A 57,671-nucleotide genomic window follows, 5' to 3' on the forward strand; every position below is an offset into this window, starting at 1 on the left:
ACCATCAACCACCTCACCGAGGAGGCCTCCGGGGCAACCCTTCAAACTTACCCGCCACACCCGACCGAGTCAAACCCGCAACCAGCCCACAAGACCAGCCACGAGGACCCACCGAACCGGCAGTTCCCACAACCAAGACCGTACTGGATCAACCAGCGAGCCTCAGACCATGCTCGCCAACCCCGGGACCGGCCAACTTCGCTCACGATCACTCGCACCGCGGTGGCGTCCGTTCCTCCCTGTCGGGCTGACGAAGAGAACATTAACGCGGCCCTCCGGCGAAACACAAATCCGGCCACAGGGCATCGGCCGCCATGACGAGAAGGGGCGGATCTCGTTGTCCTGCAACCAGATCCGCCCCTTCGCCCTCATGCGAAGGCCCGCTTTGCGCCGTTTCCAGGCCCGACTCAGTCCCGACTCAGACCCGTCGCGCCGCAGCCAGGTTGCGCCGGCCCCGCTTGATGACGGCGACCGTGCCGTGCAGGAAGTCGTCCTCGGCGAGCACGCGCTCGGGGTCGGTCAGCTTCACGTTGTTGAGAGAGGCGCCGCCCTCCCCGATCGCACGCCTGGCGCTGTTGCGCGAGTCGACGAGACCCACCGCCACGAGCGCGTCCACGACCGACGTCCCGACGGACACCTCCGCGCCGGGCAGCTCGGCGGTCGCGTCGCCCAGGGTCTGGGCGTCGAGCCCGTCGAGGTCGCCCTTGCCGAACAGCGCCTCCGAGGCCGCCTGCACCGCTGCCGTCGCGGCGGACCCGTGCACGAGCGTCGTGATGTCGGCCGCCAGGGTCTTCTGAGCGGCCCTGCGGAACGGCTCCTCGGCCACCTGCCGCTCGAGCTCGGCGATCTCGTCGACCGAGCGGTCGGTGAAGACCTTGAGCAGCGCCACCACCGAGGCATCCTCGATGTTGAGGAAGTACTGGTAGAAGGCGTAGGCGCTCGTCATGTCGGCACTCAGCCACACGGCGTTGCCCTCGGACTTGCCGAACTTGTTGCCGGCGGCATCGGTGAGCAAGGGCGTCGTGAGCAGGTGCACGGCCTCCCCCTCGGCCCGGTGGATCAGGTCGACCCCCGCCGTGAGGTTGCCCCACTGGTCGCTGCCCCCGGTCTGCAGCGTGCAGCCGAACTCCCGGTAGAGGTGGAGGTAGTCGAGACCCTGGAGCAGCTGGTAGCTGAACTCGGTGTACGAGATCCCCTCGTTGCTCTCGAGCCGGGTCGCGATGGCGTCCTTCTTGATCATCTGGTTGACGCGGAAGTGCTTGCCGACGTCGCGCAGGAAGTCGAGCGCCGTCAGCGACGCAGTCCAGTCGAGGTTGTCCACAAGGACCGCCGGGTTGTCGCCGTCGAAGTCGAGGAACGGCTGCACCAGCGCCTCGATGCGGGCGACGTTCGCGGCCGTCTGCTCCTTGGTCTTCAGCACCCGCTCGGACGTCGGTTTCGGGTCGCCGATGAGACCGGTCGACCCGCCGACGAGGCAGATGACCCGGTGCCCGGCCCGCTGGAAGTGCCGCAGGACCACGAGCTGCACGAGGTTGCCGAAGTGCAGCGACGGCGCCGTCGGGTCGAACCCGCAATACAGCGTGAGGGGTCCCTCAGCGAGTGCTTCGCGCAGCGCCGCCTCGTCGGTGGACTGTGCCACCAGGCCGCGCCACTGCAGCTCGTCGAAGATGTCCGTCACGGGTATCGGTGTCCTCTCGTCCCGGCGGGCTCCCTGCCCACCGGGACACAGCCTGCCGTATGCCGTCACGCGCGGGCCACCGAGTACCGCGCGGTCCCGCATGCCGGGCGTCGGCGTCGGACGCGCACCACACCGGGTCGGTAGGCCGACACCGTCGGGTCGCCGTCGACGAAGAACCGCCAGGGGAAGGCCGTCCCGTCGCCGCCCGGCCCGCTGACCCCTACGCGGGCCCGGTGCGCACCGGCCGGACCGCGACCTGTCCGTGACCGATGGCGAGCGGAGTGTCGTCGTCGCACAGGTCGATGCCCGACAGCGCGCCGTTCACGCCGAGCGTCCTCGCGGGTCGAGGCGTCTCACGTGGTGCGGCGCCGCACGACGCCAGGACGGTAGGCCGACACGCTCGGATCGCCGTCGACCCAGAACCGCCAGGGATATGCGGTCCCGTCACCCCCGGCGCCGCTGACGCCGACGCGCGGCCCCACGCGCACGCGGGCCGGTTCGACCGGCTCACCCTCGGACACGACGAGGTCGATGGGCTCCCCCACCGGCGGCCGACAGAAGTCGAGCCCCGAGTGCTCCTTGGTCATGGCGAGCGCCTGACCCAGGCGGCCCGGGCCGCGAGCCCAGTCCCGCTCGCGCACCGGACCACGCCTGGCGCGGACGAGGTCGTGACCGTCGACGACCTCACCGGCCCGCACGAGCACCGCGGACGCCGAACCCACCTGGCCGGCGACGAGGTTGACGCACCAGTGGTGACCGTAGGTGAAGTAGACGTAGGTGAAGCCGGCAGGCCCGAACATCGGCCGGGTCCGCGGGGTCTCGCCCCGGAACGCGTGCGACCCCGGGTCGATCTCGCCGGCATACGCCTCGAGCTCGGTGAGGCGCAGCACGACACCGCCGAAGGAGAGGTGTCGGCCCAGCAGCTCGGGTGCGACCTCGACGGACGGTCGGGCGAAGAACTCGCGGGGCAGACGGGTGTCGGCAGGGCTCACCGACGACACGCTAACCGCAGGGTCAGACGGTCGCCGCCGTCCAGCCCCGCGCCTCGGCGAGACGCTCGCGCGCGGCTGAGAGCTGCTCCGCGACGCGCACGGGTGCCGTGCCACCCTGCGCGTCCCTCGACGCGAGCGACCCCTCGACGGACAGGACCGACCGGACATCAGGTGTCAGGTGCTCGCTGATGCGCGCGAAGTCCTCGTCGGTGAGGTCCCAGAGCTCGATGCCGCGCGGCTCGCACTCACGGACGCACGCGCCGGCGACCTCGTGGGCGACCCGGAACGGAACCCCTTGGCGCACAAGCCATTCCGCGATATCGGTGGCCAGCGCGAACCCCTGCGGCGCCAGGGACCTGAGGCGCTCGGTGTTGAAGGTGAGCGTGGCGACCATGCCCGAGAAGGCCGGCAGGAGGACCTCGAGCGTGTCGACGGCGTCGAAGACCGGCTCCTTGTCCTCCTGGAGGTCCCGGTTGTAGGCCAGTGGCAGCGCCTTGAGGGTCGTCAGCAGACCGGCGAGGTCGCCGACGAGGCGGCCGGCCTTGCCACGCGCGAGCTCCGCGACGTCGGGGTTCTTCTTCTGCGGCATGATGCTCGAGCCGGTCGAGTAGGAGTCGTGCAGCGTCACGAAGCTGAACTCCTTCGTGGCCCAGAGCACGACCTCCTCGGCGATACGCGAGATGTCGATCGCCGTCATGGCCGACACGAACGAGAACTCTGCGACGAAGTCGCGCGACGCGGTGCCGTCGATCGAGTTCTCGACGGCCCGGGCGAAGCCGAGGTCGTGGGCGACGGCCTCGGGGTCGAGCCCGAGGGACGAGCCCGCGAGCGCGCCGGAGCCGTAGGGCGACGCGTCGGCCCGGACGTCCCAGTCCCGCAACCGGTCGACGTCACGCAGCAGCGCCCACGCGTGCGCGAGCAGGTGGTGGGAGAGCAGTACGGGTTGGGCGTGCTGCAGGTGGGTGCGCCCCGGCATCGCCACCCCGAGGTGTCGGTCGGCCTGCGACACCAGTGCGTCGACGACGTCGAGGACGAGCCCGCCGACGAGGCGGGCGTGCTGGCGCAGGTACATCCGGAAGAGCGTCGCCACCTGGTCGTTGCGTGACCGGCCGGCGCGCAGGCGGCCACCGAGATCGGTGCCGACGCGCTCGATGAGGCCACGCTCGAGGGCGGTGTGGACGTCCTCGTCGTCCTCGGTGGGAGCGAACGCGCCGGACACCACGTCGGCCTCGAGACGGTCGAGGCCCTCGAGCATCCCGGACAGGTGCTCGGCCGACAGCAGCCCGGCGGCGTGCAGCACGCGCGCGTGGGCTCGCGAGCCGGCGATGTCGTGCGGGGCGAGGCGCCAGTCGAAGTGGGTGCTCTTCGAGAGCGCAGCGAGCGCCTGGTCGGGGCCGCCGGCGAAACGCCCACCCCAGAGGCTCACTCGGGCGGCCGGGGTGCCCTCGCTGCCGGCTGTGGAGCTCGTGCTGGTCGGGTCGGTCATCGCGGGTTCTCCTCGTGCGTGGTCAACGTGTTCAACGTGCTCAACGTGGTCGGCATGGGTCGACGTGCTCTACGTGCTCGGCGTGGTCGGCGTCGTGCGTGGCTGCGCCCCCAAGTCGGCGCCGCAAGGGCTCAGTCTCGCGTGCCCGCGAGGGACTGGAGCCGCTCGGCCACGGCAGTCGCCTGCTCGACGCTTCCCGTGACGAGCAGGATCGTGTCGTCGCCCGCGATGGTGCCGACCACCTCGGGGTCGCGCGCCTGGTCGATGGCCGAGGCCAGGTAGTTGGCGGCGCCCGGGGGTGTGCGGAGCACGACGAGGTTGACGGCAGCAGCGGCGGACACGAGCAGCTCCTCGCAGGTGCGTCGCAGCCGGGCCGAGGCCGCATCACCGATGGAACCGACGGCGGCCACCTCACCGCCCTCGCCAGGGACGGCATACACGAGGGCGCGACCGCGCCGGACCTTGACGGCGCCCAGCTCGACGAGGTCGCGCGACAGGGTCGCCTGCGTCACCTCGGTGCCCTCGGCGACGAGCAGGTCGGACAGCTCCCCCTGGCTGTGCACCGCGTGGGACCCGAGCAGCTCGACGATGCGGCGCTGGCGCTGCGTGCGGCTCACGTCGGCTCCCCCAGCGCACGGGCAGCCTCGAGGATCGCCGGCAGGGCGTCGAGGAAACCCCGGAGCTCGTCGTCGGAGATGACGAGCGGCGGAGCGAGGCGGAGCGCCGTCGGCGTCACCGCGTTGACGATGAAGCCCGCGTCACGGGCGGCCGCCATGGCGGCGGGGGCAGGTATGCCGTCGAGCTCGATCGCGCGCAGCAGTCCTCTTCCACGGGTGCCCGCCACCCCCTCGATCTCGACGTGGTCGAGCAGGGCGCCGACGTCGCGCACGTGCTGGAGCAGGTGGTCGCGCTCGATGGTGTCCAGGACGGCGAGGCCGGCCGCGCACGCGAGCGGGTTGCCGCCGAAGGTCGTGCCGTGCTGCCCCGCGGTCAGCAGCCCGGTGACGTCCGACCCGAAGGTCAGCAGGGCGCCGATCGGCACCCCGCCCCCCAGACCCTTGGCCAAGGTCATCGCGTCGGGGACGACGCCCGACGCCTGGTGGGCGAACCAGTCACCCGTGCGGCCGATGCCGGTCTGGATCTCGTCGACGACGAGCAGGGCGCCGTGCGCGGTCGTCAGCTCACGGGCCAGGCGCAGGTAGTCGGCCGAGAGCTCCCGCACTCCCGCCTCCCCCTGGACCGGCTCGACGAAGAGCGCGGCAGTGGTGTCGTCGATCGCCGCCCGGAGGGCCTCGGCGTCGTTCGGCGGCACGAAGACCACACCGGGGATGAGCGGCTCGAACGGCTCGCGGTAGGCGGCCTTGTGGGTCAGCGCCAGGGCACCCGTCGAACGTCCGTGGAACGAGCCCTCGAGGGCGACGATGCGGCTTCGACCGGTGCGGCGCGAGAGCTTGATCGCGGCCTCGGTCGCCTCGGTGCCGGAGTTGGCGAAGAAGACGCCGGACCCTTCGGGGGCGCTTGCGACGCACAGGAGCCGCTCGGCCAGCGCGATGGCTGGTTCGGACGTGAAGAAGTTGGAGACGTGGATCGCCGACTCGGCCTGCTTCGTCACGGCCTGGACGAGCGCCGGGTGTCCGTGGCCGAGAGCGTTGACGGCGATGCCGGACAACAGGTCGAGGTAGCGCCTGCCGTCGACGTCGGTGACCCAGCAGCCGTGGCCGGAGGCGAGGACCAGCTGCGGCGTGCCGAAGACCTGGACCATCGCGCCGGCGTAGCGGCCGATCAGGTCGTCTGCCGCTGTCATGGGTTCTCCTGGGAGCTCTCGGATGGAGACGGGCTGGGCTCGGAGCCGGTGATGTCCGGCAGCACCATGGTGCCGATCCCTTCGTCGGTGAAGATCTCGAGCAGGATCGAGTGCGGCTTGCGGCCGTCGACCACGTGCGTCTGGGGAACGCCGCCCTCGACGGCGCGGATGCAGGCCTCGAGCTTGGGCACCATGCCCTGGTCGACGCGCGACAGCAGCTCGCGGGCAGCGCTCAGCGTGATCGTCGACAGGAGCGACCCGCGGTCGGGCCAGTCGGCGTAGATGCCCTCCACGTCGGTGAGCACGACGAGCTTCTCGGCCCCGAGGGCGACGGCGATCGCTGCAGCCGCGGTGTCGGCGTTGACGTTGAGCACCTGACCCTCGACGTCGAGGTCGGGGGCGACCGTCGAGACGACCGGCACGCGACCGGCGTCGAGGATGTCGAGGATCGCCGACGGGTTGACGCTCTCGACGTCACCGACGAGCCCGAGGTCGACCTCCTCGCCGTCGACGACGGTGCCGCGACGGCGGGCACCGAGCAGCGCTGCGTCCTCGCCCGACAGTCCCACGGCGATGGGCCCGTGCTGGTTGAGCAGGCCGACGAGCTCGCGCCCGACCTGCCCGGTCAGCACCATCCGCACGACGTCCATGACCTCGGGCGTCGTGACGCGCAGGCCGCCCTTGAACTCACTCTCGAGCCCGACCCGCTCGAGCATCGCCTTGATCTGCGGACCACCTCCGTGGACGACGACGGGACGCAGGCCCGCATACCGCAGGAACGCGACGTCCTCGGCGAACGCTGCCTTGAGCTCGTCGTCGACCATCGCGTTGCCGCCGTACTTCACGACGACCAGGGCGCCCCGGAAACGCTCGAGCCACGGCAGCGCCTCGACGAGAGTCGCGGCCTTGCCCGCCGCGACGCGGATGGCTGCGGCGTCGATGAGTCCGCGCACGTGCGTCGGCGTCTCGGGCCGTGCGTCAGCGGGCCTCGACGTGGTCGGGCCGACCGGGCCCGGCGTTGCCTCGGTGCTCATGTGCTGTAGGCCGAGTTCTCGTGCACGTAGTCGTGGGTCAGGTCGTTGGTCCAGATGGTCGCCGCCTCGGTCCCGGCGTGCAGGTCGACGACGACGTGCACCTCCCGGCCGGTGAGGTCGACGAGCGCGCGGTCCTCGCCGACCCCGCCCGAGCGGCACACCCGGACGCCGTTCATCGTCACGTCGAGCGTCGTCGGCTCGAAGGCGGCCCGGGTCGTGCCGACAGCCGCGAGAACGCGTCCCCAGTTCGGGTCGTTGCCGAAGATCGCGCACTTGAAGAGGTTGTTGCGGGCGACGGCCCTGGCCACCTCCAGCGCGTCGTCGACGCTCGCGGCGCCGACCACCTCGATCGCGATGTCGTGGGCGGCGCCCTCGGCGTCGGCGATGAGCTGGCGAGCCAGGTCGGAGCAGACGGCGGTCAGTGCCGTCGCGAGCCCCTCCCCGCGGACGGCCACGCCGGAAGCCCCGGAGGCGAGCACGACGACGGTGTCGTTGGTCGACATGCAGGCATCGGAGTCGATGCGGTCGAACGAGACGGACGTGGCCGCCCGGAGCGCGGCGTCCAGGTCACCCGGCTGCACCACGGCGTCGGTCGTCAGGACGACGAGCATCGTCGCGAGGGCCGGCGCGAGCATGCCTGCACCCTTGGCCATGCCGGCGACCGACCAGCCGGGCCCTGCGTGGAGCGCCACCTTGTGCACCGTGTCGGTCGTCTTGATCGCCACCGCAGCGGCCTCGTGGCCCTCCGGTGAGAGGGCCGCGGCTGCCGCGTCGACACCCGACGTGATCTTGTCCATCGGCAGGAGCTCGCCGATGAGGCCGGTCGAGCAGACGACGACATCGCCGGCCGAGACGCCGAGGACGTCGGCGACGTGCTCCGCCGTCCGGTGCGTGTCGAGGAAGCCCTGCGCCCCCGTGCAGGCGTTGGCGCCCCCGGAGTTGAGCACCACCGCGTCGACCCGTCCGTCGGCGAGGACCTGGCGCGACCACGTCACCGGGGCCGCCTCGACGCGGTTGGTCGTGAAGACCGCCGCGGCGTGGTGGTCGGGTCCGTCGTTGACGACGAGCGCGAGGTCGGGGGTGCCGCTCGCCTTGAGCCCGGCGGTGACGCCGGACGCCCGGAAGCCGGTGGGCAGCTGGACGGGGTGGTGGCCGGTCACGGGGCTACTCCTGCCATCGGAAGGCCGAGGGTCTCCTCGAGGCCCAGGGCGAGGTTGGCACACTGCACGGCCGCGCCGGCGGTGCCCTTGGTGAGGTTGTCGATGGCCGACACCACGACGACGCGTCCGAGCCGCTCGTCCACGGCCAGCTGCAGCTGCACGTGGTTGCTCCCGACGACCGAGGCCGTCGCGGGCCAGGAGCCCTCGGGCAGGACGTGGACGAAGGGCTCGTCGGCGTAGGCCGTCTCCCAGACCGCGCGCACGCCCGCGGGGTCGGTGTCGGCGCGCAGGCGCGCCGTGCAGGTCGCGAGGATGCCGCGCGGCATGGGGGCGAGGGTCGGCGTGAACGAGACCGTGACGGCCTCGCCCGCCGCGCGTGAGAGGTTCTGCTCGATCTCGGGCGTGTGACGGTGCCCGCCGCCGACCCCGTAGGGCGACATCGAGCCCATCACCTCGCTGCCCAGCAGGTGGGGCTTCAGCGACTTGCCCGCGCCGGACGTCCCTGAGGCCGCGACGACGACGACGTCCTGGGCCTCGAGCAGGCCGGCGGCGAAGCCCGGCGCCAGCGCGAGGGAGATCCCCGTGGGATAGCAGCCGGGGACCGCGATGCGAGTCGCGCCGGAGAGGCGCTCGCGCTGCACCGAGCCGGCCGGCCCCGGGAGCTCGGGGAGGCCGTAGGGCCACGACCCGGCATACGTCGTGTCGTAGAAGGAGGTCCAGGCCGCCTGGGACTCGAGGCGGAAGTCGGCGCCGCAGTCGATGACCACGACCGAGTCCGGCAGCTGGGCCGCCAGCGCGCCCGAGTACCCGTGCGGCAACGCGAGGAAGACGACGTCGTGACCCGACAGCGTGTCGACGGTGGTCGCCTCGAGCACGCGGTCCGCGAGCGGGACCAGGTGCGGGTGGACGCCCCCGAGACGTTCACCCGCACTGCTGGCCGCCGTGACGGCCCCGACCTCGAACTGCGGGTGGGCGAGCAGCAGCCGGAGGATCTCTCCTCCGGCGTAGCCGCTCGCCCCCGCTACTGCTGCCCTGATCACAATGCATGACTATACACGTTCATGCATATTCGTGCATTCAGGGTCTCAGCGCTGCACCGCTCCTGTCGCCGAGGCCGCCGCCGCCACGGCTGCGTCGCGGTAGCCGTTGACCTCGTCGGTCGTCAGGGTGCGGTCCGGGGCTCGGAAGGTGAGCCGGTAGGCGAGGGACCGGTGCCCTGCCTCGATGCGCTCGCCCTCGTAGACGTCGAAGAGGACCACCGACTCGAGCGAACCCCCCGCGCCCGACCGCAACGCGGCCTCGACGTCGGCAGCAGCCACGTCGGACGCGACCAACAGGGCGATGTCGGTCATCGCCGGCGGGAACGTCGAGAAGGCACGGGCCTGAACGGGGTCGGCGCTCGCAGCGACGAGCACGTCGACGTCGAACTCGGCAGCGACGGTCCGCCCCGGCAGCTCGAGGGCCGCGACCACCTTCGGGTGCAGCTCGCCGGCGTGGCCGACGAGCGTGCCGTCCTCGAGCGTGATCCGTGCACACCGTCCCGGGTGCCACGGGGCGTGGTCGGGGTCATTGGCGACGACGACCGGGACTGCGAGAGCGGCAGCTGCCGTCTGCACGGCGGCGACCATGTCGCTCCAGTCAGCCGCACGACCCGGACCCCACCACCCGGCCTGCTCCGCCTGGCCGGTCGCGAGGATGCCCGCACGACGCGGCTGGTCGGGCACGGCGGCATACAGCTGCTCGAGCGTGTCGGCGTCGGGACGCGTAGCCACACCCGGGATCGGTGCCGTGCCGACCGGGCCACCCGGACGGAAGACGAGGCCCAGCTCGTAGATCGCGACGTCCTTGCGGCCACGGGCGACGTTGCGACGCAGCGTGTCGACGAGGCTCGCGAGGATCGACGTGCGCAGCAGCGGCCGCTCCTCCGACAGGGGGTTGGCCAGCCGGACGGCGTGGCGGCGGTCGTCGTCGGCCGGCAGCATCAGCTGGTCGGCGAGCTCCTCGGACACGAACGGGTAGCTAAGGACCTCGGTCAGTCCCGCCCCCGCCAGCGCGGCGGCGACGACCCGGCGGGCCCTCTGCTCGTGGGTCAGTCCGCGACCCCCGCTCGGCGTCGGGGTGATCGACGGGATGTTGTTGTAGCCATCGATCCGGGCGACCTCCTCCGCATAGTCGGGCGCGTCCACGAGGTCGGGTCGCCACGACGGCGGCGTCACGAGCACGTGCGTCTCGTCGGTGCCCTCGCCGCTCTCGTCGACCGTGCAGCCGAGGTCACGCAGGATGCCGACGACTCGCTGACGCGGGTAGTCGACGCCCACGATGCGCGCGGGCTCAGTCACGTCGAGCAGGTATGCCGTGCGCTCCGTCGTGCGGTCGACGTCGGTCACGCCGTCGTCGACGGTGCCGCCGCCGTGCTCGACGAGCAGGTCGACGGCGAGCTGGGCAGCGGCCGCCGTGACCTTCGGGTCCACCCCGCGCTCGAAGCGCTTGGAGGCCTCCGTGATGAGACGGTGCCGACGCGAGGAGCGCGCGACCGTGGTCGGGTCGAAGTGGGCCGCTTCGATGAGGACGTCGGTCGTCGTGTCGGACACCTCCGAGGACGCGCCACCCATCACGCCGGCGATGGCGAGCGGCTGCTCACCGCCGTCGGTGATGAGCAGGTCGTCGGTGTGCAGGGTGCGCACGACGTCGTCGAGCGTCTTCAGCTTCTCGCCGCCTCGGGCCCGTCGTACGACGATCGAGCCGGACAGCCGGTCGACGTCGAAGGCGTGCAGGGGCTGGCCGAGCGCGAGCATGACGTAGTTCGTCACGTCGACGGCGAGCGAGATGGGACGCATGCCCATCTGCGTGAGGCGCTTGCTCATCCACGCCGGCGACGGCCGCGTCGGGTCGATGCCCCGCACGATGCGCGCGACGTAGCGGTCGCACCCGTCGTTGCCCTCGATCGGCGAGTCGTCCTTGAGCTCGACGGCGTAGCCGGCGGTGTTGGGCTCCGGCGTCACGATGTCGGCCGGGTCGCGGAAGCCGCCCTCGGGGCTGCCCTGGGCGTGCCAGTACTCGCGGGCCAGGCCCCGAACCGAGAAGCAGTAGCCACGGTCGGGAGTCACGTTGGTCTCGACGGTCTCCTCGCCGAGACCGAGCAGGGCGATCGCGTCGTCGCCGGGGCGGACCGTCGCCACCACCTCGTCGCCGAGCAGGCGGCGCAGCACGATGATGCCCTCGTGGTCGTGGCCGAGGCCGATCTCGTCCTCGGCGCAGATCATGCCGTTGGAGACGTGGCCGTACGTCTTGCGCGCCGCGATCGCGAAGCCTCCGGGCAGCACGGCGCCCGGCAGGACACACACGACGAGGTCACCGACCTCGAAGTTGTGGGCGCCGCAGACGATCTCCTGGTGCTTGCCCTCGGTGAGCATCTGGCCGTTCTGGCCGACGTCGACGGTGCACCAGCGGATCGTCTTGCCGTTCTTCTGCGGCTCGAGGGTGAAATCGAGGACGCGGCCCACGACGAGCGGCCCCGTGATGTCGCCACCGTGCAGGTCCTCCTCCTCGAGACCAACGCGGACGAGGCTGGCGGCCACGTCGGCACCCCGGGCCCCGGGCGCGAGGTCGGTGTACTCGGCGAGCCAGCTGAGCGGCATACGCATGTCAGACCCCCATCCCGAACTGCTGCGAGAAGCGGACGTCGCCCTCGACGATCTCGTGCATCCCCTGGACCCCGTGGCGCAGCTGCAGCGCCCGCTCGATGCCGAGCCCGAACGCGAAACCGGAGTAGACGTCGGGGTCGATGCCGCACGTTCGCAGCACCTTGCGGTTGACCATGCCGGAGCCACCGAGCTCGATCCAGCCCGAACCGCCGCACGTGCGGCACGGCTCGGCGCTGCCCCAGGTCTCCTCGCCGTGGCAGGCGAAGCAGAGGAAGTCCGTCTCCATGCTCGGCTCGGTGAAGGGGAAGTAGTTGGCGCGGACGCGGGTACGCGTCTCGGCGCCGAACATGATGCGGACGAACGCGTCGAGGGCGCCGCGCAGGTGCGCCATCGTCAGGCCCTTGTCGATGGCGAGGCACTCGATCTGGTGGAAGACGGGCGTGTGCGTGGCGTCGAGGTCGTCGGTGCGGAACACCTTGCCCGGGGCCACGACGTAGATCGGCGGCTCCTTCTCGAGCATCGTCCGGATCTGCACCGGCGACGTCTGCGTGCGCAGGACGAGGCCCGAGTCGACCGGGTCGAGGAAGAAGGTGTCCTGCATCTGCCGGGCGGGGTGGTCGGGCCCGAGGTTGAGGGCGTCGAAGTTCAGCCACTCGCTCTCGAGCTCCGGACCCTCGGCGACCTCCCAGCCCATGCCGACGAAGGCGTCGACGAGGCGCTGGGCCACGAGCTCGATGGGGTGACGGGCGCCGAGCTCGTGCCGCAGCGCGGGCACGGTGACGTCGACGCGCTCGTCGACGAGGATGCGCTCGTCGCGTTCGGCCTCGAGCTCGCCCTGGCGAGCCGTCAGCGCCTGGCCGACCCGCCCGCGCGCCTGGCCGACACGCTTGCCGGCCTCGGCCTTGGCGCTCGGCGGCAGGGCACCGATCTCACGGTTGGCGAGGGCGAGTGGGCTCTTCTCCCCCTGGTGCGCGATACGCGCGGCCTTGAGCTCGTCGAGCGACGTCGCCGCGGCGATGGCCGAGAGCGCGTCCTGCACCGCTGCGTCGACGTTCGCCGGGTCGAGCGCGGAGACCTCGACCGGGTCGTAGTTCGTGTTGGGTCCGGACATCGGCGTGCGTTCGCTGCTCTCGCTCGGGTTCTGGCTGTCAGGTGTCGGTCGTGCGGTTGCCCAGTCTAGGGGCGAGCCCGAACCGGTCTGCCGAGCGTCCGCGAAGGTGCGGGTCAGCTCTCCACGACGGACGGCAACCCGGCCGGCAGTGCCACGACGAAGCGCGCCCCGCCGCCGTCGCTGTCGGTGACGACCACCGAGCCCCCGTGCGCCTCGACGAGTCCCCGGACGACGTAGAGGCCCAGTCCCGTGCTCGCGTTGGAGGGCCCGTGCCAGAAGCGTCCGAAGATCTTCTCGCGGTCGGACGGGGGTATGCCGTCCCCCTCGTCGTCGACCTCGACCACCACCGACTCGGGTGCGTCACCCAGGGCCCCGGCTCGATCGAGGGTCACCGTGACCTTCCCGGCGCCGTGCAGCAGGCCGTTCTCGATGAGGTTGAAGAAGATCTGCTCTAGGCGGTCGGTGTCGGCCCACATCGCCGGCAGGCCCCGCTCCCGGGCGCTCTTGCCCAGGCGCAGCTCGACCGTGCCCGTGGACCGGCCCAGCTCGTAGCGGACGACGTGCGTCGTGAGCAGAGCGTGCAGGTCGACGGGTCCCAGGCGGAGGTTCAGGCTGTCGGAGTCGAGCCTGGAGATGTCGAGCAGCTCGGTGATGAGCCGCGTCAGGCGGGTGGCATCGGACTCGATCGTCTCGATCATCAGGCGCTTCTGCTCGTCGGTGAAGCGGTCCCAGCGCCGCAGCAGGCTGCTCGTGAACCCGGTGACCGACGTCAGCGGTGCGCGCAGCTCGTGCGCCACCGTCGAGAGCACCGACGCCTGGTCGCGCTCGGCGCGCTGTCGGTCCTCGGCATCCCGCAGGCCGAGAATCACGCGCTCGACGGTGAGGCCCCCATCGGAGCGGATGTAGCGGGCGGTGACGAGGACGTCCTGGCCCTTGGGCGCCACGAGGAGCTTCTCGCGGTGGCCGGGCCGGCTCGCCCGGCCGTCCCACGGGTCGGTGTGCTCCCACCAGTCGCGGCCGTACTTGTCGGTCAACGGCAGGCCTTCCGGAAGGCCGCGACCCACGAGGTCGGACGCGTCGCAGTCGAGGATGCGCAGAGCCTCGGCGTTGGCGAAGTGGATGCGCCGGTCTGCCCCGACGACGACGAGCCCGTCGGGGAGCAGCTCGGCCATCTGGGCCACCAGGTCGGTCGGTGTCGTCGATCCGGGCAGCGCACCGGTTCCGCCGACGGAGGTCATGGCCCCGAGGATAGTCACGTGCACCCCGAGGTGGCGTGGTCAGGGCGTCATCGGGTCGTCAGCAGGCCGTGTTCCACCATCGCGTCAGCGGCTGGTGCGACGGGCCTCCGCCGAGGCGTAGAGACAGATCGTCGCCGCCATGGCGAGGTTGAGGGACTCGGCATGACCGTGGATGGGGACCCGCACGACGTCGTCGCACGCCGCGCGCACCTCCAGTGGCAAGCCCCAGGCCTCGTTGCCCATCACCCACGCATGCGCACCGGTGAGGTCGGCATCGTGCAGCAGTGTGGTGCCCGCGCCGTCGGCCGCCAGCAGCCGGATCCCACGCTCCCGCAGGGCCTGCAGGATGTCCGGCACCGCGCCGCCGACCGAGAGCGGCACGTGCCACAGCGAGCCGACCGTCGAGCGGACGACCTTGCTGTTGTAGACGTCGACGCTGGCATCACTGACGATCACGGCGTCGGCGCCGGCCGCATCCGCACCCCGGATGACCGTGCCGGCGTTGCCGGGGTCACGGACGTTCGTCAGGACGCACACGAGCGCGTCGGGCGGCAGGTCGGCGAGGAGATCGTGCAGCGGGAGGTCCAGCACCCGGCACACGGCGGCGATGCCCTGCGGCGACTCGGTGTCACACATGGCGGCCAGCACCTCGGGCGTCACCTCGTTGACCCAGACGTCGGCGTCGCGGGCGGCCTCGACGATGGCGGCATGGCGCTCGGCCGCCTCGGGAGTGACGTAGACGTCGCGCACGAGGTCGGGGCGGAACGCGACGGCCTCGCGGACGGCCTGGGGACCCTCGGCCAGGAAGTCACCGGTGCGAGAACGCACCGAGCGCCGGGACAGCGCCCGCACTGCCTTGACCCGATCTGATCGGGGGTTGGTCAGCACGGGGCGTCCCGGCGCTCGAAGGGTGTGATGTGCGTTCGAACGACGCTCAGGCGGCGTCGCCGGCGACCTTCGCCTCTGCCTGGGCAGGGACGTTGGCGCGGGAGAGCTCCACGAGCGTGGCGAACGCCGGCGCGTCGTTGACGGCGAGGTCCGCAAGGATCTTGCGGTCGACCTCGACACCAGCGGCCTTGAGGCCCTGCATGAACCGGTTGTAGGTCATGCCGTTGGCGCGGGCCGCAGCGTTGATGCGCTGGATCCAGAGGCGACGGAAGTCACCCTTCTTCGCGCGACGGTCACGGTAGGCGTAGCCCAGCGAGTGGGTGACCTGCTCCTTGGCCTTGCGGTACAGACGCGAACGCTGACCGCGGTAACCGCTGGCGCGCTCGAGAACGACGCGACGCTTCTTCTGGGCGTTGACCGCCCGCTTCACGCGTGCCACGTGAATACTCCTTCTCTGCTTGACGCAGTGCTTGCTGCTGCTGGCTTACCGGGGACCCGGTGGCTCAGCGAAGTGCTGATGGGTGGGGGTCCCGGCTCACTTGCCGAGGAGCTTCTTGGCCTTCTTGGCGTCCGGCTTGGCGAGCTCGACGTCGTTCGCGATGGAACGCATCTTCTTGCTCGACTTGTGCTCGAGCAGGTGGCGACCGCCGGCCTGCTCGCGCATGACCTTGCCGGTGCCCGTGAGGCGGAAACGCTTCTTCGCACCGCTGTGCGTCTTCATCTTCGGCATGGGGGCCGATCTCCTTCGTGTTGCGTGCGTCAGTGGACGCACGTGGTGTGTCGGGCCGAGGGTTCACACCCTCGGCTGGTCACCACCGCCGGATCACTCGGCGGCGGCGGTGGCCTGGTCGGTCTGCGGGGCCTGCGCCTCCGGCTGCTCGCCGGACGGGGCCGGAGCCGCCGTCTCGGCCACGTCAGCCATGTCAGCCGTGTCGGCTGTGTCAGCCGTGTCAGCCGTGTCGGCAGGACGCTGGTCGTGCTGCTCGCGGGAGCGACGCTGCTCGGCCTTGGCCTCGGCCTTCTTCTTCGTCGGTCCGATCACCATGATCATGTTGCGGCCGTCCTGCTTCGGGGCCGACTCGACGAAGCCGAGCTCGGCGATGTCCTGGGCGAGGCGCTCGAGCAGTCGACGACCGAGCTCGGGTCGGCTCTGCTCGCGACCGCGGAACATGATCGTCACCTTGACCTTGTCGCCCGCCTTGAGGAACCGCTCGACGTGGCCCTTCTTGGTGCCGTAGTCGTGCGGGTCGATCTTCGGACGGAGCTTGATCTCCTTGATGACGGTGTTGACCTGGTTCTTGCGCGCTTCCCGTGCCTTCATGGCGGCTTCGTACTTGAACTTGCCGAAGTCCATGAGCTTGGCGACCGGCGGCTTGGCCATGGGGGCCACCTCGACGAGGTCGAGGTTCGCCTCCTCGGCCAGACGCAGCGCGTCCTCGACGCGGACGATGCCGACCTGCTCGCCGTTGGGGCCAACCAGACGCACTTCCGGGACCCGGATGCGCTCGTTGATGCGAGGCTCGCTGATGTGGTGCTCCTAAGTTTCGAGAAATGATGTGACCAGACGGGGTGCTGCCTGTCCTGCTGCGACCACAACGAAGAAAGGGCTCCCCGTGTGTGCACGAGGAGCCCAGGGTCGCGTATGCCGGACGGTCGCCGTCGCGTCACACGGCTCGACACGCCTGCCGCGAGCGGCAGCTGGTCGAGCAGACCTTGACCCGGCAACCGTGAGGTCGACGCGGGTGGAAGCGAGCTTCTCTTTGCACGTCGTCACCGGCGTCCGCCGGAGCGGGAGCATGGTGACGGCTGGTCAGTGGTCCATGCTAGCAGCCGCGACGCCGTGCTCCGAATCGGTGCGAGCCGTGCTCCCTGCCGGGCGACGACCGACGTGCGAGCCGACCAGGCCGGCGGCGGCGATGACGACGCCGAGCGCCGACACGACGACGAAGCCCCACTGCCAGCCGCCGTGGTCGATCGCGAACCCGGCGACCGGGGCCCCGATCGCGGAGCCCGCGGTCATCGCCGACCCGTGCCACCCCATCATCTCGCCGCGGAACCGTTCGGGGACGTGCCGGCTCAGCTGCTCGACGGTGGCGGTGATGGTCGGGGCGCAGAGGAACCCGGACACGGTGATGAGCACGGCGAAGCTCGGCACGCCGACCGCGAGGGCGACGGGGGCCGTCGTCGCCGCCAGGCCGAAGAGCAGCCAGAAGACCGAGAAGGAGCGGTGCCACGCGCCGTAGAGCAGACCGCCCACGAGCGAGCCCGCACCCCAGAGGGCGAGGACCCAGCCGATCGAACCCGTGGCCTCGAAGGAGCGCAGCGCCGCCACGATCGAGACGTCGGTGCCACTGAGGACGAGCGTCGAGCACGCCGCCGCGAGGTAGACCGCTGCGACGGGGACCGTGATGAAACCGCGGATCGCCCGTCCTCGCGGGCCGTCGTCGGGGACCGCGGCGCCGGCGGCGATGGCCTCGGCGCGTGAGGCCTCGCCCACCTCGTCGAGCGCGACCCGCTCCCCCGTCGAGTCCCCGCCCGACCCGCTCTGGGCTGAGTCCGAGTCCGAGGTGAGCCGAGGGTTGACGAGCCACAGGACGAATCCGGCTGCGACAGATGTCAACTCACAGACGAGCAGCGCCCAGCCGGTGTCCCAGGAGGTCGCCAGCCACACCCCGATGGCCGGACCAGCCATGAAGGACAGCTCGGTCGCCGAGGAGTCCAGCGAGAGCGCCGTGCGGCGCTGGTCGCTCGGCACCGACCGGATGATGACCTGGCGCAGGATCGAGAACGTCGGCACCACGAAGAGGCCCGCGAGCGCCGCGAAACCGATGAGTGGGGCGTAGCCCACCCACGGGGCGATCGACCAGCAGACCACCTGTACGACGAGCGAGGGCCCGACCGTGCGGCGCAGGCCGATGCGGTCGAGCAGCCGCCCTCGCCACGGTCCCGAGACGGCGACGGCGACGGTCGAGGCGGCCGTGACGAGTCCGGCCTCGCCGTAGCTGCGGCCGAGCGAGGACACCACGTGCAGCGTGAGGATCACCGCGCCGGCCCACATCGGGACGCGGATGAGGAAGCCCAGCAGCAGGGCGTTGCGCGTGTCCCGGTTGGCCAGCACCGGCCGGTAGGCCCCCAGATCCATGGAACGAAGCCTGCCACTGACCAGCGACGCCACGCACGCGGGTTCTCGCGAGCCCGTCCGACGACCTGGCCGACGCGGCGCACCCGGCGTGGCACGCGGCATACGCCAGAGGACTTGTGACGACCGTGGGACAGGAGAAGGGTGGGGTCATGGCAAAGATGCCCGGCAGATCAGATCTTCCTGCGGCCCCCAACCCCGCCTCGCCGCAGGACATCCGCAACGTCGTGCTGGTCGGACCCGGCGGGGCCGGAAAGACCGCACTCTTCGAGGCGCTCGTCGCGGCGCGCGTGGCCGGTCAGCGCACCGGCACCGGCGAGCACGTCCGCACGACCAGCCTCACCGCCGCCTCCTTCCCGTCCGGCCCCATCACCCTCAACCTGCTCGACACCCCCGGCTACCCCGACTTCGTCGGGGACCTGCGCGCCGGGCTGCGGGCCGCCGACGCCGCGATCTTCGTCGTCTCCGGCGCCGACGACATCGACCGTCCCGTGTCGCTGCTCTGGCGCGAGTGCGCCGCCGTCGGCATGCCCCGCGCCGTCGTCGTGACGCACCTGGACCAGCCGCGCGCCGACTTCGCCACCACTGTCGAGACGTGTCGTCGCACGTTCGGCGACGCCCGGGCCACGCACTGGCCCACCATCGAGAGCGGGTCGGTCACCGGCGTCGTCGGGCTGCTGACCGGGGAGACCTCCGAGGAGCACGAGGACGCCCGGGCGGCGCTCATCGAGTCCGTCATCGAGGAGTCCGAGGACGCGACCCTGCTCGACCGGTACCTCGAGGGCGAGCCCATCGACACCGAGTCGCTGCTCGCCGACCTGCGCACCGCGATCGCCCAGGGCACGTTCTTCCCCATCGTCCCCGTGTCGCCCCTCACGGGGGCCGGCGTCGAGGAGCTGCTCGGGATCGTCGAACGGGCCTTCCCCGACCCGACCCTGCACCCGCTGCCCACCATCACCTCGCCGGCGGGCGGCGCGGTCGGCGGAGTCGCGTGCGACCCGTCGCAGCCCCTCGTGGCCGAGGTCGTGCGCACCACGACCGACCCCTACGTGGGTCGCCTGTCACTCGTGCGCGTCTTCTCCGGGACCCTGCGCGTCGACGAGCCCGTTCACGTCTCGGGGCATCTCGGCGACTTCGTCGGGCACGAGGTCGCCGGCCACCCGGCCCACGACGACGACGAGCGGGTCGGCCCGCTCGCGTCCCCGTTCCTCGAGACGCACCGGCCACGAGGCACCGCCGTCGCCGGCGACATCGCCCTCGTGTCCAAGCTGACCCGGGCCGAGACGTCCGACACCCTGTCCTCGCCGGACCGGCCCGCGGTGGTCGCGCCGTGGCTGCTGCCCGAGCCGCAGCTGCCCGTGGCGATCCGGGCGGCGACCAAGTCCGACGACGACAAGCTCGGTGGTGCGCTGCAGCGTCTCGTCGCCGAGGACGTGACGATGCGGATGGAGCACTCGACCGAGACCGACCAGGTCGTCCTCTGGACGATGGGACAGGCCCACGTCGACGACCTCATCGGGCAGCTGGCCGACCGCTACGGCGTCACCGTGACGGCCGAGCCCTACCGCACCTCGCTTCGCGAGACGTTCGTGCGCCGGTGCTCGGTGCAGGGACGCCACGTCAAGCAGTCGGGCGGGCACGGGCAGTATGCCGTGTGCTCGATCGAGATCGAGCCGCTCCCCCGCGGCTCCGGCTTCGAGTTCGTCGACAAGGTCGTCGGCGGGGCCGTGCCGCGCCAGTTCATCCCGTCGGTCGAGAAGGGCGCCCGGCTCCAGCTCGAGAAGGGGCTGCTCACCGGGCACCCGGTCGTCGACGTCCGGGTCACGCTCACCGACGGCAAGGCGCACTCGGTCGACTCCTCTGACGTCGCCTTCCAGACGGCGGCGGCCCTGGCCCTCAAGGAGGCGGCGAACGCCTCGACGATGGCGCTGCTCGAGCCGATCGACCGGGTCGACATCACCATCGCCGACGAGTACCTCGGCGCCGTGATGTCGGACCTGCGAGGTCGGCGCGGCCAGGTGCTCGGGACGGAGCCCGCGGACGGCATGGGGCCGGAGGGCGGGTGGACGGTCGTGCACGCCGAGGTGCCGTCGGCCGAGCTGTCGCGCTACCCCATCGACCTGCGGTCGGTGTCGCACGGCACCGGGTCGTTCGTGCGCGAGCCGCTGCGCCACGACCTGCTGCCCGCCGACAAGGCCAAGGAGCTCCTGGGGACCTGAGACGATCGAAGGAGCGATCCGTCCGACGGGACGGATCGCTCCTTCGATCGAGACTGGCGGATGGGCCGCCCCTCGCGCTGGTCAGAGACGGACGAGCATCTTGCCGACGTTCTCGCCGCGCAGGACGCCGAGGAAGGCGTCGACCGCGTGGTCGATCCCGTCGCTGAACGTCTCGCGCGAGGTCAGGGTGCCGTCCGCGATCCAGCCGGCCGCACGCTGCGCGTACTCGCCGGCGAGGTCCCAGTGGTCGCCCACCAAGAAGCCGGTGATCGTCCCGCGCGTCTGGATGAGCCGCGCGAGGTTGCGCGGGCCGGGCGCCGCCTCGGTGTTGTTGTAGACCGAGATCGCGCCGCAGATCGCGATGCGCCCACCGAGGCGCAGCGAGCCGACGGCGGCCTCGAGGTGGTCACCGCCGACGTTGTCGAAGTAGACGTCGATGCCGTCGGGAGCGGCCTCGCGCAGCAGGTCCGAGACGCGCCCGTCCTTGTAGTTGAAGGCGGCGTCGAAGCCGAGGTCGTTCAGGAGGTGGTCGACCTTCTCCTGCGAGCCGGCGCTGCCGATGACCCGGCTCGCGCCGAGTGCCTTGGCGACCTGTCCGACGACGCTGCCCACGGCACCGGCGGCGCCGGACACGAAGACGACGTCGCCCTCCTTGAGCCCCGCGACGCGGGTCAGGCCGGCGTATGCCGTGAGGCCGGTCATGCCGAGCACGCCGAGGTAGGCGGACGCCGGGGCGACCGACGTGTCCACGACGCGAACGGCGGAGCCGTCGACGACGGCCTCCTCGCGCCAGCCGAGACCGTGCAGCACGTGGTCACCGACGGCGATGCCGTCGGCACGGGACTCGGTCACGACGCCGACCGCGCCGCCGTGCATGGCCTCGCCGAGCGCATACGGCTCGGCGTAGGACTTGGCGTCGCTCATGCGTCCACGCATGTAGGGGTCGACCGACATGACCTCGTTGCGGACGCGGACCTGTCCGTCGGCGAGGTCGGTGGGCGCGCTCTCGACGAGGGCGAAGTCGTCGTGGGTGGGCCAGCCGACGGGACGGCTCTTGAGCTGGACCTCACGGGGGTTGGTCATCGGGTCTCCTTCTGGGACAGGGGTGCTGGACGTCTGGTTCTGGATGCTTCGGGAGGGGTGAGTGCGGGCAGGCTCAGTCGACGACGATCTCGACGGGGATGTTGCCGCGCGTGGCGTTGGAGTAGGGGCACACCTGGTGGGCGGTGTCGACGAGCTCACGACCGAGCTGCGCGTCGATGCCCTCGGGCAGCTCGACGTGGAGCACGACACCGAGGCCGAAGCCGGTGCTCGAGGACCCGGAGAGGCTGACGTCGGCGGTCACCGCGACGTCGAAGTCCTCGACCCGGCGCTTGCGGGCGACGAGCCCGAGAGCGCTCGCGAAGCACGCGGCATACCCGGCGGCGAAGAGCTGCTCCGGGTTGGTGCCCTCACCACTGCCACCGAGCTCCCGCGGGGCGGCGAGCGTGACGTCGAGACGACCGTCCGAGGTGACGGCGCGACCCTCACGCCCGGAGGCGGTGGCCGAGGCGACGTACTGGGCGGTCTGTGTGGTGGTGGTCATCCTGGCTCCTTGTGTTGCTGACAATTAGATTGTGCGCAATTTGATAGTACGCTTGGGTCATGAGCCCGTCCAATCCGTCCGCCGCAGCCTCGGCATCGACGACGCCGAGCGCCCTCAGCCTCGAGCAGCAGATCTGCTACGCCATGCACACGACCGTGCGAGCGTTCGACGCGGTCTACCGCGAGCTCCTCGCCGAGCACGGGCTCTCCTACCCGCAGTACATCGCCCTCATGACCGTCGGGGAGCACGGGCCGCTCACGGTCGGGCAGCTCGGCGAGCTGATGCACCTCGACTCCGGGACCCTCTCGCCGCTGCTCAAGCGCATGGAGTCCGCCGGTCTCGTCGGACGGACCCGGGACCCCGAGGACGAGCGGCGGGTGCTCGTGTCGGTCACGGCAGGCGGGCGCGAGCGGCTCGGTGCGCTCGGCGACGTGCCACACCAGATCGCCGTCCGGAGCGGCCTCTCGAGGCAGCAGCTGCACGACCTGCACCGCACGCTGCAGGAGGTCACCGAGCGCCTCGACACCGGCGCCTGAGCCTTCGGCAACGAGCCGTCCGCGGTCAGGCCTGGGTCAGGACGGCAGCACGACGGACACGGCGTGGATCAACATGCCGATGAGCCCACCCACGAGGGTGCCGTTGATGCGGATGAACTGCAGGTCGCGACCAACCTGAAGCTCGACGCGCTCGGCTGTCTCCTTGCCGTCCCACCGGTCCACGGTGTCGCTGATGATGCGGGTCAGCTCGGTGCCGTAGCGGTCGATGGCGTAGATCGTCGCATCGCAGATCCGGGTGTCGATGCGCGCTCGGAGGGCTTCGTCCCCCAGCAGCCGCTCGGCGAGCGCCGTCACCTCGCGGACGGCCCGGCTGCGCACCGGCCCGGCCTCGTCCTCGAGGGCGGCGATGACGACCGCCCGGAACGACCCCCACAGCGACATCGCGGTGTCGGCCACCTGCGGGTGCGCGAGCACGCGCTCCTTGAGCCGCTCGGCCTTGGCCTGGGTCACGGGGTCGTGCTGGAGGTCGTCGGCGAGGTCGATGAGCAGCTTGTCGAGTGCGAGGCGCACGTCGTGCCGCGGGTCGTTGCGGATGTCGGCCAGCCACTTGAGCGCCTCGACGTGGATCTTGCGCGCCACGAGGTCGTTGATCGCGTCGGGGACCCAGGCCGGCGCCCGCTGCGTGATGAGCGACTCGAAGAGGTCCTCGTTGTCGACGAGCCAGCCGCGGATCTCGTCGAGTGCCAGGTCGACGAGGCCGACGTGGGCCTCGTCCCGGACGACCTGGTCGAGCAGTCCGCCCGCGAGGGAGCTGATCGGCTCCTGCGCGAGACGCGGGAGCACGGCCTGCTCGATGATCGCGCGGACGTCCTCGTCCGGGATGCGGTGCAACGCGTGCACCGTCACCGTGGCCACCTCGTCCACGAGTCGCTTGGCGTGGCCCGGCACGAGCGCCCACTCGGCCGCCCGTCGCGTCGGCTCGGCATCGAGCACCCGCTCGCGGATGATGTCCTCGCGCATGAAGTTCTCGCTGACGAACTCCTCCAGGCTGCGCCCGATCATCTCCTTCTTGCGCGGGATGAGAGCCGTGTGCGGGATCGGGAGCCCCAGCGGGTGCCGGAAGATGGCGGTCACCGCGAACCAGTCGGCGCAGGCGCCGACCATCGAGGCCTCGGCGCCGGCGTTGACGAAGCCGAGGATGCCGTCATCGTGCCCGCGCGTCAGGACGTAGACGATCGCGGCGAACACGAGCAGCCCGGTTGCCACGAGGCGCATCTGCCGCAGGTCGCGTCGGCGCTGCGCGTCGAGGGCCGGGTCGACGATGAAGCCCAGCGGACCGCTCGACGCGCCGGACCCGCTCGGACCGGAGGCCCTGGCATGTCCGTCCGGCGCGTCGGGGCCGTGACCCGCCGCGGGACCCGGCCCGATGCCGGGCGCCCGGGTCGCCTGGGGTGTGGTGTCCACGTCCGGCACCTCCGCTGGTGGTGTGCTCAGCGCGCTGCTTCGAGCGCGAAGGTCAGAGCATCGATCCTCGCACGGGTCTCGCCGTCGGTCGCGATCCGCTCCCCGATCCGGGTGGCGACGGCACCGACATCATCGGCGTCGAGACCCGGCTCGAGGGCCAGCACGACCCTCAGGACGCCAGCCCCAGCGGGCTCGCCGGCCTCGACGCGGTGCGCCGTCACCTGCGGCTCGGACTCGACGGCAGACCGGATGGCAGCCGCCACGTGGGCGTCGCGGTGGCTCGGCTCCCAGGCCCGCTCCTGGGCGAGGGCCCACAGCATGCTCGGCCGGAGCACCGTGCCATGGGGCGAGGCGACGTCGACGACGAGCACCTGGCACTCCTCGCTGATCGCGGCCTGCGCCGCGGCAGCCGCGCGCACCGGCACGGGGCGGGCGTTCGCGTCCCAGGCCGCGAGGGTCTCGAGGGAGGTGAACATCGGCAGGGCACGCGAGCCGTCGGGCGAGGTCAGCGTCACGGCAGCCATGTCGCTGCGGGTGTCGACGGTGTGGGGCCCGGAGTCGTCGAGCTCTGCGGCGACCGCGACCACGGGGACGAGCCATCGGGCCTGCGACGCGTGCCGCATCAGCGCGACCTCCGCGTCGTCACCCGGAGCGTCGTGCACCGCGGTGAGGGCGGCGAGCAGGCCGGCGTCGGCCCCGCCTGCATCGCCGGAGAAGCCGTGGGACGGGATCGACTTGCCCTCCCACGCCTGACCGGCGGAGTCCGCCGGACGACCGTGAGCGTCGTGGTGACCGGGAGCGGGCGTGGGAGAGGTCATGAAGACAGCCGCCCGGCGACGTCGAGCGCCTCGGGAAGCGTGAACGCACCTCGGTACAGGGCCGACCCGACGATGGCGCCCTCGACGCCGTCGCCGACGAGCTCACGGATCGTGGCGATGTCCTCGAGCGTCGAGACGCCGCCGCTCGCGACGACGGGTCGGTCGGTGCGGGCGCAGACGTCGCGGAGCAGCTCGACGTTGGGGCCCTGGAGCATGCCGTCCTTGTTGACGTCGGTGACGACGTAGCGCGCACAGCCCTCGGCGTCGAGACGCGCGAGCGTCTCCCACAGGTCCCCGCCCTCGCGGGTCCAGCCCCGGGCGGCGAGCGTCGTGCCGCGGACGTCGAGGCCGATGGCGACGCGGTCGGCGTGGGCGGCGATGATCGAGGCGGTCCAGTCGGGGTCCTCGAGCGCGGCGGTGCCGATGTTGACCCTCCGGCATCCGGTGGCGAGGGCCGCCTCGAGCGACTCGGTGTCGCGGATGCCGCCCGACAGCTCGACCTGCAGGTCGAGCCGACCGACGATCGAGCCGATGAGCTCCCGGTTGCTGCCCCGGCCGAAGGCGGCGTCGAGGTCGACGAGGTGGATCCACTCGGCGCCCTGCTCCTGCCAGCGCAACGCGGCCTCCCACGGGTCACCGAACTCGCCGCCGCTGCCGGCGACGCCCTGCACCAGCTGGACGGCGCGACCGCCTGCGATGTCGACGGCGGGCAGCAGCTCGAGGCGGGGCTGGTCGGTCATGACGGTGCGTGCTCCTTGATCGTGGCGGGCCCTCAGAAGTATGCCGTGAGCCACGGGCGGGCTGCCCGGCCGGCCCACGACGTGGCCGCCCGACCGGTCGGGACGTGAGCACTCGAAGCACGCGCCCCGAGGGCCTCTGGTCGGCCCGGTGTCAACTGGTGGGTGGCGCGGGCGCGGCCGGTGTCGGCGGCTCGGGTGGTGAGCCTGCCGGTGAGTCCAGGTGTGCCGCGGGGGCGACCTCGGGCGTGCCCGCGGCTGCGTCGCCCGTGCCCGCGGATGCGCCTGCACCTGCGGCGATCTCGGCACGGTGACGCCACAGGACGTAGAACAGCCCGACCACGAGGACACCGATGATGAGCGCGATCCGCACCGGCCAGGAGAGGTCGAGCAACGTCGCCACGACGAGCGTGCCGAGTGCCGTGCCCATCGTGGTCGGCAGGCCCGGGCGGCTACGACGGCGTCGTGGGTAGAGCGTCCCGGAGGATGAGCGTCGGCTCGTCGACGTCGCGGTGCGACGCGTCGCGCCCCGGGCCGTCCGGGTCGTCCTCGTCGTGCGCTTCACGGCCCGGCTGCCGGCAGTCTTCCTCGTCGCCACGGTCCCCTCCTCGTCGAGGCCGGGACCCGATCAGCCCGGCGAGGCGGTGGGGTCCGGCACGGTCACAGGCTGCGGACCCAGTTCTCGAGCAGCTGCAGCCCGGCGTCGCCGGACTTCTCGGGGTGGAACTGGGTCGCGCTCAGGGGCCCATTCTCGACCGCGGCGACGAACTTCGCACCGTGACGCGCCCACGTGACGCGAGGTGCCACGCGGGCGAAGGCGCCGGTGGCCTCGAGCGTCCACTCCTGCACGGCATACGAGTGGACGAAGTAGAAACGCTCCCGCTCGACACCGGCGAACAAGGTGGATCCGTCGGCGACCTCGACCTCGGACCAGCCCATGTGCGGCACGACGTCGGCGGGGAGCCGCTCGACCGTGCCGGGCCACTCGCCGAGTCCCTCGAGCGGGTGCTCGGAGGGCTCGCTCGATCCGTCGAAGAGCACCTGCATCCCGACGCAGACCCCGAGGACGGCCCGGCCGCCGCTGATCCGCCGGCCGATGATGCGTGGCCCGTGCGCAGCGGCGAGTCCGGCCATGCAGGCGTGGAAGTTGCCGACCCCCGGCACGAACAGCCCGTCGCACTCGAGGGCGTGGTGCGGGTCGGACGTCAGGGTGACCGTGGCACCGACGCGCTCGAGCGCACGCACGGCCGAGCGGACGTTGCCGCTGCCGTAGTCGAGGACGACGACATCGGCACTCATCGAGGCGCCTCCATCGTCAGAGCGCTCCCTTGGCGCTCGGGACCCCGACGACGCGCGGGTCCGGGGCGACGGCGGCACGCAGCGCGCGGGCGACGGCCTTGAACTGGGCCTCGACGATGTGGTGGGGGTCGCGGCCGGCGAGCACGCGCACGTGCAGGCAGAGTCCGGCGTTGTAGGCGAAGGACTCGAGCACGTGGCGGGTCATCGAGCCGGTGAAGTGCCCACCGATGAGGGCGTACTGCTGGCCCTCGGGCTCACCCTCGTGCACGACGTACGGTCGCCCTGCGACGTCGACCACCGCGTGGCACAGGGCCTCGTCGAGCGGGACGGTGGCGTCGCCGAACCGGGAGATGCCGGACTTGTCGCCCAGCGCCTCGCGCACCGCCTGCCCGAGCACGATCGCGGTGTCCTCGACCGTGTGGTGCACGTCGACGTCGACGTCGCCCGTGGCCTTGACGGTGAGGTCGATGAGCGAGTGCTTGCTCAGCGAGTGCAGCATGTGGTCGTAGAACGGCACGCCGGTGGAGACGTCCGACGTGCCCGTGCCGTCGAGGTCGAGCCACAGCTCGACGGACGACTCGGAGGTCGAGCGGGTGATCTTGGCGGTGCGGCTCATGCGGGGGGCTCCTGCCGGTCGGCGCTGGGGGCGAGCACGTGCGTGGGTGCGAGACGGGTCATGGCCTCGAGGAAGGCGGTCGTCTCATCGGGGTCACCCGCGGTGACGCGAAGGTGGTGGGCGATGCCCATGTCGCGGACCAGGACGCCCGCGTCGAGCAGGGCCTGCCAGGTGGCCTTCTCGTCACGGAGGCCGCCGAAGAGGACGAAGTTGCTGTCGCTCGCGACGGGGCGCGCGCCGAGCTCGGCGAGCCGCTCGACGATGCGGTCGCGCTGGTGCTTGATGACCTCGACCGTGCCGAGCATGACGTCCGCGTGCTCGAGGGCGATCCGGGCGATCGTCTGGGTCGGGCTGCTCAGGTGATAGGGCAGCCGGACCAGCCGCAGCGCGTCGACGAGCTCGGGTGCCGCCACGAGGTAGCCGAGCCGCCCGCCGGCGAAGGCGAAGGCCTTGCTCATGGTGCGGGTCACGACGAGACGTGGGTGATCGGCAAGGAGCGTCAGCGCGGACCGCGTTCCGGGACGGGCGAACTCGGCATACGCCTCGTCGACGACGACGATCGCGTTGGGGGCAGCCTCGAGCACCGCACCGATCACGTCGAACGGCAGCGCCGTACCGGTCGGGTTGTTCGGCGAGCAGAGGAAGACGATGGACGGGTCGTGCTCTCGCGCCTGCGCCACGGCCGACTCCGCCGTCAGGTCGAACGCGTCGGGTTCGGTGGCGGCGGAACGGAGCCCGTCGACCCACGTCATGCCGTGCGTCTCGCTGATGATCGGGTGCATCGAGTAGCTCGGGGTGAAGCCGAGTGCGACCCGGCCGTGGCCGCCGAAGGCCTGCACGATGTGCGAGAGCACCTCGTTGGAGCCGTTGCCAGCCCAGACCTGTTCGGGCGTCACCGACACCCCCGACTGCTTCTCGAGGTATGCCGTCAGCGCCTTGCGCAGGTCGGTGAACTCGCGGTCGGGGTAGCGGTTGAGCGAGGCCACGTCGTCGGCGAGCGCCACGAGCACGGCGTCGACGACGACCTGCGGCACCGGGTAGGAGTTCTCGTTGGTGTTGAGACGCACCGGCACGTCGAGCTGTGGCGCGCCGTAGGGCGTGCGACCGCGCAGGTCGGGACGGATCAACCGCTGGACCTCGTCGGCCGCGCCCGGCCGCTGGGTCGAGGCGTCCGTCACCGGGGCACCTCGTCGCCGAAACGCGCCGTCACGGCCTCGCCGTGGGCCGGGAGGTCCTCGGCCTGGGCGAGCGTCACGACGTGCCGGGCGACCCCGCGCAGGGCGGGCTCGTCGTAGTCGACGACGTGGATGCCGCGGAGGAACGACTGCACCGACAGACCACTGCTGTGGCACGCGCACCCTGCCGTCGGCAGCACGTGGTTGGACCCGGCGGCGTAGTCCCCCAGGCTGACCGGGCTGTGAGGCCCCACGAAGACGGCGCCGGCGTTGCGCACGCGAGCGGCGACCTCGGCGGCGTCACGGGTCTGGATCTCGAGGTGCTCGGCGGCATACGCGTTGACGACATCGAGGCCGGCGTCGACGTCGTCGACGAGGACGATGCGCGACTGCGTGCCCTCGAGCGCCTCGGTGACGCGCTCGGCGTGCTTCGTCGCAGGGACGCGACGGGCCAGGGCACGCCGAGTCTGCTCGGCGAGCTCCTCGCTGTCGGTGACGAGCACCGAGGCCGCGAGCGGGTCGTGCTCCGCCTGGCTGACGAGGTCGGCCGCGACGTGGTCGGGGTCGGCGGAGTCGTCCGCGAGGATCGCGATCTCGGTGGGGCCGGCCTCGGCGTCGATGCCGATGAGCCCCTTGAGGAGGCGCTTGGCGGCGACGACCCAGATGTTGCCGGGACCGGTGACGAGCGACACCGGGTCGCAGACGACCGGCTCGCCGTCGACATCGCCCCACTGCGGGTCGTCGTCGACGAAGCCGTGCGCGAACATCGCGACCGCCTGGGCGCCACCGACGGCATACACCTCGTCGACGCCGAGGAGCGCGCACGCGGCGAGGATGGTCGGGTTCGGGTACCCCGCGAACTCACCGACGTTCTCACGCTGCGGCGGGGACGCGACGGCGAGCGAGCCGACCTCGGCCAGCTGGGCCGGCACGACGTTCATGATGACGCTGCTCGGGTAGACGGCGAGGCCGCCGGGCACGTAGAGGCCGACACGGTCGACGGGCACCCAGCGCTCCGTGACGGTGCCGCCGGGCACGACCTGGGTCGTCGTGTCGGTGCGGCGCTGGTCGGCGTGCACGATGCGGGCGCGGCGGATCGACTCGTCCAGTGCCGCACGCAGGTCGGGGTCGAGCTGGTCGAGGGCGGACTGCAGGACGGCACGCGGCACCCGCAGGTGCGTGGGACGGACACCGTCGAATCGTTCGCCGAGGTCGCGCAGCGCCTCAGCTCCACGATGCTCGACGTCCTCGCAGATCGGCCGCACCTGCTCGAGGGCGGCCGTGACGTCGAACTCGGCTCGGGGAAGGGCCCGGCGCAGGAAGCGCACGTCGAGCGTGCGGCCGCGCAGGTCGAGGGAGGACATCATGGGTCACAAGTCTAGGAGGCGCCGGATGGAGCGAGGACCACGGTCTCAGCGTGCGGCACTCGGTGCGCGCCCTGGCCGGCGGCGGGCCTGCCGAATCTTGGCGCGGCGCTGACAAAGGTCAGACCAACGACTGACCCGGCGTCGAGGGGCGCTCCGCCACGCTCGGTGTGGCCACCGCCCGACCCGGCGGTGGGTGTCTGAACCCACCCGACTCCCCCGCCCGACAGGAGAACCTGTGCCCGTCGTCATCCCCCGGCGTCGCATCGCGGCCGTCATCACCGGCCTTGCGATCGCCCTCGTCCCGCCGAGTCTCGCGCTCACCAGCGCCGCCGGCTCGCCGGCCACCACGCTGCCGCTACCCCGCGTTGCCGTCGCGCCGGCGCTCGCCGCGGCCGCCCCGCTCACGGTCTCGCAGGCCATCGCGTCGCAGACCGGCCAGAGTGCCACCGTCCGCGGCTACGTCGTCGGCCAGCCCACGGCCACCAGCACCGTCGTCCGGTCGGGCTTCCCCAACGACTACGCGCTCGCCGTCGCCGACTCCACGTCCGAGACGTCGACGAGCAAGATGCTCTACGTCCAGATCCCGGCCGCCTTCCGCTCGGCATGGGGCCTGCAGAGCAACCCGTCACTGATGGGCCGCCAGATCGACGTCACCGGTGCGCTGTCGGCGTACTTCTCGCACCCCGGCATGACGTCGACGAGCGCCTTCGCCTTCAGCGGCTCGGCGACGACGACCACGACGACCAGCCCGACGAGCACGACGACGAGCCCGAGCCCGACCGGCACGACGAGCCCCTACGACTCGACCTACTACGCGTCGGCCGTCGGCAAGACCGGCTCGGCGCTCCACACCGAGCTGCACCGGATCACCTCGAGCGGCGTCACCACCCTGACCTACGACCAGGTCTGGACGGCGCTGAAGGACACCGACCAGGACCCGAACAACACCAACAACGTCATCGAGGTCTACTCGGGACGCTCGATCGCCAAGTCCGACAACGGTGGCGGCGTCGACCAGTGGAACCGCGAGCACGTCTGGGCCAAGAGCCACGGTGACTTCGGCACGGTCAACGGCCCGGGCACCGACGTGCACCACCTGCGTCCCGAGGACGTCACCGTCAACTCCGCGCGCGGCAACCTCGACTTCGACCTCGGCGGCTCGGCCATCTCCCAGTGCACCGGCTGCCTGGGCGACGCCGACTCCTTCGAGCCGCGCAACGCCGTCAAGGGCGACGTCGCCCGGATGATCTTCTACATGGCGGTCCGCTGGGACGGCGGCGACGGCTTCGCCGACCTCGAGCCGAACAACCAGGTGGCCAACGCGTCCGCACCGGCCATCGGGAAGATCTCGGTGCTCAGGCAGTGGAACCTGCAGGACCCGCCGGACGCGTTCGAGAAGCGCCGCAACCAGGTCATCTTCGACACGTGGCAGCACAACCGGAACCCGTTCGTCGACCACCCGGAGTGGGTCACCGCGATCTACGGTTCCTGACCGGCCGACACCGCAGGGCGGCGGCCGTGATCACGACGTCTGGTCGATGAGCACGGCCGTCTCCCAGGCCCACTGACGCCAGAGGTCGTAGCGTCCCGAGCGGCCGCCGTGACCGGCCGCCATCTCGGTCCGGAAGAGGATCTGGGCCGGGTCGGCCACCTCGAGGTCGGCGTGCCGCAGTGCCGCGACCCACTTCGCCGGCTCGGTGACGTAGACGCGGGTGTCGTCGAGCCCCGCCGTGACGAGCAGGCTGGGGTGTCGGGTCGGCCGCACGTTCTCGTACGGCGTGTAGGACTTGATGAGGGCGTATGCCGTGGCGTCCTCGAGGGGGTTGCCCCACTCCTCCCACTCGAGGACCGTCAGCGGCAGGCTCGGGTCGAGGACCGTCGTCAGCGCGTCGACGAAGGGCACTTGGGCATGGACGAAGCGGAAGCGCTCGGGCGCGAGGTTGACGACAGCGCCCATGAGGAGACCACCGGCCGAGCCGCCCTCTGCGGCAAGCCGGTTCGGAGCCACCACACGGGACGCCACCAGGTGCTCGGCGCAGGCGACGAAGTCCGTGAACGTGTTGGGCTTGGCCCCGAGCTTGCCGTCGTCGTACCACGACCGGCCCATCTCCGACCCTCCTCGCACGTGGGCGATGGCAAAGACCCAGCCCCGGTCGAGGAGCGAGAGGCGCAGCACCGAGAACCACGGGTCGCTCGAGATCCCGTAGGCGCCGTAGGCGTTGAGCAGCCCGGGCGCGGTGCCGTCCGGGAGGACGTCGTGACGGTGCACGATCGAGATCGGGATGCGCGTGCCGTCGGCGGCGGTGGCCCACTCGCGCCGCTGGCGGTACTGGGACAGGTCGACGTCGCCGCGCACGTGCTGCTGCTTGAGCAGAGTGAAGGTGCGCGAATGCACGTCGTAGTCCTCGACCGTGCGAGGCGTGACGAGCGACTCGTGGACGACCTGCAGGGTCGGGGTGGACGCCTCGGGGTTGACGCCGACGTGCAACGTCCCGATCGGCTCTCCGACGGCGACGTCGTGGGCCTCACCGAGGCCGTTCGGGGCAGTCGGGTCCCGGAGGACCACCCGCACCCCGGTGCCGCCCTCACGCCTGAGGGACACCGCGATGAAGTCGTCGAAACCTTCTGCGCCGGTGACGTACTCGTCCTCGGTCGTGACCCCCAGCGGCACCCACTCGTCGGCCGAGGTGCAGGACACCGGGGCGATCGCGAGCTCGAAGTTGACCCGGTTCGCGTTGTGCGTCACGAGCAGCTGGTCGCCGAAGGGCTCGATGTCGTACTCGACGCCCTGGCGCCGCTCGGCCACGACGTGTGGCGTGCCCAAGGGGTCGCCGGCGTCGAGGAGCCGGAACTCGCTCGTGGTCTTGGACCCGATCGCGATGAGGACGAACCGGTCGTCGCGAGAGCTGCCAACGCCGACGAAGAAGCGCTCGTCGGTCTCCTCGTGCACGAGCACGTCGGAGGTGGCCGGCGTGCCCACCTCGTGACGCCAGACCTGGTGGGGGCGCCAGGCCTCGTCGACGCGGGTGTAGAAGAAGAAGCGCGCGTCGAGCGACCACGCGAGCGAGCCGCCGGTCTGCCGCACGGTGTCGTCGAGGACCGAGGCGTTCTCGATTCGGCGCACGAACACGTCGTAGCGTTCGTCGCCGACGACGTCCACGGCATACGCCAGCAGCTCGCCCGACGGCGACACCTCGCTGGCCCCGACGGCGAAGAACTCGTGGTCCCGGCCCTCCACGTTCTGGTCGAGGAGGACCTGTTCACCCGCGGGTGGGCGTCCTCCGTCTAGGGTCGGACGATCGGGATGGTCGGCGACCCGCACCCGCGCCTCGACGGCGTACTGCTCGCCCTCGACGGTGCGCGAGTAGTACCACCAGCGGTCGTGTCGCACCGGCACCGAGAGGTCCGTCTCCTCGATGCGCGAGCGGAACTCCTCGAAGACCTGCTCGGCGAGCGGACGCAGGTGCTCGGTGCGCTCGGTCGCGTACGCGTTCTCGGCGACGAGCAGCTCGCGCAGCTCCTCCGAGTCGCGGTCGGCCATCCACGCGTAGGGGTCCTCGAAGCGGTCACCGTGGTGCTCGCGGGTGCTCGGGTCACGCCGGGCGGTCGGGGGCTGCTGCATTCCGCGCAGTCTACGGACCCGGTCGGGGGGCAGACGGACCGGCGGCCGGTGGGGTGATCACCCCACCGGCCGCCGGCCCGTGCTGCAGGTCAGGAACCGGTCAGTGGAGCCTGACCTGCCCGTGGACGGGCTGCGTGCCGCTGTCGTAGACGACGGCGCCCGAACCGTCACGGACGACGACGCGCAGCGTGTCGGTCGCGGCGTCGGTGGCCGTCAGCTCGAAGCGGTAGCCGGACGCGCCGCCGACGGTCGCAGAGCCCGCGAGGCGGGCGGTGTCACCGGTGACGACGAGCCAGTCGAGCCCCGTGGAGGCGAGGGTCAGGCCCGGCGTCGTCAGCGTGAGCGAGCCGTCCGGACGACTCGCGCCTGTCGCGTACTTCGCCGACACGGAGAACTCCGCCTTGCCGCTCGCCGACGGAGCGCCGACCACGGCGCCCTTGGGCGAGCTGAACCAGCCTCCGCCCGTGAGGAACCCGGCGGCGCGGTCAAAGACGACCACGGTCGTCGCGCCGGTGCCGGCGTTGCCCCACTGGTCGGTGACCGTCACCGTGACGGTGTAGACGCCCGCGGCGGAGTAGACATGGCTCCCGCTGACGGTGCCACCGGTCACGGTGCCGGCGGAGGTGCTGCCGTCACCCCACCCGATGGTCGCCGTGTGCGTGTCGAGCGGGTCGGCGTCCGTGAAGGGAGCCGACACCGTGACCGGCGTGCCCACCGAGGTGGCCGTCGACGGTCCGGTGACGGCGCCCACGACCGGTGCGGAGTTCGTCAGGTTCAGCCCCACGAGCACCGGGTCGTGGTCCGAGATCCGGAACTGGTCCGGCGCGTAGAGACTCGTGACCTGTGCCGACGTCTTGAACTCGGTGTTGTAGTCGAGGATCGAGGGCTCGTCGGCGTTGACGTGCCAGTCGCCGACCCCCGTCACCTGGCTGTCGATCGATGCGGAGCCGAGTGCGTGGTCGAGGTAGCCCCACTGCCCGTCGAAGGCGTAGGAGTATGCCTCGCGCCCGTTGCGCTGCTCGATGAGGTTGGCGTAGCCCGCCTTCTCGAGCGTGGTGATCGGGTCCTCCTTGGCGTAGGAGTTCATGTCGCCGAGGATGAGGACGTCGGGGTCACCCGTGCCCGTCGGGTCGCCGGCGAGCCAGTCGGCGAGCAGCTGCGCCGACCGGACGCGCACCGCGGTGCAGTTGCCCTGGCCGTCGCCGGCGTCGGGGGTGACGCACGCGCTGCCCTTGCTCTTCAGGTGGTTCGCGACGGCGACGAACGTGCCACCCGTCGTGTTGTCGCGGAACGCCTGGGCGAGCGAGGGACGGTTGCGCGGGCCGGAGTCGCCGCCGTTGACGAAGTCGACGGAGTTGAGCGCGGCCGTCGTGCCGACGGGTGTCACGGCGGACGGCTTGTAGAGCATGCCGACCTTGATCGCGTCGTTGCCGAGAGCGTCTGTCTGCCCCGTGAGGGCATCGGCGTCGATGAACGCCCACGTGCCGGCGCCGTCCTTGGCGTTGAGCTTGCTGACGAGGAACTGCTCGGCGCTGTCGGCGCCGTAGCCGTCGTTCTCCATCTCCATGAAGGCGACGACGTCGGCCTGCGTGCCCGAGACGGCGGCGACCGTCTTGCGCCACTGGCGGTCGAACTCCGTCGCCGTGTTGGCGCCGCGGCAGTCCATGACCGCCCCGGTGAGCCCGCCGCGGCAGTTGTTGCCGGACGTGTCGAGCGTGGTGAAGAAGTTGAGCAGGTTCATCCCGACGACGCGGGTGTCACCCCCGACGGCGGGCGGGCTCGTCGGCCGCGGGTTGGTCGGCTGGAAGTCGACCGTGGCCGTCGGCGAGACCGGTCGGATGCGGTAGGCGTTGGCACTCGAGGCATTGCCGCCCCACGTGTAGTTCAGCACGCCCGTGAGCCCGGTGACGGTGTCGCCTCCCCGAAGCGTGTTGTCCGCCGTGAGGGGCTTCCCGCCACGCCCGAAGACGATCGGGTCGACGTTCTGGGCCTGCGTGGTGTCGTCGAGGATGAGCTTGCGCAGGTTGTTCGAGGCCTGCAGCGCGGCCGCGTCGGCACCCGGGGCGACGACGTTGGTCGGCTGCTCGAGGCGCCCGCCCTGCGAGAGCGTGACCTGGCCGAAACGGCCGAGCTGGAAGTGCTCCGTCACCGACATGGCCTGCGGGAGCGTCACGAGCATGCCCTCGTAGCGCTCCAGAGCCGTGCCACTGGCCACAGGGAAGCGCACCTCGGTCGGGGCGACCGAGCCGGTGCCGCACACCGTGATGCTGCTGGCGCTGACCTGGGTCTGGCCCTGGTTCTCGCCCGCGTTGCCTCGCACCGTGACGAGGTCACCGAGCGCGACGCTGTCGGCGTTGCTGCCCTCGAAGACGAAGATGCCGTCGGACGTGGCGGGGTTGCCGTCGCCCTCCGGGTCCTGGATGAAGAAGCCGCGCAGGGCCGGCGAGGGGCCCTCGTAGTCGCCGACGACGACGCCTCGCGTCGTGACGCTGCCCGTGATGGCGGCGGTGTCGCCGCTGCCCTGGATCGCCGGCACGGGGGTAGCCGTGACCTCGCAGGGGTTGGCCGCCGGGACCGAGAAGTGCACGACGACGTCGCTGGCGGGGCTGTCGGGGGGGTCGACGGCGTCCTTGTCGGTGATGCCCGACGCCGCGACCGTGAGGGTGCACGCGTCTCCGAGGCTGAAGTCCGCGGACGGGTTCAGGGTGAAGGTCGTCGGTCCGCCGGTGACCGCGAGGGTCTTGGCGCCCGAGAGCGAGCACGAGATCGTGAACGCCCCAGCAGCGGCATCGACGGGCTCCGAGAAGGTGACGGTCGGGCTCGCGTCGACCGCGACGCTCGAGGCACCGTCGGCCGGGGTGGTGGAGGTGACGCCGGGGGCGACGTCGGTCGCGGGGCCGCCGTCGACGGTGTGGCTACCGAGACCGTCGAAGGTGTTGACGGCGAAGCCGTCCCACTGCACGGCGGGGTCGAAGGCGTCGGAGCCGTCGGGGTCACCAGCGACGACCGACGACTTGCGCCTGATCGTGTTGTCCGTCGTGTTGGTCGGGTCCGCGCCCCAACCGGCGGCACCGGGGTCGGTGCCGATCTGCCCGATGACGTCGAGCACCGTGGTGCCCTTGCGGAGCGCGACTGCGTCGTTGCCGTTGTAGGTCACCGAGCCGCTGAACTGGTCTGCTGCCGCGCGCAGCACCGGGTCGTTGGTGCTGCTGCTGTTGGCCAGGACGTACGCGTCGCCGTTGGCGACGGAGCCCGTCAGGGCGATCGGGGACCCCCCGGTGGGGCTGCCGTTCGTGAAGACCTGGATGTTGTAGCCCGCTGCAGCGAGGTCGACGGCGGCGCCGGTGCCGTTGTAGATCTCGAGCGCCTTGTTGTTGCTCAGACCCTCGACGTACTCGCTGATGAACAGCTCCGAGGGGGCTGCCGCGGAGGCCGGTGCGGCCGCGACGAAAGGGGTGATGCCCACGGCGAGCGCAGCGGTGGTGACCGCGGCGACCCGGCGCAGGGCAGGACGAGACTGACGCATGTGTTTCCTCCCTGGGACCGGCTCCTACGCGCGGTCTGCGGGTCACCCTAGACCGGGGTGGGACGTCTCGCGCGTCGAGATGACGACGCACTGCTGAACGAGCGGAGACGTCGCGACATCGCGGTCACCACACGTCCTCGGCCCTCAGGCCAGCGGCCACCTGCCCGGCCAGCGGGCCAGCCGTCGCTGCGTGACGAACCGTCGCGGCGTCCCGTCGACAGGGTCGTCGAAGGCCAGCACCGCCGCGAGGAGCTGGAGCGGCGAGCCGAAGTCACCCGGCGGCACCTGGCGCTCGACGGGGTAGAGCGGGTCGTCGAGGATCGGGATCCCGAGACCGTGGAGCTGGCAGCGCAGCTGGTGGGTGCGACCGGTGCGAGGGGTCAGGCGGTAGAGGCCGAGCGGCTCTCCCGCCGGTCCGGCACCGGGTGCGGTGTCGAGCAGCTCGACGAGCGTCTCGGCGTTCGGCTCGGCACCGGAGACCTCACGGGCCTGGTGGGTGCCGTGCTCCTTGACCAGGTGCGTGTGCCGGAGCACGGGGAGCTCGAGGTCCCGGCGCACCGGCGCCACTGCGAGGTACTCCTTGTGGGCGAGGCCCTCGGCGAAGACCCGCTGGTAGGCACCGCGCCACCGCTGCTCGGTGGTGAACATGAGGACCCCGGCCGTGGGCCGGTCCAGGCGGTGGGCCGGGGTCAGACGCGCCTCCCCCGTCGCGACGCGGGCGCGCGCCAGGGCGCTCTGCACGACGTGCTGCCCCCGCGGCATCGTCGCCATGTCGTGCGGCTTGTCCACGACGACGATCCGCTCGTCGCGGTGCAGGACGACGGGGTCCTCGGGATGCGACACCTCGGCCGGCAGGTCGCGGTGGGCCCAGACCGCCGACTGCGGCACGAAGGGCGCATCGGCCGGCACGGGCCACCCCGAGCCGTCGACGAACTCCCCGGCCGCGAGCATCCGGTCGACCTCGTCAGTGTCCAAGCCGGGCGAGAGCCGCTCGACGAGATGGTCGCGCAGGGTCGCCCAGGGGCCGGCCTGCGGCATACGGAAGCGTTGCGCGTCGACGCCGTGGCGCGGGGGCAGCGGCGAGGGTGGGATCGAACCGCGGACCACTCTCAGGAGTCCCTGCCGGCCGGCCCGACGCGGACGACCTCGGCCTCGGTGCCGAGGAACGCACCGTAGGCCGCGGCAGCGCGACCCACCTCGTCCCACCGCCGGACGGAGAGCTCGGCAAAGGGCTGCACCTCCAGCACCACGTGAGCGCGCTTCTGCACGCGACGCCACGTGCCGGCGACCTGGCCGTCGATGACGAGCGTCGGCTTGAAGACCATGTTGCGCCCGGGGACGACGGCGGCGAAGTGCTCGGGCGGCAACGTCACGTCGCGCGACTTGTAGCCGAGGAGGAACTCGTCCCACTGCGGGAGCAGGTGCACTCCGCTGGGGCCGTCGGGCACGTCGCGCGCCGCCACGTGGGTCAGCCAGGTCTGCCCGTCGACCTGCTCCCGCACGAGGCGGTCCTCGACGAGGGCCAGCGCCTCACGGGTCAGGCCGAGCGGCTTGAGCATCCAGCCGGCGAGGTCCTTGTCGGTGACCGGTCCATGGCTGCGCACGTAGCGCTCGGCCACGGTTGCGAGGCCCTCCTCGCGGGAAGGCTTGAGGGAGTGGGGAACCCACGCGTCGATGAGCACGAAGCTCGGCTGCTTGCCGATGAGCGGCCCCTGGCAGATGAGGCCGCTCATGCAGTGGTGACCGATGAGGTGATAGTTGCGCTGGTCGGTCGGGTCGATGCCGTGCTCGACGAGCAGGGCCGCCACGTCGGGCCGGCTCCTGGGCTCGCGCAGGTGCTCCTCGAACAGCCTGCCGGACAGCTCGACGTCGGCCTCGGTGATCCCGAGCTGGGCGAACCGGGTGGCGAGCGTCGTGCTGCGGGGCGCCGCCAGCAGCTCGCACATCCAGCGCGCGTCCTCGGCCGGCACCCAGTGGATCGTGCCCCGCATCGGCCACGTGCGCACGACCTCGCGGTCGTGCACGGCCTGCTCGACCTCGGCCAGGGTCAGTCCCGAGCGCACGCCGAGGGACCACGCGCCGCTCGCGTAGTCCTGGGCCTGGAGCGCCCCCAGCTCGCGTGCCACGTCGAGCGCGGACACCGGGCCGTCGGCATCGAGGCGGGGCGTCAGGCCGAGCGCGGCCATCCGCGTCCGGCGCATCCGCCGGCGGTCCCCCTCGCGCATCAGCTGAGGCAGGACGGACCGAGCAGCGCCTTGAGGTCGCCGAAGAGGGCGGACGTGGCGGTGACGCGGAGCGAGTCGTCCAGCGACATGAGCACCGACCGCCCCGGCTGGGTCAGCTTGACCTGCACCTCCGTGGCTCCGGGGTGCTCGCCCAGCACCCGCTTGAGGCTCTCGGCCACAGCGGGCGTCGCCCGCCCGAGCGGCAGCGTCAGCACGACCGGGCCCCGGGGGCCCTCCTTGATGTCGGGGATCGTGAGCTCCTGGGCGAAGATCGAGATGGAGTCGTCGCGGGCGCTGATGCGTCCCTTGACCGCGCACACCGTGTCCTGCGCCAGCATCGTCGAGTAGGTCATGTAGGCCGACGGGAAGAAGAGGCACTCGATGGCGCCGTCGAGGTCCTCGACGGTGGCGATGGCCCAGAGGTCGCCCTTCTTCGTGCGCTTGAGCTGCAGGCTCGTGATGAGCCCCGCGACGGTGACGGGGGTGCCGTCCGCCTTCGGGTCGTCGCCCATGAGCGAGGCGATCGAGGTGTCGGCATGCGTGGCCAGGATGTGCTCGATGCCGAAGAGCGGGTGGTCGCTGACGTAGAGGCCGAGCATCTCGCGCTCGAACGAGAGCAGGCTGGCCTTGTCCCACTCGAGCGTCGGCACCGGCGGCAGGCCGTCGAACGCCCCCGGGCCACCGGCAGCGCCGGCGTCGCCGGTGTCGTCACCGAAGCTGCCGAAGAGGCTGTCCTGGCCGATGGCCTCCTGCTTCTTGACCTCGACGAGCGCGTCGATGTAGCGCTCGTGGACCTCGACCATGCCGCGGCGGCTCTCGCCGAGCGAGTCGAACGCCCCGCCCTTGATGAGCGACTCGATGGTGCGCTTGTTGCACACGACAGCGGGCACCTTGGAGAGGAAGTCCTTGAAGGAGGCGAAGGCGCCCTTGTCCTCGCGCGCCTTGATGATGGCCTGCACGACGGGCAGCCCGACGTTGCGGATCGCGGCGAGCCCGAAGCGGATGTCGGTGCCGACGGCCGCGAAGTTGGCGATCGACTCGTTGACGTCCGGCGGCAGCACCTTGATGCCCATGTGCCGGCACTCGTTGAGGTACAGCGCCGACTTGTCCTTGTCGTCACGCACGCTCGTCAGCAGGGCCGCCATGTACTCGGCGGGGTAGTTCGCCTTGAGGTAGCCCGTCCAGTACGACACGAGGCCGTAGGCCGCCGTGTGCGCCTTGTTGAACGCGTAGTCCGAGAACGGGACGAGGACGTCCCAGAGCGCCTTGACCGAGGCCTCGTTGAAGCCCTGGGCCTTCATGCCGGTGGAGAAGGGGACGTACTCGGCGTCGAGCACCTCCTTCTTCTTCTTGCCCATGGCGCGGCGCAGCAGGTCGGCGTTGCCGAGCGTGTAGCCGGCCAGCTTCTGGGCGACCTCCATGACCTGCTCCTGGTAGATGACCAGGCCGTAGGTCATCCCGAGGATGGGGTCGAGCGCCTGGACCATCTCGGGCTGGAGCTTGCCCTCCAGCTTCGGGTCGAGCGGGGTGAGCGCCTGCTTGCCGTTCTTGCGCAGCGCGAAGTTCGTGTGCGCGTTGACGCCCATCGGGCCCGGCCGGTAGAGCGCGAGGGCGGCCGAGATGTCCTCGAAGTTGTCGGGCTGCATGAGGCGCAGCAGCGAGCGCATGCCGCCGCCGTCGAGCTGGAAGACCCCGAGCGTGTCGCCGCGACCGAGCAGCTCGTAGGTGGCGCGGTCGTCGAGGGTCTTGGACAGCTCGTCGAGGTCGATGTCCTCGTCCCGGTTGAGCTTGATGTTCTCGATGGCGTCATCGAGGATCGTCAGGTTGCGCAGGCCGAGGAAGTCCATCTTGACCAGGCCCAGCGACTCGCAGCTGGGGTAGTCGAACTGGGTGATGATCTGGCCGTCCTGGAGACGACGCATGATCGGGATGACGTCGACGAGGGGCTCGCTGCTCATGATGACGCCGGCTGCGTGCACCCCCCACTGACGCTTCAGGCCCTCGAGGCCGAGCGCCGTCGCCACGACCTCCTGCGCCTGCGGGTCCTCGTCGTGGACGACGCGGAAGTCGGCGGCCTCGTTGTAGCGCTTGGAGTCAGGCTTGAAGACGTCGGCGAGCGGCATGCCCTTGCCCATGACGTCGGGCGGCATCGCCTTGGTGAGCTTCTCACCCATCGCGAAGGGGTGGCCGAGGACGCGGCTCGCGTCCTTGAGGGCCTGCTTGGCCTTGATCGTGCCGTAGGTGACGATCTGGGCGACCCGTTCCTCGCCGTACTTCTCCGTGACGTAGCGGATGACCTCACCGCGCCGGCGCTCGTCGAAGTCGACGTCGAAGTCGGGCATCGACATGCGCTCGGGGTTGAGGAACCGCTCGAAGATGAGACCGTGCGGCACCGGGTCGAGGTCGGTGATGCCCATGGCGTAGGCGCACATGGAGCCGGCACCCGAGCCACGGCCGGGCCCGACACGGATGCCGTTGCGCTTGGCCCAGTTGATGAAGTCGGCGACGACGAGGAAGTAGCCCGGGTAGCCCTTGGAGACGATGACGTCCTCCTCGAAGGCCGCCTGCTTGCGGGCGTAGTCCGGCACCCCTGCCGGGAAGCGGCGCTGGAGGCCGGTCTCGACCTCCTTGATGAACCACGACGTCTCGTCCTCGCCCTCGGGGCAGGGGAACCGGGGCATGTAGCGCCCCTCCCCCTCGGTGAAGGAGACCTCGCACCGCTCGGCGATGAGCAGGGTGTTGTCGCACGCCTCCGGCAGCTCGCGCCACAGGTGACGCATCTCCTGGGCGGACTTGAGGTAGAAGTCGTCGGCGTCGAACTTGAACCGGTTGGGGTCCATCAGCGTCGAGCCGGACTGGACGCAGAGCAGGGCCGCGTGCGCCTTGGCGTCCTCGGCCCTCGTGTAGTGCAGGTCGTTGGTCGCGACGAGCGGCAGCTTGAGGTCGCGCGCGAGCCGGATGAGGTCCTTCTGCGTGCGCCGCTCGATGTCGAGGCCGTGGTCCATCAGCTCGACGTAGACGTTCTCGTTGCCGAAGATGTCGCGCAGCTCCGCCGCCACCTCGCGGGCCTCGTCGTACATCCCGAAGCGCAGCTTGGTCTGGATCTCGCTCGACGGGCAGCCGGTCGTGACGATGAGGCCCTTGCCGTAGGTCGATAGCAGGTCACGGTCGATGCGTGGCCACTTCGTGTAGACCTGGTCCAGCGAGGCGATGGACGTCATCCGGAAGAGGTTGTGCATGCCCTCGTTGTTCTGGGCGAGCATCGTCATGTGGGTGTAGGCGCCACTGCCGGAGACGTCGTCGCGACCGCCGTCGCCCCAGCTGACCTTGGTGCGGTCCGTGCGGTCGGTGCCCGGCGTGATGTAGGCCTCGACGCCGATGATCGGCTTGACCCCCGTGCCCTGGGCCTTCTTCCAGAACTCGTAGGCACCGAAGACGTAGCCGTGGTCGGTCGTCGCGAGGGCCGGCATGCCCATCCGCGCCGCCTCGCTGAAGAGGTCGCCGATACGCGCCGCCCCGTCCAGCATGGAGTACTCCGTGTGCACGTGGAGGTGCACGAAGTTCGGGTCGTTTCGCGGGGCGGCTTCGGTCGACATCGTGGACGAGTCTAAGCCTCCCCGCGGACACTCCTCGGCGTGTCGGGACCGGGTGTCGCCCGCCCCCGCCGACGCGCCGCCCACGGACCGCCCGGGGCGGCCGGACGGCATACGCCATCAACCTTCACCGTGAGGTGGAAGGTCAGGGACTCAGAAGGTCGCGACGATGTCGAGAGACCGCTGCAGGTCCTCGGGATAGGGGCTCTCGAAGTGGACGTACTCCCCCGTGCCGGGATGCTCGAAGCCCAGGCCCACCGCGTGCAGCCACTGCCGCTCGAGCTTCAGCCGGGCCGCGAGCTTCGGGTCGGCCCCGTAGGTCAGGTCGCCGCAGCACGGGTGGTGCAGCGCCGCGAAGTGCACGCGGATCTGGTGGGTCCGGCCAGTCTCCAGGTGGATGTCGAGCAGGCTCGCGTGACGGAAGGCCTCGATGACCTCGTAGTGCGTGACCGACGGCTTGCCGCTCTTCATCACGGCGAACTTGTAGTCGTGCCCGGGGTGGCGGCCGATGGGCGCGTCGACCGTCCCCACGACCGGGTCGGGGAGGCCCTGCACGAGCGCGTGGTACGTCTTGTCGACCGTGCGACTGCGGAAGGCCTGCTTGAGGTGGGAGTAGGCGTACTCGCTCTTGGCCACGACCATGAGACCCGACGTGCCGACATCGAGCCGACTCACGATGCCCTGGCGCTCAGGAGCGCCCGAGGTGGAGATGCGGTAGCCGGCGGCGGCGAGACCGGACACGACGTCGGGCCCGCTCCATCCCACGCTGGGGTGGGCGGCCACCCCGACGGGCTTGTCGACGACGACGATGTCGTCGTCGTCGTGGACGATCGACATGCCCGGAACGGGCTGGGCGATGACCTGCAGGCTCGGGCTCTCCTCGGGCCGCGGCAGCGACACCTCGAGCATCGAGCCGGCCGAGAGCCGCTCCGACTTGGCCACGGACTTGCCGTCGAGCACGACGTGGCCGTCGGCGGCGAGGTCGGCGGCCTTGGTTCGCGAGACGCCGAAGAGCCGGGCCACGCCGGCGTCGACGCGCTCACCCTCCAGGCCGTCGGGCACGAGCACGGTGCGCACGTCAGGCACGCTCGCCCCCCGGACGGCGCGAGTCACGCGGGTCGGACGCCTCGGGCGCCCTGTCGGTCTGTCGCGTCATGTCCGTCTCGCCGTTCCTGGAGGTGTTGGTCGTGTCGTCAGTGGTGTCGTCAGTGGTGTCATCAGGGGCGTCGCGGGGGATCGTCTCGCCGGCCGGCGCCGCCGCACCACGGCCGTGGTCACGGCGGCCGTCGACCCCGATCCCGAGCAGCGCGAGGATCACGATGAGCCCCGCTGCCGAGACGATCCAGATGTCGGCGACGTTGCCGATGAACCAGCGGTTGTAGTCGATGAAGTCGACCACGTGCCCCTGGCCCCCACCCGGCGGCCGGACGAACCGGTCGGTGAGGTTGCCGATCGCGGCGCCGAGCAGCAGGCCGAGGGCGATCGCCCACGCCCGCGACCCCAGCTGACGTGCCACGACGATGATGGCGACGAGGACCGCCAGGGCGATGCCCGTCATGACCCACGTGTTGCTGGCACCGAGCGACAGGGCCGCTCCCGGGTTGCCGATGAGCTTGAAGCGGATGAGCTCGCCGACGAACGGGCGCGGCTCACCGTCGGCGAGGACATCGAGGGCGACCATCTTGGTCAGCTGGTCGCTGAGGTAGGCGAGGACGGCGACGACGCCGAGAACGACGAAGAGCCGTTTGCGACGGTCGGTCCTGGGTCGGTCCTCGGCGGGTGTCGAGCTCACGGCCTCGGTCGGTGTAGTCGTGGACGCGCCGTCGACCCCCGCTCGGGGGGTCGACGTGGCGTGTTCGGGGGTCAGTGGCGGTCCTGCTTCTCCTGGCATGTCATGCACAGGGTCGCACGAGGACGGGCCTGAAGTCGAAGCTTGCCGATCGGGTTGCCGCAGTTCTCGCAGATGCCGTAGGTCCCGGCGTCGAGCTGCTCGAGGGCGTGCTCGGCCTGACGCAGGCTCGCGCGCGCGTTCGCGGCCACCGAGATCTCGTGCTCGCGCTCGGCCGTCTTCGCGCCGGCGTCGGCCTGGTCGTCACCGGAGCCGTCGCCCGAGGCCCGCAGGAGGTCGTCGAGCTCGTCCTCGGCCAGCTTCAGCTCGTCCCGGTGCTGCTCGATCTCCTCGAGGAGCACACCGCGCACCTCGCTGATCTCGTCCTCGCTCCAGGGGCTCTCGTCGTCCTTCACCCGCAGCTGCTCGGCGAGCTTGCGCGCGTTGGGGCGGCTGCTCGCTGCCTTGGCGGTGGTCTTGGAGGCGGTCTTGGCCGTGGACTTGGCGGTCGGCTTGGTGGTGCCCGTCCGGGATCCTGCGGTGGAGCTCGTCGTCACTGGTGCCTTCTTGGTTCGGGTCGCCGGGGCCTTGGCAGCGGTCTTCGCGCTGGCGGCACCGGCTGGGGTGGTCTGAGGGGTGGTGGTCCGCTTCGTTGCGGGGGCCTTCTTGGCGGGCGCGGCCTTGGCAGGCGCGGCCTTCGTGGCGGACGTCTTCTTCGCGGGCGCGGCCTTCGTGGCGGACGTCTTCTTCGCGGGCGCGGCCTTGGTGGCGGACGTCTTCTTGGCAGGCGCGGCCTTCGTGGCGGACGTCTTCTTCGCGGGCGCGGCCTTCGTGGCGGACGTCTTCTTCGCGGGCGCGGCCTTCGTGGCGGACGTCTTCTTCGCGGGCGCGGCCTTCGTGGCGGACGTCTTCTTCGCGGGCGCCGCCTTCGCAGCGGACGTCTTCTTGGCAGGCGCGGCCTTGGCGGCGGACGTCCTCGTGGCGGGTGCCGCCTTCCTGGCTGCCCCCGTCGTGCTGCTCGCGGTTGACCGCTGGGCCGCGGTTGTCGCCGCTGCCGTCTTCTTCGCCGCCATCAGACCCTCCGTCGCTCAAGCCGTCGACGCTGACAAGTGGGGCTGACAATAAGCCCCGCACGGGTCGTGCACAAACGCGAAACGCTCATGAGGGCAAAGTGTTCGCCACTCAGGACGACGCAGGCCGCCCGGGAGGGTTCCCGGGCGGCCTGCGCGCGTCTGTTCGAGGTGGGACTCAGCCCTGGTTGCCGTCTCCGGCGCCGGCGTGCGCCGGCTCCTGGGCACTCGAGTCCAGGTCGTGGAGCTGACCTTCGATGTAGGACTTGAGGTTCGAGCGGTAGTTCTTCTCGAAGCCCCGCAGCTCGGCGATCTTCCGGTCGAGCAGGCCCTTCTGCTTGTCGAGCTCCTCGAGGAGGGCGGCCTTCTTCTGCTGGGCCTCGGCGACCATGCCGGTGGCGCGCTCACGCGCCTCGGTGAGCATCTCGTCGCGCTTGGTCGTGGCCTCGGCGATCATCTGGTCGCGCTGCGAGGTGGCCTCGTTGATCATCTGGTCACGCTGGGCCGCAGCGGCCGCGGCGATCTGCTCGGCCTCCTGCGTCGCCTGGTCGTGCCGGCCCTGGCCGGTGTTGATGAGCTCGTCGTGTCGGGCCTGGGCCGCCGCGATCATCTCGCGGTGGCGGGTCTCGGCCTCGGAGATGAGCTCGTTGCGGCGGCTCTCACCGGCAGCCACGTGCTCGTCGTGGAGCCGCTGCGCCAGGGCGATGACGCCGGCGGCGTCGAGGTTGCTGGACGCGTTGCCGGCCGGGGCTGCCGCGGCAGCAGCCGCGACCGGTGCGGCTGCGGGTGCCTTCGCGGCCTTGGCGGCGTCCTCACGCAGGCGTGCCGCTTCGGCGGCTGCGGCCTCGGCGTCGGCCTGGGCCTTGGCGGCGCGCTCCTCGGAGGCGCGGGCGTTCTCCTGGGCCTTGGTCAGCTTGGCCTCGGCGTCGGCGACCTGCGAGTTGAGACCTTTGAGCTTGGCCTGCGCGTCGTTGAGGGCCTGGGAGTCCACAGCAGACTTGGCGGCGGTCTCGGCGCGGTCGGCCTCGGCCTTCGCGCGCTCGATGCGCTCCTTGGCGGCGCGCTCGGCGTTCTCGGCGTCGGCCTTGGCCTTGGCGGCACGGTCCGAGGCGGCCTTGAAGGCTCGCTCCGCGTCCTGGATCTTCGCGGTCAGCCCGCCGAGCTTCGCGTCGTCGCCGGGGCGACCCACGACGGGCATGGCCGCCGTCGGGCCGTCGGCGCGTACCGCCGACTGGTTCTTGCTCGCGCGGCAGTCGTTGAGCTGCTTCAGGTAGTCGTCACGCTGCTCGATGAGCGAACGCATCTCCGCCACGATCTCGTCCAGGAAATCGTCAACGTCCCGCTCCTCGTAGCCACGACGGAACTGCGTGGTCTGGAAGTGCTTGTTGAGCACCTGTTCAGGCGTAAGCGCCATGTGTCACCTCGATACAGACGTAATGGTTCGGGTCAACGGTATCTAACGTTCCGGTCACAAACCAAAGCCATGCTCACCGATCGGCGTGTGTCACCTGTGGTCCGCGGGACGAAGTGGCCGCAGATCGGTCAGAAGAAGCTCGGCACGTTCAGAGCGAGAGAGGTCAGCAACATCAGGACGAGGAAGCTGAGGTCGAGTCGGACGCCACCGAGGTTCGGTGACGGGATCACCTTGCGCAGGGCGCGCAACGGCGGGTCGGTCACGGTGTAGACGGCCTCCGCCAGGACGAGCACGACCCCGGAGGGTCTCCACGACCGAGCCAGCACCTGTACCCAGTCGATGACGAAGCGACCGATGAGGGCGATGAAGAAGGTGAAGACCACCACCCCGTAGATCGTCCAGAACGCGTCCATGCCGTCAGTGTCCCTGATTCGGGGGCAGGAGTGTGAACCGGGGTCCAGGTCGAGGACACTGCGACCTCGCTTCGCACTCGCGTCCCAGGACCGGGACGCTCAGCTCTGGTTGAAGAAGCCGCGCGTGGAGACGGCGGGCGTCTCGGGCTCGTCGGCGGAGATCTCGACGTGGGCCGGCGAGAGGAGGAACACCTTGGAGGTGACTCGCTCGATGGTCCCGTGCAGGCCGAACACGAGGCCGGCCGCGAAGTCGACGAGGCGCTTGGCGTCGGCGTCGTCCATGTCACTGAGGTTCATGATGACCGGCACCTGGTCGCGGAACCACTCGCCGATGTTCTTGGCCTCGTTGTAGGTGCGCGGGTGGATGGTGGTGATGCGGTTCAGCGAACCGACCTCGACGTCGCGCACGACGGCGGCCACGGGACGCTTCGTCGGCAGCTGCGTGACGGCCGCGGTGTGCTCGCTCTCGTCGTCGTAGCGGTCGGACTCGTCGTACGCGTCGTAGTCGTCGTAACGGTCGTGACGCTGGTCCTCCTCGCTGAGTCCGAGGTACACCATCGTCTTGCGCAGTGCCCCTGCCATGGCCAACTCCCAAAACGTCGGATTGTGATCGCTGCCGACGTTACAGAAGTGACGGGCGTGAACCGAGGATTGCGGTGCCGACACGCAGGTGTGTCGCACCGTGGCGCAGGCCGGCCTCGAGATCGCCACTCATTCCCGCCGAGATCCAGTCGGCCTGCGGGTACCGAGCACGTATGCCGTCCGCGACCTCCCGGAGGCGGGCGAAGGCCTCGTCGGGGTCGGCACCCAGCGGCGCGACGGCCATCACTCCACGGAGGTCGAGAAGTCCTTGTGCCGCAACGGCGTCCGCGAGGCTCGGGGCGTTCTCGGGCAGCACGCCGCCCCGCGTGGTGGCCCCGTCGAGGCTCACCTGGAGCAGCACCTGCAGAGGCCGGTCGACGGCGTGTGCCCCCTTGGCGAGGGCCGTCACGAGCTTGCCCCGGTCGACCGACTCGACGACGTCGGCATAGCCGGCGACGTGGGCTGCCTTGTTGGTCTGCAGCTGTCCGATGAAGTGCAGCGTCAGCTCGGGCCGGCCGGCGTCGGACAGCGCCTGCCGCACCTCGCGGAACTTCTCGCCTGCCTCCTGGTCGCGGTTCTCGCCGAAGTGGCGCACGCCCAGGCGGTGGAGCAGCAGGACGTCGGAGGCCGGGAAGTACTTCGTGACGACGACGAGGGTGACGCCTGCAGGGTCGCGACCGGCCTCGGCGCATCCCCTGGCGATGCGCGCATGGACGCCCCCGAGGTTGTCGCGCAGCTGTTCCAGGCGGGCTTCGGTCTCCGCGGAGCCCGGACTCACGAATCGGCCCGTCGGAGCGCGACGACGCCGACGAAGCGGCCGGTCCGGCCGTCACGACGGTAGGAGTAGAGGTCGCCGCTCTCGCGCGTGCAGCCCGGAACCCACTGGACCGCGACATCGGCCGCCGCCAGCTGCTCGACGACCCCGGCCGACACGTCGATCGCCGGGGTGCCGGTCCACGAGCGCGCTGCGGAGGCCGTGGCGATCGCCGCAGCGGCGTCGGCCATCTGGACCGGCACCTCGTAGCACCGGCCGCAGACCGAGGGTCCGACGGTGGCGGAGAGCGACGTCGCACCGAGGTCGCGCATCGCCGACACCGCGCGCCCCACGACGCCGGCCACCATCCCCGGACGGCCGGCGTGCACCGCGCCGATGACGCCGGCCCGCGCATCGTGCAGCAGCACGGGCACGCAGTCGGCGACGAGCGCGGCGAGCGCGAGTTCGGTTGCGCGCGTGATGATTCCGTCGGCAGCCGGCGGGTCTCCGACCCAGGGACCGTCGACCTCGACGATGTCGGCGCCGTGCACCTGGTTCATGAGGACCAATCGTTCCCGAGGGACCGCGAGCTCCCCGGCGAGGGCGGATCGGTTGGCCTCGACGTCGGCGGGGTCGTCGCCGACGTGACCTCCGAGGTTGAGTCCGGCATACGGCCCGCTCCCCCGTCCTGCCGACCGGCCGGTGAAGCCGAGGTCGACCGAGGGGCTCTCGCCGTCGCTCACGATGCTGGTGCGCCAGTAGAACACGGTGCCCAACCTACGTCGAGGGCTCACTTCCCCACGCGGCAACCCCGATGCAGAGCCTCGGGAGCGGCAGGCGTGAGGAAGTGAGCACTCGGAGCTGGACCTACTTGAGGAAGTCCGGGACGTCGAGGTCGTCGCCCTCGTCGAACGTCACCTGGCGAGGCGGCTGCTGCGCCGCGGGAGCCGGGGCGTGGTGCTGCGGCTGCTGCTGGTGGACGGGCGCCGCAGAGGGCTGCTGGGTCGGCAGCTGCTGCGCCTGCTGGTGCTGGGGCTGCTGCTGGTGCTGCACCGGGGCCGGGTGCACCTGCTGCGAGGCCGGCTGGGCTACCCCGTTGGGCTGGTGCTGCTGCGACTGCTGCGACTGCTGCGGCACCGCCGACACCGGGTGCTGCTGCTGGGCCTGCTGGGGACGGCCCATGACCTGCCCGAGCGCACGGTCGTCGTGGCGCTGGGTGGGACCGCCGCTGTCGAACCCGGCTGCGATGACCGTGACGCGGACCTCGTCGCCGAGCGCATCGTCGATGACGGCACCGAAGATGATGTTGGCCTCGGGGTGCGCGGCCTCCTGGACGAGGCGCGCGGCCTCGTTGATCTCGAAGAGACCGAGGTCGGACCCACCCTGGATGGAGAGCAGCACGCCGTGGGCGCCGTCGATGGACGCCTCGAGCAGCGGGCTGCTGATGGCCAGCTCGGCAGCCTGGACGGCACGATCCTCACCGCGTGCCGAGCCGATGCCCATCAGCGCCGAGCCGGCCCCCTGCATGACCGACTTCACGTCGGCGAAGTCGAGGTTGATCAGGCCGGGGGTCGTGATCAGGTCGGTGATGCCCTGGACACCTGAGAGCAGGACCTGGTCGGCCGAGCGGAAGGCGTCCATCATCGAGACGTTGCGGTCGCTGATCGACAGGAGGCGGTCGTTGGGGATGACGATCAGGGTGTCGACCTCCTCGCGGAGGCTCCCGATGCCGGACTCGGCCTGGTTGGCGCGGCGACGGCCCTCGAAGGTGAACGGGCGCGTGACGACGCCGATCGTCAGGGCGCCGAGCTGGCGGGCGATGCGGGCCACGACGGGCGCGCCACCGGTGCCCGTGCCGCCGCCCTCACCGGCCGTGACGAAGACCATGTCGGCCCCCTTGAGGACCTCCTCGATCTCCTCGGCGTGGTCCTCGGCGGCCTTCTTGCCGACCTCGGGGTCGGCGCCGGCGCCGAGGCCGCGGGTGAGCTCGCGACCGACGTCGAGCTTGACGTCGGCGTCGCTCATGAGCAGTGCCTGGGCATCGGTGTTGATGGCGATGAACTCGACACCCTTGAGGCCGACCTCGATCATGCGGTTGATCGCATTGACGCCGCCGCCGCCGATGCCGACGACCTTGATGACGGCCAAGTAGTTCTGCGGTGCTGCTGCCACGAGAGTGGGCCTTCCTGACTGGTGGTGCCGGTGCTTCGTGTGGTCTGGGGGACGGGCTGTTGCCGGGGGCTGTGCTGTGGTTGGTGCGGCTCGCTCCGAGCGTGTAGCCCTCAAACCTTCAACGTGAACATCAAGGTTACAGTTTGGTCACGAACCAGTGCCCCGACGGTATGACGAGCCACAGGGTCGTTCAACCCACGCCGCGGCGTGTCGTCGCTGGGATTGCCCCAATTCCCGGAGTCGTGCCCCATCGGCCACACCAGCACCACGACAGAACAGGCCACGTCCGCCGGGGAACACCCTCCCATGGCCCGCGCCGGCGCAGGTGCGCGGGTCCCGACAGCGCCCTCGACGGCCCGCGGCCCGTCGAGGACGGTGTCGGAGGACGGCGACGAAGGCGGACGACAGCAGCCGGTCAGCGCGTCACCGGTGAGGACGGGACGCTGACATCGATCGTCGCGCCCGGCTGCGTCAGCAGGATCTTCACGAGCTCGGCCTTGCGCGGGCCGTTGTCGGCGCCGCCCCACACCACGGTCTTGCGCTTCTCGCCCTTCGCCTTGACGGTGAAGGACACCTGGTCTGCCGCCGACACCGAGATCCCGGAGACGTCCGCTCGGAGGTCGGGCGCGAGCGACCCGAGCGCAGCCAGTGCCGCGTCGACGCCCGCCTTGGTGACCTGGGCCGCTCCGGAGCTGACGAGCGGCACGCCCGCGGGGGCGCTGCCGACGGTGCGGAAGGTGAACCCGTCCCGATCCACGACGTCCACCTCACCTCGAGGGTTGCGCACGGCGAGCACGGCCACCCTCGGGGTCACGGTGACGACGACGGTGTCGGGGAGGCTTCGACCCACCGACACACTGCTCCACGACCGGCCCGCGAGCAGCCGCGCGGTGACCGCGTCGGTGTCGACGCGCATCAGCGGACCGCCCAGCGGCACCTGCGCGACGGCACGCACCTGCCCCGCTGCAGCGGGGCTCACCCCGTGGACCTCGACCCTGGAGGCCGTGAGGACGCTGCTGAACCAGCCAAGCCAGGCGACGAGTCCCACGACGACCAGGACCGCGACCAGGACGCCGGCCACCAGACGCGGTCGGCGACGGGCCGCGGCCGCGCGGCGTTCGAACCGGGTGCGCGACGAGGCCAACCCGGTGCCGGCGAGGCGACGGTGGGACGTGCCTCGCTCGAGCATCACGGCGTCCCACCACCGAGGGCCCGCAGCACCTCCGGGCCCACCATCGTCACGTCGCCGGCACCGACGGTGAGCACGAGGTCACCGGGACGCGCGAGGGCGGCCACGGCCGGGGCGACCTCCGACCACGAGGGCACGTAGTGGACCTCGACCTCGGGGCGCGCGGCCGTCACCGCATCGGCCACGAGCCGGCCGGAAACCCCGGGGACGGGGTCCTCGCGGGCGGCATAGACGTCCATGACGACCACCACGTCAGCGGGCGAGAGACCGGCACCCAGCTCTGCGGCGAAGTCGCGTGTCCGGCTGTAGAGGTGCGGCTGGAAGACGACGACGAGTCGGCCACTGTCGCCCACGAGCTCCTTGGCGGTCGCCACGACCGCCGTGACCTTGCCGGCGTTGTGGGCGTAGTCGTCGACGACGACGACTCCTCCTGCCTCGCCCTTGGGCTCGAACCGGCGGCGCGTGCCGGTGAAGGACGCGAGACCCGAGATGACGCGGTCGGGGTCCTGACCGAGCCCGTGTACGGCGGCGGCATACGCCGCAGCCGCGTTGAGGGCGTTGTGACGCCCGGGCACACCGAGCGTCATCCGACGCTCGACGCCCTCGTCTCCCTGAAGGCCCCGGTCCCGCAGGGTCACCGACGAGGTGACGCCGTCCTGCCGGTGTTCGCCGAGCACGACGTCGGACGCCGGGTCGAAGCCGTACGTGAGCACGTGCGTGCCGGCGGCCCGGGCCCGCTCCGCCAGTGCGACCGAGCCCGCGTCGTCCGCGCACGTGACGAGCAGGCCCCCCGGCCGGATCGTGGCGACGAACGCGTCGTAGGCGGCCTGCACAACAGTGAAGTTCGAGTAGAAGTCGAGGTGGTCCGGCTGGACGTTCGTGACGATCGCGACCTCGGGCCGGTAGACGACGAAGGACCCGTCACTCTCGTCGGCCTCGACGACGAAGATGTCGTCCGACCCGTCGTGGGCGTTCGTGCCGTGCTTGGCCAGCTCGCCCCCGACGGCGAAGGACGGGTCGAGGCCGCAGCCCTGCAGGGCCACGGTGAGCATCGAGGTGGTCGTCGTCTTGCCGTTGGCGCCCGCGACGGCCACCGGCCGGCGACCCTGCATCAACGCGGCCAGGCCCTGGGCCCGGTGCAGCACCGGCACCCCCCGCTCTCGCGCGGCGAAGAGCTCGACGTTGTCGTCGCGGATCGAGCTGCTCATGACGATGGCATCGGCGCGCTCCTGGTGTCCCTCGTGGAACCCCACCCACACGCCGGCGCCCTCGCTCTCGAGGGCCTTCAGGACGGGCACGTCCTTGGCGTCGCTGCCGGTGACGCGGATGCCGCGGGCGAGCATGATGCGGGCGACGCCCGACATGCCGGCGCCCCCGATGGCGAGGAAGTGCACGCGGCCGAGGTCCTCGACCCTCGGCACGGGGGCGGTGAAGTCGAAGCGGGCCGCCGCGAACGGGTCGTCGACGGTGGGCGTGTGCGGGGTCTGGGTCACGAGCGGTTCCTGCCTGCTGCCGCCCGGTCGACCAGGTCGGCGAGCGTCTCGTCGGCGGTGGGCTCGCCGAGCGTCCGCGCCGCAGCCGCCATCCTGGCCAGCCGGTCCGGGTCGGTGGCGAGCGGGAGCAGGACGCTGTCGATCCACTCCGGGGTGAACGCGGCGTCGTCGACGAGCACGCCGCCACCGGCGGCAACGACATCGGCGGCGTTGAGCACCTGCTCCCCGTTGCCGACGGGCAGTGGCACGTAGACGGCCGGGAGACCGACCGCCGTGAGCTCGCAGACCGTGTTGGCGCCCGAGCGTGCGACGACGAGGTCGGCGACGGCATACGCCAGCTCCATCCGGTCGGCGTACGGGACGACGACGTACGGGGCGCCACCCCCGGACGCCTCGGGGACGAACTCCTTGCCGAGCCCCGTCACGTGCAGCACCTGTACGCCTGCCTCCCTCAGCCCGGACACGCGGGCTCGGAAGGCGTCGTTGAGGCGCTGGGCGCCGAGCGACCCGCCGGTGACGAGGACCGTGGGCCACTGCGGCTCGAGGCCGAAAAGCGTGAGCGCCTCGGCCCGGACCGCCGCGCGGTCGAGCGTGCTCACCTCCCGGCGCAGCGGCATGCCGACCCGCTGCGCGTGTCGTAGCGAGGTGCTGGAGAAGGTCGTGGCCACGGCGCTGGCCCAGCGGGCACCGAGCCGGTTGGCGAGGCCCGGACGGGCGTTCTGCTCGTGGACGACGATCGGCACGTGCCGACGCCGGGCCGCGAGGTAGGCCGGCGTGCTGACGTAGCCACCGAAGCCGACGACGACGTCGGCACCGGTCTCGTCGATGGCGGCGCCGGCGGCGTCGACGGCAGCCTTGAGACGTCCGGGCAGGCGTAGCAGGTCAGCGCTCGGCCGCCGCGGCAGCGGCACCTTCGGGACGAACCTCAGGTCGTAGCCGCGGGCCGGCACGAGGCGCGCCTCGAGGCCCTCCTGCGTGCCGAGCGCCGTCACCCGGAGGTCGGGGTGGCGGCGCCGCAGGGCGTCGGCGAGGGCCAGGAGCGGCGACACGTGGCCGGCGCTCCCTCCCCCGGCGAGCAGGACGGAGGTGGGCGTGGACAGCGGGATCACCGACTTCTACGACGTTGCGGGACGGAGCGGACGCGGGAGGGCAGCACCGCGAGGGATCGACGGACCAGGCTGGGACGGGCGTCGAGCAAGGCCTTGCAGCCGGGCTCGTTGCGCGCGAACGACAGCAGGATGCCGAGGGCGACCAGGGTCGTCACGAGCGACGAGCCACCGGCCGAGACGAGCGGCAGCGGCACACCGATGACGGGGAAGAGACCGATGACGGCACCGATGTTGATGATGGCCTGGCCCAGCAGCCACGCCATGATGCCGAAGCCCGCGATGCGCACGAAGCGGTCCTGCGTGCGGCTCACGAGCCGGAAGCAGGCCCACGCGAGGATGCCGAAGAGCAGCAGGACCATGAGGGTGCCCGGCAGACCCAGCTCCTCACCGATGATGGCGAAGATGAAGTCGTTGTGCGCCTCGGAGAGCCACTCCCACTTCTCCTTGGAGGCGCCGAGCCCGACACCCCACCAGCCACCGTCGGCGAGCGCGTAGAGACCGTGCACGGACTGTCCGCACCAGCCGTCCGGGTCGGCGTTGCACGCCGGGCTCAGCCAGTTGGCGATGCGGCTCGTGCGGTTGTTGCTGCCGGTCACCATGAGCGCGACGCCGAGGACCGCGAAGCCCCCCGCGATGGCGAAGACGCGCTTGGGCGCCCCGGCGACGAGCAGGATCGCGGCCACGATGAGCAGCACGACCATGGCCGTGCCGAGGTCGTGGCCGGCGAGGATGAGGCCGATGACGATCGTCGCGATGGGGACGAGGTAGGGCAGCACGACGTGCAGCATGCTCGCCATACGCGAGGACTTGTTGGCGAAGATCACCGCACCGACGAGCACGAGCCCGACCTTGGCGAACTCGGCCGGCTGGAACTGGACCGGGCCGACCGCGAGCCAGTTGCGGTTGCCGTTGACGCTCCTGCCGAACGGGATGACGGCGGCGAGCAGCAGCACCGACACGACCATGGTCGGGAAGGCGAGCCGCTTCCACCACCGCACGTCGAGACGACTGGCGAAGCCGGCCGCGACAGCACCGAGGACCGCGAAGAGCAGCTGGCGCAGGAAGACGGTGTAGGAGGCCTCGTCGGCCAGCAGAGCCTCGACGCTGGAGGCCGAGAACACCATGATCAGGCCGAAGACGACGAGGGTCGAGGTGGCGCCGAGGATGAGGTAGTACGTCGTCAGCGGCGACTCGAGCTTGCCGATGACCGGGAGGGACCGCGGCCCTGACGTGCCTGAGGTGCTGTGCGTGCCCGACGTGGGCTTCGCCCGGGCGCGGGCCCGCGAGCCCGTCGTCCCCGCCTTGTCGTCGGCGGTCGTCGTGCTCACTCCAGCCCCCCGTGTGCCTCGAGGTGCCGCCGGACCGCCTCCTCGAAGGCGTCGCCGCGGGCCCCGTAGTTGGTGAACATGTCCATCGAGGCGGCAGCCGGCGCGAGCAGCACGACGTCGCCCGGCTGGGCGAGGCGCGCAGCCTCCCTGACGACTCGGTCCATGACTCCAGTGTCGGTCTCGGACAGGTCCACGACCGGGACATCCGGCGCGTGTCGGGAAAGGGCCTGGGCGATCTGGTCGCGGTCCGCGCCGATGAGGACGACGCCGCGCAGCCGCGAGGCCATCTCCTCGACGAGGCTGTCGACGTCGGCGCCCTTGAGCAGTCCGCCCGCGACCCAGACGACGGAGTCGAACGAGCGGATCGCCGCCGCGGCCGCGTGCGGGTTCGTGGCCTTGGAGTCGTTGACGAAGCGGACGCCCTTGACCGTCGCGATCTCGGCGATCCGGTGCCGGTCGGGACGGAAGGCCCGCAGCCCGTCCCGGACCGCGATGGGGCCGACGCCGTACGCGCGAGCCAGCGCCGCGGCCGCGAGGGCGTTGGCGATGTAGTGCGGTGCGATCGAAGGAGCATCGCCCTGGAGGTCCGCGATCGTGCAGAGCTCGGCGGCGGAGCGCTGCCGCTGCTCCACGAAGGCGCGGTCGGCGAGGACGTCCTCCACCACCCCGACCATGGAGGGCGCCGGGATGCCGGTGGTGAAGCCGATGGCGCGGCAGCCCTCGACGACGTTGGCCTCCATGACGAGCTGCTCGGTCTGGATGTCGGCGACGTTGTAGATGCAGGCCAGGTGGGTGTTCTCGTAGATCTTGCCCTTGGCCCGGAGGTACTCGGCATAGCTGCCGTGCCAGTCGATGTGGTCGGGTGCGACGTTGAGCACCGCGGACGCGACGGCCGAGACCGAGCGCTGCCAGTGCAGCTGGAAGCTCGACAGCTCGACGGCGAGGACGTCGTAGGGCTCGGGGTGGAGCACCGCCTCGAGCAGCGGCGTCCCGACGTTGCCGGCCGACGTGGCGCGGAGCCCCGCGTGGCGCAGGATCGAGGCGAGCATGTTCACCGTCGTCGTCTTGCCGTTGGTGCCTGTGACGGTGAGCCACGGGGCGGCGCCCTCCCGGGCCCGCATGCGCCAGGCGAGCTCGACCTCTCCCCACACGGGTATGCCGGCCGTCGCGGCCGCCAGCATGAGCGGGTCGTGCGGCGGGACACCCGGGGAGGTCACGACGAGCTCGGTGCCCGCGGGCGGCTCGACCATGTGCTCGGGACCGAGCCGGACGTCGACGTCGAGGATCTCGAGGATCGTGGCGCGCTCGCGGATCGCCTCGGTCTCGTCGCGGGAGACGGCGACGACGTGCGCGCCACGGTCGGCCAGGGCGTCAGCGGCGGCGAAGCCCGACACCCCGAGTC

General features: G+C 71.3%; 49 protein-coding genes (1 of these 49 running past the window's edge). 4 read left to right on the forward strand and 45 right to left on the reverse strand.

Annotated features, from left to right (window positions below; genetic code table 11):
• Positions 1 to 418: 418 nt before the first annotated feature.
• The 16 genes from tyrS to ABD831_RS19805 all read right to left on the reverse strand — a co-directional run bounded on the left by tyrS (position 419) and on the right by ABD831_RS19805 (position 18,177).
• A complete protein-coding gene (tyrS, locus tag ABD831_RS19730; RefSeq protein ID WP_344950858.1) occupies positions 419 to 1,678 on the reverse strand; it encodes a tyrosine--tRNA ligase in 1,260 nt (419 codons plus the stop codon).
• Positions 1,679 to 2,031: 353 nt separating this feature from the next.
• Positions 2,032 to 2,670, reverse strand: a complete 639-nt coding sequence (locus ABD831_RS19735) for a DNA-3-methyladenine glycosylase (protein ID WP_185744900.1) — start codon at positions 2,668 to 2,670, stop codon at positions 2,032 to 2,034.
• A 22-nt stretch (positions 2,671 to 2,692) separates the two neighbouring features.
• Complete coding sequence (gene argH / locus ABD831_RS19740; RefSeq protein ID WP_344950862.1) at positions 2,693 to 4,156, reverse strand: argininosuccinate lyase; 1,464 nt, start codon at positions 4,154 to 4,156, stop codon at positions 2,693 to 2,695.
• Positions 4,157 to 4,287: 131 nt separating this feature from the next.
• Positions 4,288 to 4,773, reverse strand: a complete 486-nt coding sequence (gene argR / locus ABD831_RS19745) for an arginine repressor (protein WP_344950865.1) — start codon at positions 4,771 to 4,773, stop codon at positions 4,288 to 4,290.
• Positions 4,770 to 5,960, reverse strand: a complete 1,191-nt coding sequence (locus ABD831_RS19750) for an acetylornithine transaminase (RefSeq protein ID WP_344950867.1) — start codon at positions 5,958 to 5,960, stop codon at positions 4,770 to 4,772. The genes argR and ABD831_RS19750 overlap by 4 nt, the downstream gene beginning before the upstream one ends.
• Positions 5,957 to 6,994 (reverse strand): acetylglutamate kinase, encoded by a 1,038-nt coding sequence (gene argB / locus ABD831_RS19755; protein WP_344950870.1) that lies wholly within the window; start codon positions 6,992 to 6,994, stop codon positions 5,957 to 5,959. Before argB ends, ABD831_RS19750 begins: the two co-directional genes overlap by 4 nt.
• Complete coding sequence (gene argJ / locus ABD831_RS19760) at positions 6,991 to 8,154, reverse strand: bifunctional glutamate N-acetyltransferase/amino-acid acetyltransferase ArgJ (RefSeq protein ID WP_344950873.1); 1,164 nt, start codon at positions 8,152 to 8,154, stop codon at positions 6,991 to 6,993. The genes argB and argJ overlap by 4 nt, the downstream gene beginning before the upstream one ends.
• Positions 8,151 to 9,194: an N-acetyl-gamma-glutamyl-phosphate reductase gene (gene argC, locus ABD831_RS19765; RefSeq protein WP_344950876.1), complete on the reverse strand. Its 1,044-nt coding sequence runs from the start codon at positions 9,192 to 9,194 to the stop codon at positions 8,151 to 8,153. The genes argJ and argC overlap by 4 nt, the downstream gene beginning before the upstream one ends.
• Before the next feature lie 45 nt (positions 9,195 to 9,239).
• On the reverse strand, positions 9,240 to 11,798 hold the full coding sequence (gene pheT, locus ABD831_RS19770) for a phenylalanine--tRNA ligase subunit beta (protein WP_344950879.1): 2,559 nt from the start codon (positions 11,796 to 11,798) through the stop codon (positions 9,240 to 9,242).
• 1 nt (position 11,799) lies between these two features.
• Positions 11,800 to 12,909, reverse strand: a complete 1,110-nt coding sequence (gene pheS, locus ABD831_RS19775) for a phenylalanine--tRNA ligase subunit alpha (RefSeq protein WP_344950882.1) — start codon at positions 12,907 to 12,909, stop codon at positions 11,800 to 11,802.
• Positions 12,910 to 13,022: 113 nt separating this feature from the next.
• On the reverse strand, positions 13,023 to 14,147 hold the full coding sequence (locus tag ABD831_RS19780; protein ID WP_344950885.1) for a sensor histidine kinase: 1,125 nt from the start codon (positions 14,145 to 14,147) through the stop codon (positions 13,023 to 13,025).
• Between the two features lie 84 nt (positions 14,148 to 14,231).
• Complete coding sequence (locus tag ABD831_RS19785) at positions 14,232 to 15,035, reverse strand: TrmH family RNA methyltransferase (RefSeq protein WP_344950889.1); 804 nt, start codon at positions 15,033 to 15,035, stop codon at positions 14,232 to 14,234.
• 46 nt (positions 15,036 to 15,081) lie between these two features.
• Complete coding sequence (gene rplT, locus ABD831_RS19790; protein ID WP_030199936.1) at positions 15,082 to 15,474, reverse strand: 50S ribosomal protein L20; 393 nt, start codon at positions 15,472 to 15,474, stop codon at positions 15,082 to 15,084.
• Between the two features lie 96 nt (positions 15,475 to 15,570).
• A complete protein-coding gene (gene rpmI / locus ABD831_RS19795; protein WP_020144695.1) occupies positions 15,571 to 15,765 on the reverse strand; it encodes a 50S ribosomal protein L35 in 195 nt (64 codons plus the stop codon).
• 93 nt (positions 15,766 to 15,858) lie between these two features.
• Positions 15,859 to 16,521, reverse strand: a complete 663-nt coding sequence (infC, locus tag ABD831_RS19800; protein WP_425582860.1) for a translation initiation factor IF-3 — start codon at positions 16,519 to 16,521, stop codon at positions 15,859 to 15,861.
• A 324-nt stretch (positions 16,522 to 16,845) separates the two neighbouring features.
• Positions 16,846 to 18,177, reverse strand: a complete 1,332-nt coding sequence (locus ABD831_RS19805; RefSeq protein WP_344950898.1) for an MFS transporter — start codon at positions 18,175 to 18,177, stop codon at positions 16,846 to 16,848.
• Between the two features lie 149 nt (positions 18,178 to 18,326).
• On the opposite strand from ABD831_RS19805, the gene ABD831_RS19810 reads away from it, so the two are divergent.
• Complete coding sequence (locus ABD831_RS19810; protein WP_344950900.1) at positions 18,327 to 20,393, forward strand: elongation factor G-like protein EF-G2; 2,067 nt, start codon at positions 18,327 to 18,329, stop codon at positions 20,391 to 20,393.
• Positions 20,394 to 20,474: 81 nt separating this feature from the next.
• On the opposite strand, the gene ABD831_RS19815 is transcribed toward ABD831_RS19810, so the two are convergent.
• Both ABD831_RS19815 and ABD831_RS19820 read right to left on the reverse strand, forming a co-directional pair.
• Entirely contained in the window at positions 20,475 to 21,476 is a 1,002-nt protein-coding gene (locus ABD831_RS19815) for an NADP-dependent oxidoreductase (protein ID WP_344950903.1), read from the reverse strand.
• 73 nt (positions 21,477 to 21,549) lie between these two features.
• The gene (locus ABD831_RS19820; protein ID WP_142180188.1) at positions 21,550 to 21,978 is read right to left on the reverse strand and encodes an Ohr family peroxiredoxin; all 429 of its coding nucleotides are present in this window, start codon (positions 21,976 to 21,978) and stop codon (positions 21,550 to 21,552) included.
• Between the two features lie 59 nt (positions 21,979 to 22,037).
• On the opposite strand from ABD831_RS19820, the gene ABD831_RS19825 reads away from it, so the two are divergent.
• Positions 22,038 to 22,514, forward strand: a complete 477-nt coding sequence (locus ABD831_RS19825; RefSeq protein ID WP_344950907.1) for a MarR family winged helix-turn-helix transcriptional regulator — start codon at positions 22,038 to 22,040, stop codon at positions 22,512 to 22,514.
• A gap of 36 nt (positions 22,515 to 22,550) precedes the next feature.
• Here the strand turns inward: ABD831_RS19825 and ABD831_RS19830 are convergent, their stop codons facing one another.
• The 8 genes from ABD831_RS19830 to hisD all read right to left on the reverse strand — a co-directional run bounded on the left by ABD831_RS19830 (position 22,551) and on the right by hisD (position 29,951).
• Complete coding sequence (locus ABD831_RS19830; protein WP_344950910.1) at positions 22,551 to 23,939, reverse strand: DUF445 domain-containing protein; 1,389 nt, start codon at positions 23,937 to 23,939, stop codon at positions 22,551 to 22,553.
• 26 nt (positions 23,940 to 23,965) lie between these two features.
• On the reverse strand, positions 23,966 to 24,757 hold the full coding sequence (locus ABD831_RS19835) for an SseB family protein (RefSeq protein WP_344950913.1): 792 nt from the start codon (positions 24,755 to 24,757) through the stop codon (positions 23,966 to 23,968).
• Positions 24,754 to 25,497, reverse strand: coding sequence for a bifunctional 1-(5-phosphoribosyl)-5-((5-phosphoribosylamino)methylideneamino)imidazole-4-carboxamide isomerase/phosphoribosylanthranilate isomerase PriA (gene priA / locus ABD831_RS19840; RefSeq protein WP_344950916.1), 744 nt, complete (start codon positions 25,495 to 25,497; stop codon positions 24,754 to 24,756). Before priA ends, ABD831_RS19835 begins: the two co-directional genes overlap by 4 nt.
• A gap of 151 nt (positions 25,498 to 25,648) precedes the next feature.
• Positions 25,649 to 26,092: a hypothetical protein gene (locus tag ABD831_RS19845; protein ID WP_344950919.1), complete on the reverse strand. Its 444-nt coding sequence runs from the start codon at positions 26,090 to 26,092 to the stop codon at positions 25,649 to 25,651.
• A 62-nt stretch (positions 26,093 to 26,154) separates the two neighbouring features.
• A complete protein-coding gene (gene hisH / locus ABD831_RS19850; protein ID WP_344950922.1) occupies positions 26,155 to 26,793 on the reverse strand; it encodes an imidazole glycerol phosphate synthase subunit HisH in 639 nt (212 codons plus the stop codon).
• A 16-nt stretch (positions 26,794 to 26,809) separates the two neighbouring features.
• Positions 26,810 to 27,409, reverse strand: coding sequence for an imidazoleglycerol-phosphate dehydratase HisB (gene hisB / locus ABD831_RS19855; RefSeq protein WP_142180182.1), 600 nt, complete (start codon positions 27,407 to 27,409; stop codon positions 26,810 to 26,812).
• Complete coding sequence (locus ABD831_RS19860) at positions 27,406 to 28,587, reverse strand: histidinol-phosphate transaminase (RefSeq protein ID WP_344950926.1); 1,182 nt, start codon at positions 28,585 to 28,587, stop codon at positions 27,406 to 27,408. Before ABD831_RS19860 ends, hisB begins: the two co-directional genes overlap by 4 nt.
• On the reverse strand, positions 28,584 to 29,951 hold the full coding sequence (gene hisD, locus ABD831_RS19865; RefSeq protein WP_344950929.1) for a histidinol dehydrogenase: 1,368 nt from the start codon (positions 29,949 to 29,951) through the stop codon (positions 28,584 to 28,586). The genes ABD831_RS19860 and hisD overlap by 4 nt, the downstream gene beginning before the upstream one ends.
• 235 nt (positions 29,952 to 30,186) lie before the next feature.
• Between hisD and ABD831_RS19870 the strand changes: the two genes are divergently transcribed.
• Positions 30,187 to 31,443 carry an endonuclease gene (locus tag ABD831_RS19870; protein WP_344950932.1) on the forward strand — a complete coding sequence of 419 codons (1,257 nt, stop codon included), beginning with the start codon at positions 30,187 to 30,189 and terminating at the stop codon, positions 31,441 to 31,443.
• Positions 31,444 to 31,473: 30 nt separating this feature from the next.
• Here the strand turns inward: ABD831_RS19870 and ABD831_RS19875 are convergent, their stop codons facing one another.
• The 8 genes from ABD831_RS19875 to ABD831_RS19910 form a co-directional block, all read right to left on the reverse strand.
• On the reverse strand, positions 31,474 to 33,573 hold the full coding sequence (locus tag ABD831_RS19875; RefSeq protein WP_344950935.1) for a S9 family peptidase: 2,100 nt from the start codon (positions 33,571 to 33,573) through the stop codon (positions 31,474 to 31,476).
• 100 nt (positions 33,574 to 33,673) lie between these two features.
• Positions 33,674 to 37,099, reverse strand: coding sequence for an ExeM/NucH family extracellular endonuclease (locus ABD831_RS19880; protein WP_344950938.1), 3,426 nt, complete (start codon positions 37,097 to 37,099; stop codon positions 33,674 to 33,676).
• Positions 37,100 to 37,243: 144 nt separating this feature from the next.
• A complete protein-coding gene (locus ABD831_RS19885) occupies positions 37,244 to 38,137 on the reverse strand; it encodes a pseudouridine synthase (protein WP_344950941.1) in 894 nt (297 codons plus the stop codon).
• Between the two features lie 71 nt (positions 38,138 to 38,208).
• On the reverse strand, positions 38,209 to 39,324 hold the full coding sequence (locus ABD831_RS19890) for a winged helix DNA-binding domain-containing protein (protein ID WP_344950944.1): 1,116 nt from the start codon (positions 39,322 to 39,324) through the stop codon (positions 38,209 to 38,211).
• On the reverse strand, positions 39,324 to 42,920 hold the full coding sequence (gene dnaE, locus ABD831_RS19895) for a DNA polymerase III subunit alpha (protein ID WP_344950946.1): 3,597 nt from the start codon (positions 42,918 to 42,920) through the stop codon (positions 39,324 to 39,326). The genes ABD831_RS19890 and dnaE overlap by 1 nt, the downstream gene beginning before the upstream one ends.
• Positions 42,921 to 43,070: 150 nt before the next feature.
• Positions 43,071 to 44,003: an RluA family pseudouridine synthase gene (locus ABD831_RS19900; protein ID WP_142180175.1), complete on the reverse strand. Its 933-nt coding sequence runs from the start codon at positions 44,001 to 44,003 to the stop codon at positions 43,071 to 43,073.
• Entirely contained in the window at positions 43,996 to 44,709 is a 714-nt protein-coding gene (gene lspA, locus ABD831_RS19905; protein ID WP_344950951.1) for a signal peptidase II, read from the reverse strand. The genes ABD831_RS19900 and lspA overlap by 8 nt, the downstream gene beginning before the upstream one ends.
• Positions 44,710 to 44,780: 71 nt before the next feature.
• Positions 44,781 to 45,302: a TraR/DksA family transcriptional regulator gene (locus ABD831_RS19910; protein WP_344950954.1), complete on the reverse strand. Its 522-nt coding sequence runs from the start codon at positions 45,300 to 45,302 to the stop codon at positions 44,781 to 44,783.
• Between the two features lie 82 nt (positions 45,303 to 45,384).
• Between ABD831_RS19910 and ABD831_RS19915 the strand changes: the two genes are divergently transcribed.
• On the forward strand, positions 45,385 to 45,864 hold the full coding sequence (locus ABD831_RS19915; protein WP_344950957.1) for a hypothetical protein: 480 nt from the start codon (positions 45,385 to 45,387) through the stop codon (positions 45,862 to 45,864).
• A gap of 129 nt (positions 45,865 to 45,993) precedes the next feature.
• Here the strand turns inward: ABD831_RS19915 and ABD831_RS19920 are convergent, their stop codons facing one another.
• The 11 genes from ABD831_RS19920 to murD form a co-directional block, all read right to left on the reverse strand.
• Entirely contained in the window at positions 45,994 to 47,229 is a 1,236-nt protein-coding gene (locus ABD831_RS19920) for a DivIVA domain-containing protein (RefSeq protein ID WP_344950960.1), read from the reverse strand.
• Between the two features lie 128 nt (positions 47,230 to 47,357).
• A complete protein-coding gene (locus tag ABD831_RS19925; RefSeq protein ID WP_045193091.1) occupies positions 47,358 to 47,642 on the reverse strand; it encodes a YggT family protein in 285 nt (94 codons plus the stop codon).
• Between the two features lie 99 nt (positions 47,643 to 47,741).
• Entirely contained in the window at positions 47,742 to 48,224 is a 483-nt protein-coding gene (locus tag ABD831_RS19930; RefSeq protein WP_344950963.1) for a cell division protein SepF, read from the reverse strand.
• A 40-nt stretch (positions 48,225 to 48,264) separates the two neighbouring features.
• Positions 48,265 to 49,002 carry a YggS family pyridoxal phosphate-dependent enzyme gene (locus ABD831_RS19935; protein WP_344950966.1) on the reverse strand — a complete coding sequence of 246 codons (738 nt, stop codon included), beginning with the start codon at positions 49,000 to 49,002 and terminating at the stop codon, positions 48,265 to 48,267.
• A complete protein-coding gene (gene pgeF, locus ABD831_RS19940) occupies positions 48,999 to 49,745 on the reverse strand; it encodes a peptidoglycan editing factor PgeF (RefSeq protein ID WP_344950969.1) in 747 nt (248 codons plus the stop codon). Before pgeF ends, ABD831_RS19935 begins: the two co-directional genes overlap by 4 nt.
• Before the next feature lie 100 nt (positions 49,746 to 49,845).
• On the reverse strand, positions 49,846 to 51,150 hold the full coding sequence (gene ftsZ / locus ABD831_RS19945; RefSeq protein ID WP_344950972.1) for a cell division protein FtsZ: 1,305 nt from the start codon (positions 51,148 to 51,150) through the stop codon (positions 49,846 to 49,848).
• Positions 51,151 to 51,565: 415 nt separating this feature from the next.
• Positions 51,566 to 52,339 (reverse strand): cell division protein FtsQ/DivIB, encoded by a 774-nt coding sequence (locus ABD831_RS19950; protein WP_344951079.1) that lies wholly within the window; start codon positions 52,337 to 52,339, stop codon positions 51,566 to 51,568.
• Positions 52,339 to 53,832, reverse strand: a complete 1,494-nt coding sequence (murC, locus tag ABD831_RS19955; RefSeq protein ID WP_344950975.1) for a UDP-N-acetylmuramate--L-alanine ligase — start codon at positions 53,830 to 53,832, stop codon at positions 52,339 to 52,341. Before murC ends, ABD831_RS19950 begins: the two co-directional genes overlap by 1 nt.
• A complete protein-coding gene (gene murG, locus ABD831_RS19960; protein WP_344950978.1) occupies positions 53,829 to 54,941 on the reverse strand; it encodes an undecaprenyldiphospho-muramoylpentapeptide beta-N-acetylglucosaminyltransferase in 1,113 nt (370 codons plus the stop codon). The genes murC and murG overlap by 4 nt, the downstream gene beginning before the upstream one ends.
• Positions 54,938 to 56,269: a putative lipid II flippase FtsW gene (ftsW, locus tag ABD831_RS19965; RefSeq protein WP_344950981.1), complete on the reverse strand. Its 1,332-nt coding sequence runs from the start codon at positions 56,267 to 56,269 to the stop codon at positions 54,938 to 54,940. Before ftsW ends, murG begins: the two co-directional genes overlap by 4 nt.
• Positions 56,266 to 57,671 carry the 3' portion of a UDP-N-acetylmuramoyl-L-alanine--D-glutamate ligase gene (murD, locus tag ABD831_RS19970; RefSeq protein ID WP_344950983.1) on the reverse strand. 85 nt of this gene lie beyond the right edge of the window, so only the last 1,406 of its 1,491 coding nucleotides appear in the window; the start codon falls outside the window, past its right edge; it ends in the stop codon at positions 56,266 to 56,268. Before murD ends, ftsW begins: the two co-directional genes overlap by 4 nt.

The organism is Terrabacter ginsenosidimutans (assembly GCF_039539425.1).
Taxonomy (GTDB): domain Bacteria; phylum Actinomycetota; class Actinomycetes; order Actinomycetales; family Dermatophilaceae; genus Terrabacter; species Terrabacter ginsenosidimutans.

Excerpts from the sequence above, each read along its gene's own strand:
- argH (WP_344950862.1), bottom strand. The coding sequence starts at position 4,156 with ATGACCGACCCGACCAGCACGAGCTCCACAGCCGGCAGCGAGGGCACC.
- ABD831_RS19750 (WP_344950867.1), bottom strand. The coding sequence starts at position 5,960 with ATGACAGCGGCAGACGACCTGATCGGCCGCTACGCCGGCGCGATGGTC.
- argB (WP_344950870.1), bottom strand. The coding sequence starts at position 6,994 with ATGAGCACCGAGGCAACGCCGGGCCCGGTCGGCCCGACCACGTCGAGG.
- pheT (WP_344950879.1), bottom strand. The coding sequence starts at position 11,798 with ATGCGTATGCCGCTCAGCTGGCTCGCCGAGTACACCGACCTCGCGCCC.
- pheS (WP_344950882.1), bottom strand. The coding sequence starts at position 12,909 with ATGTCCGGACCCAACACGAACTACGACCCGGTCGAGGTCTCCGCGCTC.
- ABD831_RS19780 (WP_344950885.1), bottom strand. The coding sequence starts at position 14,147 with ATGACCTCCGTCGGCGGAACCGGTGCGCTGCCCGGATCGACGACACCG.
- rpmI (WP_020144695.1), bottom strand. The coding sequence starts at position 15,765 with ATGCCGAAGATGAAGACGCACAGCGGTGCGAAGAAGCGTTTCCGCCTC.
- ABD831_RS19805 (WP_344950898.1), bottom strand. The coding sequence starts at position 18,177 with ATGGATCTGGGGGCCTACCGGCCGGTGCTGGCCAACCGGGACACGCGC.
- ABD831_RS19810 (WP_344950900.1), top strand. The coding sequence starts at position 18,327 with ATGGCAAAGATGCCCGGCAGATCAGATCTTCCTGCGGCCCCCAACCCC.
- ABD831_RS19815 (WP_344950903.1), bottom strand. The coding sequence starts at position 21,476 with ATGACCAACCCCCGTGAGGTCCAGCTCAAGAGCCGTCCCGTCGGCTGG.
- ABD831_RS19820 (WP_142180188.1), bottom strand. The coding sequence starts at position 21,978 with ATGACCACCACCACACAGACCGCCCAGTACGTCGCCTCGGCCACCGCC.
- ABD831_RS19825 (WP_344950907.1), top strand. The coding sequence starts at position 22,038 with ATGAGCCCGTCCAATCCGTCCGCCGCAGCCTCGGCATCGACGACGCCG.
- ABD831_RS19835 (WP_344950913.1), bottom strand. The coding sequence starts at position 24,757 with ATGACCTCTCCCACGCCCGCTCCCGGTCACCACGACGCTCACGGTCGT.
- priA (WP_344950916.1), bottom strand. The coding sequence starts at position 25,497 with ATGACCGACCAGCCCCGCCTCGAGCTGCTGCCCGCCGTCGACATCGCA.
- hisH (WP_344950922.1), bottom strand. The coding sequence starts at position 26,793 with ATGAGTGCCGATGTCGTCGTCCTCGACTACGGCAGCGGCAACGTCCGC.
- hisB (WP_142180182.1), bottom strand. The coding sequence starts at position 27,409 with ATGAGCCGCACCGCCAAGATCACCCGCTCGACCTCCGAGTCGTCCGTC.
- hisD (WP_344950929.1), bottom strand. The coding sequence starts at position 29,951 with ATGATGTCCTCCCTCGACCTGCGCGGCCGCACGCTCGACGTGCGCTTC.
- ABD831_RS19875 (WP_344950935.1), bottom strand. The coding sequence starts at position 33,573 with ATGCAGCAGCCCCCGACCGCCCGGCGTGACCCGAGCACCCGCGAGCAC.
- ABD831_RS19880 (WP_344950938.1), bottom strand. The coding sequence starts at position 37,099 with ATGCGTCAGTCTCGTCCTGCCCTGCGCCGGGTCGCCGCGGTCACCACC.
- ABD831_RS19885 (WP_344950941.1), bottom strand. The coding sequence starts at position 38,137 with ATGCCGCAGGCCGGCCCCTGGGCGACCCTGCGCGACCATCTCGTCGAG.
- ABD831_RS19890 (WP_344950944.1), bottom strand. The coding sequence starts at position 39,324 with ATGCGCGAGGGGGACCGCCGGCGGATGCGCCGGACGCGGATGGCCGCG.
- dnaE (WP_344950946.1), bottom strand. The coding sequence starts at position 42,920 with ATGTCGACCGAAGCCGCCCCGCGAAACGACCCGAACTTCGTGCACCTC.
- ABD831_RS19920 (WP_344950960.1), bottom strand. The coding sequence starts at position 47,229 with ATGGCGCTTACGCCTGAACAGGTGCTCAACAAGCACTTCCAGACCACG.
- ABD831_RS19925 (WP_045193091.1), bottom strand. The coding sequence starts at position 47,642 with ATGGACGCGTTCTGGACGATCTACGGGGTGGTGGTCTTCACCTTCTTC.
- ABD831_RS19930 (WP_344950963.1), bottom strand. The coding sequence starts at position 48,224 with ATGGCAGGGGCACTGCGCAAGACGATGGTGTACCTCGGACTCAGCGAG.
- ABD831_RS19950 (WP_344951079.1), bottom strand. The coding sequence starts at position 52,339 with ATGCTCGAGCGAGGCACGTCCCACCGTCGCCTCGCCGGCACCGGGTTG.